Source organism: Fulvivirga sp. M361 (assembly GCF_007097395.1).
In the GTDB taxonomy this organism is placed as follows: Bacteria; Bacteroidota; Bacteroidia; order Cytophagales; family Cyclobacteriaceae; genus Fulvivirga.
Genome location: NZ_VKDC01000010.1, coordinates 1 through 57,671 on the forward strand (window position 1 = coordinate 1; position 57,671 = coordinate 57,671).

The window sequence follows — 57,671 nt, forward strand, 5'->3', positions numbered from 1 at the left end:
CTATCGCTGCCACATCTACTATTTCGGCACCAGACTCTTTCGAGGAGTTGGACTTCGGCATGATGTGCTGCCTCATCCGGCCTCATAGCCTCTGTATGTGGTTCCTGTTCGTCAGTACAGACACCGCAGTCTGGCTTACTTCAGTGCGTGGATCACTCCAAACCACCTTGTGCTTACGCTACAGCTTCAGCGACACGCGTGCCACTTGCTTCGCTTCTGGGCACGACCCCAGCGCGTACGGGACTTTCACCCTTTGGAACGCTCAACTTCATGAGCTATATTCACCATTCAAGGCACACACAAACGCTAAAAACCCATAGGCTAATGAGCTATTTGCAAAGGGCATTCAAATCCGATTCTTTTAAAGAAATAAACAAACGGTCAGCCTACGGATTTTAGCTGAACGTTGGCGGCAAGCAAAGCGAGGCGCAGTATAACGACTAAATAAGAATAAATTTGAAAAAATATTTTAGATTTTACCATATTGTATTTTTTTATACCTTAGCACCCACTAAAAACAATTGGATGTTTATGTTTAAATCGGATATTGTTCTGTAAGCAATCTGTACTTCTTTTACAGATTGTATCTTTATTTGTTCTCGATAATCCTTTTCGAGAGCAATTTTCTATTGAGTTAATTTAAGTTTTAATCTGCGTACAATGAATGATATAGGCATTGTAATGCTTTTCGTGTATGCAAAAAATTAAAGAAAATGAATAACGAAGAACAGACAATTCACGAATTTGACTTGAATATTATTTATGAATATTTTTCAAAAACAGAACGACAAGGGCCCGGAAGTCCCGAAGAAACGCTTAAAGCATTAGGTTTTATAGACGGTCTTACCGAAAAGTCCAAAATTGCCGATATTGGTTGTGGAACAGGTGGTCAAACAATGGTATTAGGAAAAAACATACCGTGTGAAATTATCGGTGTTGATGCCTGGCACGGTTTTATAAATCAATTTAACCAAAATGCCCAAATCAAAAATTTTCAAGATAGAGTGAAAGGCATTGTCGGTAATATGGAAAACCTTCCGTTTCAAGAGGAAGAATTTGACTTGATTTGGTCAGAAGGTGCGATTTATCACATTGGATTTGAGAGAGGATTAAACGAGTGGCGAAGATTTCTGAAACAGGGCGGATATATCGCAGTTACAGAAAACACTTGGTTTACAGAAGAGCGACCTGCTGAAATTCAAGAATTTTGGCAAAAAATTTATCCCGAAATAGATACAATCCCGAATAAAGTCGCTCAAATGCAAAACGCAGGTTATCTTCCGATTGCCTCTTATATATTGCCCGAAACCATTTGGACAGACTATTATGCCTGGCAAAAATTAAGACGAGAATCCTTTCTGAAAAAATACAAAGGCAACAAAATCGTAGAAGAATTTCTAGTTTCTCAACAATACGAAGCAGAGTTATATTACAAATACAAAGCATATTACGGCTATATGTTTTATATCGGGAAGAAGGTTTAAACGATGATGAACCTGATGTAAATTTGCAGTTGGATTAAAATGTGAAATTCCTTTCGTGTGTTAGCTTTTACGCACGAAAGGTTTTTTACTAATTTAGTGAAATGACAATTGGAAAAATGCCAGCCGATAATCGAGTAGACGGCCCCGACTAAATTAGTCGGGGTGCGCCTCTCACACCACCCAGCGTACGGTTCTCGTACTGGGCGGTTCGTTAAGTAATGGAGATACTTTCGAGTAGTGTTCACTTAGGGATTGGTATCCCCTTTTCCTTAGTCTTTCCAAGGTGATGGTAGTCCGCAGTATAGGACTTTGGCTACTGCCCAGCCTCCCATTCTTGTTCGGCTCCATGCATAGGCTTGATCATACGAAGTACCCAAACGAATCAAGTTCTTCTTTTTCCGTTCCAGTTTCTTCCAGTCAGTCCAAATACAATACCTGAGTCTGTTACGTAACCAACTGTAGATTTCCTTGAGCTTGACTTGAATACTTGCCATTCGGAAGTAATTCAACCAACCTCGCTGGACTTCTTTCAGCTTTTGGAAACGCTCTTGCATACTCATTGGCACTGTCTTCCTTGTAATGGATTTTAGGGTTTGTTTGAGCCTACGCCAGCCCTTTTCGCTTACTACCAATTGATAAACCCCTTTCTCACCTTTCCTGTAGGTAGGCACAAAGCCGAACCCCAGTACTTGGAATTGAACAGGCCTTCGTATACCGCTTTTTGCTCTGTTGATGGGAAGCTTCAACTTGTTCCTTAGGAACTCAAAGATGCTATTGCCTATCTTCCTAGCATCACTTTGGGGCTTGGTATAAATACTAAAATCATCAGCGTAGCGGACATAATTCAACCCCATCCTTTCCTGTTCCCTGTCCAGCTCATGCAGCATGATATTGGACAGCAATGGGCTGAGCGGGCTTCCCTGTGGTATGCCCTTTCTTCGTTTGATTAGTTTGCCACCGATCTGTATCGGGGCACGTAACCAAAGCCTGATCAGGCGCAATGTAATCGGGCACTTCACCTTACGGTAAATCAGTTGGAGTATGATATAATGCTCCACTTCATCAAAGAAATTCTTCAGGTCGATATCAACGATTTGTTGATACCCATCATTGATATACTTCTTTGATTGCAGCACCGCTTGGTGGGCATTCTTTTGAGGTCGAAAACCATAACTATGGGATTTGAACTCTAGCTCAAACTTCGGGGCTATCACTTGACTTGCCGCTTGCTGTAACATGCGGTCAATGACCGTTGGCACACCAAGCAAACGTGTTTTGCCCTCACCTTTGGGGATCATTACCCCTAGAATGGGTTGGGCAACGTACTTCTCATTAAGAATACTTGTCAGAAGTGTATCTCTGGTTTCTTCCAGATGTTCCTTTAGCTCACTGACCGACATGCGATCAACTCCAGAAGAACCTTTGTTCTTCTCTACTTGTCTTCGTGCCTTGAGTAGATTCTTCCTTCTTAGTATTGGCTCAATCACTCCCTTTTATTCTCTGTTCCGCTTATCGAATGGCTACTCCTGATTCCAATAGATATCAGAATCGGACGCTCCATCCGTCATTTGGAACTACTTAATGTTCGGTCCTTCAATGAGTTGTGAGGCCTCTGTAGTCCTTACAGCTCGTTACTCTCAGCTAATATGACCTCTGCTGACTTCTCCTTAATGTTCACGACATCAGGAGATCTCCCTTGGTAAGGTAAATTGCTTTCTGGCCATCACTACCTGATCTACATACTGTCCAAATTCATCGAGACTGGGCTTTACAAAGATGTGCTTGCTTACCCTGAACAATATGCCTCTTATCTGATTCCTGTTCGTTAGTTCAGCCTTTTGTAGTCCTGCTTACTTCAGATGTAACCTCAAGGTCACCACCCTTGCAGCTTACTAATACTTCCTCTCGACAGGCGCATAGGAGACTTTCACTCCATTAACTATATTTACCATTCAAGGCACACACAAAATGTATAGTGCATTGGCTGCAAAGTGGTACGGTGGATACGAACGTAAGCCACGAGTTTGTATCTTGCTAATCAAAAACAGTGCGATGCAGCGCCAACGACATCATACATCAGGAACGTTGTGATCAAAAAGAGTTCCGCAGAGCAATCAGGTAAGGCCGGGCCGATAACCTAATAATCTTTTCTGCGTTGACAAAAAAGTAATGATTTTATGTTCCTGGTATATTTTAGGATCTCTTTACTATGGAAATAATTCTTGAAGTATTCTTTGCTGCTTTTTTTACCAATCGGAAGAAAATGAAAAGAGTTTTTGTTAAGAAAAATGATCCGAAACTAGTTGCCAATAAAAAAACTAAACCGATCGGTGATCGAGCAGGGAATTCAACCGATCACAACAAGCCATAAAAATGAATGTATAAAACAGCTTTCTAGACGTATCTTCTTTCTCTTTTCATTATCAGTAAATTTAGCTCAAACGGGCGTAACTTAATGTCCGATCAAAGGTAGCAGGCCCAGTTCCCAATCAAGAGACGCTTTCACACATATACATGAAAGCCACTATCATCCATTTTTGTTGGATAAGTAGTCAAATCGGCTGTTCTCCCCTGGCACTCACGACCTGTTTTCACACTGAACCTATAAAAGTGAAGCGGACAAATAACCTCTCCGAGATAGTTGATCGTTCCTCCGCTTAAAGACTCCTTTTGGTGAGGGCAGGCATTATCGGTGACATAGTAACGGCCTTCAAAAAAGGTAAGGCAAAAGCTTTTTTCACCCAGTTGTAATCTAATGGGATTTCGCTTGTTGAGTGCCTGCTCAGCTTCAGCGGGTGAGTTGAATATTTTTATCCATTTCATTCACTTCTGAATAGTTTTTTCTTTTCTTCCAGCCTGCTGGGACGTATAAATGTCATTACATACGCCTCTTTGAGCGACTTTGACCTACGGATATCTTTTACGATATCGATCCACTCATGGAAACACAAATAGACCGGGTTGTAAGAATTCACCGGCCTGGTAATACCATAATCAGCCTGTTCTTCTTCCGGCTGGAAGGTTCCAAATATACGGTCCCAGATAATGAACGTCGAGCCGTAGTTTTTATCCAGGTATTTATCGTTTGTGGCATGGTGCACCCGATGATGAGAAGGTGTTGTGAAGAAATATTCAATAGGCCTGGGTAGCTTACGGATGTATTCCGTATGGATCCAAAACTGGTATAATACTTCTATCTGATGACAGATGAAAAATACCACCGGATGGAACCCTGCCAGGGCCACCGGGATAAAGAAAACGAGTTTAATATGCTGCGTCCATCCCAAACGGAAGGATACGGACCAATTGTACTTTTCAGAAGAATGGTGTGTAACATGGGTAGCCCACCAAAAGCGGTTCTCATGCGCCACGCGATGCGCCCAATAGCGCCAAAAATCAATCCAAACCAGGCACAGTATAAAAGACCACCAGGTGTATGGAATACTCCAGGACACCATATTATAGAAAAACAGAATGATACTGAATGTAATTAACTTGATGGCTGCGCTGATCGCGACATTCACCAAACCTATCACAGTGGCTGCGGCAGTATCTTTACCATCATAATAGTGTTTTTTCTCTCTCCAGCTGGCCACCCATTCCCATGCCACCAATAGGAACATCACCGGTGCTGCATATAGAATAATATTAGGTAAATCCATGGCCAATACCTGCTCGACACTAAGCTTCTCTTTCTCCATATTTTTGCAAAAGGTCGCAAATTAACTGATAATCACCGTTTTTAATAATTAAGACTGATAATGTTGTCCTAAAAATAAAATTGAAGGCGGAATATTCTTTGCCTCTTTAAATACACATAACATCCTATTAAAAAACTCATATTCATATCCGGGATGATCCAAAAATGACACCTTTCATTAACTTTTTGTTAAGCCTTTTTCAATGTTAAAATTTAACATTCCGCAAGACTACACCGGCAATAGCTTTGCATGATTTTAACCAAAAAAACATGTAAAATGATGCCAAATTCTACAGGGAAACTATTCAAGATGTCAATGTTATTGACACTGATCTGCCTGGCATTAAGCCACGATATATTCGGTCAGGCAACGAACGCTTCCATAAGCGGAATAGTAAAAGACGACAGCGGAGCTCCTCTGCCAGGGGCTACCGTAAGAGTGCAAAATACCTCTACCGGTTTTGAAACGGGTACCATCACCAACGTAAACGGCGAATTTATCCTCCGCCAATTGCCCTTGGGTGGCCCTTATAACATTAGCAGCTCCTTTATTGGCTTCCAGGAAAATCAGAAAAGCGGGATCATGCTCAACCAGGGCAAATCTGTTAAGATCGGGTTTGCCATGAGTAACTCCTCTACCGAATTGCAGGAAGTAATAGTAACAGGGGATGCGCTTAGCAGCCGTATCGATGAGTTAGGTGAAGTAACCTCCATAGGATTTCGCGAAATCAAGAACCTCCCTACCGAAGGGCGGAATTTTACCCGCCTCACAGCGCTCTCACCATTGCAGGGAGGTGGCTCATTAAACCTGGGCGGACAAAGACGTACTTCTACCGGTGTTACCATAGACGGTGTTAATGCACGTAATACCTTGACAGCCGGTGAAATTGGCCGAGGTCCATATACTATTTCCCAGGAAGCTGTCCGGGAGTTTCAGGTAAACACAAATGACTATGATGTAACCTCAGGGCGTTTTGCCGGCGGAGCCATTCAGGCTACTACCAAGTCAGGTACCAATACCCCTGAAGCCAGCGTATTCTTCTATAATCGAAGCGATGCCTTACAAAGTCAGTACGATATCCGTGCCAATGACAGGGCGGAAGATTTCAATACCAATCAATACGGTGTAAGTGTAGGAGGTCCGATTGTAAAAGACAAGGTCCATTTTTATGCTGTCTATGAGACACAACGCGAGGACCTGTCACAGAACATAGGTAACATACGTGACGGACAAGCCGGAGTAGACGATCAAAACAGGCTGCGGATAAGCCGCGATTCGTTGAATGAATTCATCAATATCGCTCGCCAGTCCTATGGGTTGTCGGACGCTCTGATGGTAGGGATCTTTGATAGAAAAACAGAGGCCAATACACTTTTTGCTCGCATAGACTGGCAGATCGATGATAAAAACAGGCTGACTCTGAGAAATAATTACAACAAATGGGAGTCCCCCTTAAGTGTATCAGATAATTCTAACCTGGAGCTCAGGGAATCATGGTCAGACTTTACTTCTCAGGAAAATAGCTTTTTGGTATCACTACGTTCAGCGTTTACCCCTAACCTGATGAACGAATTCAAGGTACAATACCAACGTGCAAAACGTGATTTTTTGCCCAGTGGAGGTTTTATCCCGGAGCAAAATATTCCCAGGGCTGTAGTAAATGTAACTTCCACTACACCTGACGGGCGTACCAGTACACGATCGGTCCAGATAGGAGGGCAACGCTTTACTCCTGAAACTAACCTCGAAAGACAGGTCCACTTCACCAACACCACTTATATCAACTCCGGTAAGTTTAATTTCACCTTCGGGACGGATAACCAGATCACTTACCTGGAGACTCTTCTGAGTAGTGAACAAAACGGTCGCTTCACCTTCCAGTCGCTGGATGATTTCCGGAACCTTGCCCCCAGCCGCTATTTAAGGGAAGCGCCGCTTCAGGGCAGGCCTATCGTAGAACAAACCGTGGTTGACCTTTCTTTATTTGCCCAGGTAGACTTCTTTCCGCATCCTGATATTAACCTGATTGCCGGGATACGCTGGGATGCTACGGCATTTTTAGAAGATGCTGAAAATAACCCATTAGTGGAGCAAGAATTGGGTTTCCGAACAGATGTCAAGCCCCAGGACTGGGATAACTTTCAGCCACGTATCCAGGCCACCTGGAACTATAAGGGAAGAAACTCAGATATTATCAAAGTAGGTGGTGGTGTTTTTAACGCTCAGCCTCATTATTATGCCCAGGTGAATAACATCCAAAATAGCGGCACTTTGATCCAGTCGGTAGACGTATCAGGTGACCTGGTGCCCACGCCCAACTTCCCTGCTTACCGGGAAGACCCATCTACCGTACCGGGAGCGGAGATCAATGCTGAAAATAACCTGACCACTTTTGCTACCATTAATGCCGTAGACCCTGATTTTGAAGTGCCTACCACATTTAAAGGTAACATTTCTTATACCCACTTTTTTGGTAATAGGTATAGCCTGGGCTTTAATTTCCTGGCCAGTAAAACCGTCAACAACTACGTCTACCAGGAAACTAACATCGTAGATGAACCTTTTTTTGTAACTCCTACAGAAGGAAGGGAAGTATTTGTACCCGCATCTACCATTAACGAGAGTAATGGCGCTACCGATTGGACCCAGGGGAGAAAATCCAACAGCGTTGGACGTACGCTGGTACTAACCCCTGACGGCGAATTGGAAACTTTTGCATTAGTGCTTCAAGGTAGTGCCAGGATAGGTAAAGACGGAGAAGTGAGCGCCAGTTATACCTTCAATCAGGCAAAAGACAATTCATCGTATAACTGCTGTGTGGCGAATACCTCAACGTTCTTACATGTGGATGGAGACCCACGGGACCTAAAATGGGGCTATTCTGACAATCACTTCAGTAATAAACTGGTGATCAATGGTACTTCGCCAAGCTGGAAGGGATTTAATCTGGGTGTTACCGTACTGGGGTATGGCGGTGAGGTATTTACCTTCCGAACAGAGACTAACACCAGCGCCAACGGTGATTTTAACCTGAGCAACGATGCTGCCTACATCTGGGACCCGAATAACCCGGAAACGCCTGCTGAAATTGTAGAGACTTACAATAGCATTCTGGCTGACCCTGAGGTTACAGACAATTTTAAAGATTACCTAAGAGACAATTTCGGTCAGTTTGCTGAACGCAACGGAGGGCGCGACGAATTTTATGCTACTGTGGACATGAGGATCACAAAAAAGTTCAACCTGCCAAATACAGGTCATGGACTGGAGCTGTCAGCGGACCTGTTTAACGTAGCCAATTTTTGGTCTGACGTGATCCGAAGAGGTGTATTCGGAAATGAAATGACTCAAAACGCTGTCTATGGAAAGCGAAACGATTACGGCAGGAACATAGACCTTATGCGCATCACTGGATTTGATAGAGACACCAACAGTTATCAATACCGGGTGCAGGACGGCGTTACCAATCCCGACCTTCGGGGTACACCCTGGAGACTGCAACTGGGCATACGATACACCTTTAATTAATTGATCTCTTCAGAAAGCCCGGTATATATGACCGGGCTTTATTAAACCATAAAAATGAAAAATACAGTTTTTACATTGCTAATAGTCTTATTGGCAAGCACATTTACACACTACGGTTACACGCAGAATCCGGACACAGCCCGATATGTCATTTTGGTTTCTATTGACGGTTTCCGACCTGACTTCTACCTGGAAGAAAAATGGCCGGCACCAAACCTGAAATATATGGCCGCGCATGGAGTAAAAGCATTGGGTGTTCGCGGAGTATTTCCGTCCGTGACCTACCCGTCTCATACCACGTTGATCACAGGGGCAATGCCGGCCAGGCATGGTATCTATTATAACTCTCCTTTCGAAGAAAAAGCGCCTACCCGAAAATGGTACTGGGAAACAGAATTGATCAAAACGGAAACCTTATGGCATGCCGTACGCAAATCCGGTAAAAAAAGTGCCAGTTTCATATGGCCGGTATCCGTTGGAGCACCCATTGACTATAATATCCCGGAAGTATGGTCTTTAAAAAAGGGCTACGGTAGAATCCAACCCATGCGTGATAATGATCAACCCGATGGATTATTGGAAGAAATGGAACGTGAAGTATTAGGGACAATGGGCGAACGTACGTTCAACGGCGATTACCTGAATCGTGAAGACAGAACCGGTGAAATGGCCGCGTATGTACTGGAAACCTACAAACCTGATTTTATGACGCTGCATCTGATAGCCACCGACCACTTTCAGCATGAAGAGGGTCGTGACGGGCATAAGGTATTTACAGCGCTGGCAGCAGCTGACAGGGCCATTGGTAAAATAAAAGAAGCTGCTGAAAGAGCAGGCATTCTGGATCAGACCACCTTCATTATTACCGGTGACCATGGATTTGTGGATATACATTCGGCATTAAAACCTAACGTTTGGTTAGTAGAAGAAGGAATACGGGAAAACAAACCTGACAGAGGTAAATGGAAAGCAACTTTTCACACTTCAGGCGCCTCTGCTTTCCTGATGCTGAAAGATAAAAACGATAGGGAAACACTGGCCCGGGTACAAAAGAAGCTCAAAGACTTACCGGAGCGTTACAAAAAGCTGTTTAGAATAATGGACAGGGCGGCACTTGACAAGATCGGCGCTGATCCTAATGCAGCATTAGCGCTGGCACCTGTACCGGGAGTAGCCATGTCAGCAGCTTCTGATGGCACAGTATTAGCACCGCGTAAGGGAGGAACCCATGGCTACTTTCCTGATTTTAAAGAAATAGAAACCGGTTTTGTAGCATATGGCGCAGGAGTTCAGTCAGAAAAAACGTTACATAAGATCAACCTGGAAGACATTGCTCCAGTTATTGCACAATTGCTCAACCTGAATTTTCAGGCAATAGATGGCGTTCTGTACCCTGGTATACTTAAGTGAGGCAACCGGCAGCTTCCGATTTTTTTAAGCCACTCGCTACAGTTTGTCGCGTAGTGCCTACTAAATCTCCGAGGTCTTTCTTGGTCAGCAGGTTGAATAAAACATAACTTTTATGATGAATGTCTTCAACTCGCTGGCCAAAATGCTGGCGCAAAAAATTAAGCTTTTCATGAATGCTCTTCGAGTTCATTTTCAAAAGCTTTTTCTCAGCGCTACACCATCTTTTGATAAGATAAAACGTGAACCACTCGGATACTTTCAAATCATTAATAATAATCGATTTAAAAAAAGACAGCTCATACAGCCTCACTTCCGTATCGACAAGTGTTTTTGAGAACTCAAAGAATTGACCGTTCAGGTATTTTAGATTACCAAAAAAATCACCCTTTTGTAAAACATCATAAGTCACCTCCTCACCTTCATCAGAGTAACTCCCTATTTTTATCGCGCCTTCCACCACTTCAAACATATATTTCATGTTTTCCGCAGGCTGGTAAATAAACGAACCTCTTTTAAAAGTCTTTGTGGTGACGTGGCGATCAAGGTCTGATGGAAAAGCTGCGAGATGATCATGAATTCGAAAATCATCGTACAGTTTATTCCCTGGCATTTTTAACGCTTCCATAAGCTAGATAGTTGAGGGAAAGCACTTTCTTACTAGTTACCTAAATTCGATATAAGATATCTCACCAAATTACCAAGTAAAGTTAGTCAAAGGCAGAGTGAGACTTTGAACGTAAAAGTTAACGCTACATTAAGGATTCTTGCACGTACCCGAAAGAAATTGGTAATTTCGACAATAACCAAAACCTAAACAATGAAGAGATCAGTACTACCCATGGTGCTTATTATGCTTACCATGAGCATGACCCAGGCACAAAAGCTGTCAGCAAAAACAGATGCGATGGCCATAGAAATAGAGCAAAAAGTCATCGAATGGAGAAGGCACTTCCATAAGAATCCGGAGCTATCCAACCGGGAGTTCAAAACCGCAGAGAAAATAGCAGAACACCTGACATCACTTGGCATAGAAGTAAAGACCGGCATTGCTAAAACGGGTGTAGTAGGTGTGCTAAAAGGAGGTAAACCAGGCCCGGTAGTAGGTTTACGAGCGGACATTGATGCGCTGCCTGTGACAGAACGTACTCCGGTGCCATTTGCTTCAAAAGTAGTTTCGGAATACAATGGCATAGAAACCGGGGTAATGCATGCGTGCGGTCATGACACCCATATCGCCATTTTAATGGGTGCCGCGGAAGTCCTGTCTAAGATGAAAAAGGACGTTAAAGGTACCGTAAAATTCATTTTTCAACCTGCCGAAGAGGGAGCACCTCCGGGAGAAGAAGGCGGCGCTAAGCTAATGGTAAAAGAAGGTGTCTTAAAAAATCCGGATGTAGACGTAATATTCGGTCTCCACATCGCGGCAGGTACACCGGCAGGCCATATCACCTACAAACCGGGTGGCACTATGGCCGCTTCAGATCGTTTTGTTATCAAAGTCAAAGGGAAGCAGGCCCACGGGTCAGCGCCGTGGACCAGCGTAGACCCCATAGTGACCGCAGCACAGATCATCAATGGACTTCAGACAGTAGTAAGTCGTCAGACAGAACTTACGAAAGAAGCTGCTGTGGTATCCGTGGGCATGATACGGGGTGGAGTGCGTAATAACATCATTCCTGAAGAAGTAGAAATGATAGGTACCATACGTACGCTGGACGAAGAGATGCAGAAAAAAGTACATGAAAACATACGGCGTACCGCCACTAAAATAGCCGAAAGTCAGGGAGCTAAGGCCGAGGTAGACATTCAGATAGGCTACCCGGTGACGTACAACGACCCGGAACTCACCGGGAAGATGCTACCTTCTTTGCAACGAGCTGCCGGAAAGGAAAACGTGAAACTGGTCAATGCCATAACAGGTGCAGAAGACTTTTCATTTTTTCAAAGGGAAGTACCAGGGTTTTATTTCTTTGTAGGCGGCCAGCCAGCGGACAAAAAAGGACCCGGTTCAAAACTGGGCGGACATCACACACCCGATTTTTACATCGATGAAAGTGGAATGATCGTTGGCCTGAAAGCCATGTTAAATGTAACACTGGACTATATGGCAACGGCAAAATAATAGCATGCTAAAGCTATACCAGGAGCCGTACATTCAGGAAGTTCACCATGAACGTTTGAAGAATGTACGGCTTTTTGTGAAACGGGAGGACCTCATACATCCATATGTATCCGGCAACAAGTGGCGTAAACTCAAATACAACCTGATAGAAGCGCGAAACCTTGGTCATGATACATTACTCACTTTTGGTGGCGCCTATTCCAATCATATCTATGCCACCGCTGCTGCTGCCAATGAAGCAGGTTTGAATTCCATAGGGATCATTCGTGGGGAAGAGTTGCAAAACAAGTCTCTCAACAAAACCCTCACCTTTGCCCGGAAGCAAGGTATGCAGTTGGAATTTATAGATCGGAAAACTTACCGGCTTAAATCAGAAGCCGCATTTCTGGATGCATTAAAAACCAGTTATGGCGATGTCTTCGTGGTGCCGGAAGGAGGAACGAACCGATTGGCATTAAAAGGCTGTGAAGAAATGGTGACACCGGAAGTCCGGAAATTTGACTATGTCTGTTGCAGCAGTGGGACCGGCGGAACGGTAAGTGGGACCATTGCCGGAATGCAAGGGAAAGGAAAAGTGATTGGTTTTTCAGCTTTAAAAGGGGATTTCCTGAAAAATGAAGTAAGGGACTTGATCACCGATTACGGCAGTCCGCACCTGTCCAATTGGGAAATAAACACGGACTATCATTTTGGAGGCTATGCGAAAAGAAACGAACTGCTGGACCGCTTCATAGAAGACTTTGAAGTGTCATGTGGTATTCCGTTAGATCAGGTCTATACCGGGAAGATGATGTATGGGGTTTTTGATTTGGTGGAAAAAGAATATTTCCCACGAGGGACCCATATTTTAGCTATTCATACCGGGGGATTGCAGGGAAAAAATTATTGACCCTAACCCTGGCTTTTATCTATAATCTCATCAAATGGTCTTTTGTTAAAAAAGTATGGCTTGAGTGGATTAAAGGTACGTCTGCCTGAAAACTTTATTTATCGTTGTACGCTCAGCTTTCTGATTTTTACACTTCCCGCCTTACGATAAAATTCTTTTCAGTAGCTTCTCTCTCTTGACGAATGAAAATCATCTTTATCCATTTTCGGAACTTTCCTTAGCCAAAGAAACATTCTCAAAAAAGAGAAGAAAGTGGCAACGGTTATGGCCCCAACGTTAAATGTCCGATCAGAACGGAAAGTATCATCAGAAATACAAGGGTCAACACCATGCCAAATAAAAATAATTTTTTCATTTGATTATAAGTTTTGGTAAGACCTAAATGTAGGATTACACTTAAACCTAAACGCAATAGCAGCTATGGACAATCGTATGGACAATACGCTAACTCATTTATACTTAACAGTAAAGTAAAAGCTTCATTTTGCTAAGATTTAAGAAAATTGCTTGTCCTGAAAAATCACTGACCTGCATTTTCTAATAAATTATCTGAATGTGCGCTGCAAGTTCAGTCCATTGTACATAAGCCTCTGCTAATGCCTCAAAACTCATTTCATTTGATAGCAACAGTAACTCTGTATGTTCCGGATCCGATTTTCCTATAATAAATCTTTTAGCTTTCAGCTTTGTCCTTTAAAGCTTTATTCATGGAGTTTAACATTGGTAAAGCGTACTCATTCAATTTCTTCCAAAATATCGACGCCATAAGCCCCGTATAGATCTCTCTCTGGGTAAAGAGAGTACCTTTCTGCGAATTTTCCAGTTCAATTATCCGCTCCACTGAAAAAATGAACTTAGCCATCATCGTTCCAATGAAAGTAAAACGTTTTTCTTCGTCCATCGCCGTGATAACAGATCTATAACTTTTTCCATCATTACCTTTAGCATCGCTCATCGTAATGGACAGTATTGCACCAACTTCGAGGTCACCTTCAATTTTATTGACAATGGGGTTCCAATTTGCCCAACCCGGTAAGTCCGTCAGAATTCCCCAAACCTTATCGGGATCGGATGAAATTTGTATTTCAGTTTTTATTTCTCGCATATTACCTGCCCTTTGAGGAGCTAACAAAAATTTCCAGCCTATCAAAAACAGAACCCCAACCATTCATAATGCCCATTTTTTCCTGTTGTCTGCAATACTCTTCCGTTGTATGAATAACATTAAAAGTAAAATTGGTCTTATCTCCATTTGCCTCAAATACTGCCTGTATTTCCACACTTTCTGTCATCGGTTTGAAATTTGCGGAGGAAAATATTTTTTCAAGCTCAACAATCTCGGAATATACACCCTCTGAAATAAATTCGTTTCTATCAGGCATTGACATGGTATATTTCCATTTCCCTCCAACACTAAAGTCATGTTCGATTACTTTGGTATCCATTCCTTTTGGTCCCCACCAATGAACAATGTGTTCCGGTTGGGTCCATGCCTCCCATACTAGTTTGATAGGCGCACTTAAGGTTCTTTTTAATGTTACCGTTCGCTTTTTTGCTTCGCTCATTTCACTCATAATTTTCTGTTTATCGTTTAATTAAAACTTTGATGCACTTTGAAATAAAAGGACGATCAGCTTCAAAATTTTTGGCTACGGGATTCAGCGCGAATACTTTATTGTACAAGGCTTTATCATTTACCTTATGGAACGCCACTAACGATTGTCCGAAAATCACCTTCCTTATCCGAAATTATGTAACTAATCGGTTACTAATATAAATGTAATCATTCGGTTACGCAAAATTTCTCAAAAAAATATCCCAGGATATTGGTCACAGATCATGGGTGAAACTCAATTATCAAGTGTCTTCGCGAAGTAACACGAGACGGTAGCAACTTCCTCCAGGATAGGAAAATGGGAAAGAAGCATGCTTTGACCAGAGGGGTTCGGAAGTTGCCCCTCTCCTCCATATACATACATTGCTTCCACCACCTTTGGCTACAGGCCGTGGAAGCAATGCAACATAGTGTTTACCTTTATCGCTTTAGTCCTGCCATTTCTTAAACAAAGCGATCGCATTATGTCCCCCAAAACCAAATGTATTGCTCATCGCATAGTTCATCTCTTTTTTTACTGCATTGTGCAGTGTCAGATCAATACCTTTTGGAAGCTCTTCATCGGGATTATTGGTATTAATAGTAGGGGGAACAATCCCTTCCTGCAGTGCTTTGGCTGTTGCTATGGATTCAATAGCACCCGCAGCACCTAACAAGTGACCGGTCATAGATTTAGAAGCGCTAACCTGCATTACTTTATCACTTTCTGCGCATAAATTCTTGACAGCATTTAATTCGGATAAATCACCCACCGGAGTACTCGTAGCATGCAGATTAATATAATCAATTTGCTCTGCGCTGATTTCCGCTTCTTCCAGGGCCATTTCGATGGCCAGCCGGGCACCTAGTCCGTCAGGGTGGGTAGCAGTACTATGATACGCATCATTTGACATACCACAGCCTACTATCTCTGCATAGATCCTGGCTCCCCGGGCCCTGGCGTGCTCCAGTTCTTCTAATACTAAAGTACCTGCACCTTCCCCCATCACAAAGCCATCACGGTCACGGTCAAAAGGCCGGGAGGCAGTTGCTGCATCATCGTTTCTCGTAGAGAGCGCTTTCATAGCGCCAAATCCGCCAATACCCGCCCGTGTTATAGGCGCTTCCGAGCCACCTGCCATAAAAATATTGGCCTTACCCCAGCGTATGTAGTTAAAGGCATCCATAATGGCCGATGTCGAAGAGGCACAAGCAGATACGGTGCAGTAATTAATACCTCGTAATCCGTATTCCAAAGCAATGGCTCCGGATGGGGTATCTACTAATATCTTAGGAATGAAAAAAGGGCTAAACCTAGGCCCCCGTTGTGATTCGGCATATCCCAGCATCTCTTCTTCAAAGGTAGTGATCCCTCCGTTTCCGCTTGCCCAGATCACACCGAACTTATCTACGTCTGTCTTTTCCAGATTCAGACCAGAATCCTGCATGGCTTCTCTACAGGCAATCAATGCATATAAGGTAAAAGGGTCGTTTTTTCTTATTGTTTTGCGATCGAAATGGTTTTCGAGATCAAAATCTTTTAGCTCGCAGGCAAATTTTGTTTTGAACTCTGTGGTGTCAAATTTGGTAATAGGAGCTGCACCACTTTTTCCCGAAATTAATGCAGACCAAAAGTCGTTTGCATTCTTGCCTATGGGTGTCAAGGCACCTATGCCGGTTACTACTACTCTTTTCACTTTATTATGTCGTTTAGAAGTTGAGATTTTATTTTATAGTATTCGTCATTATTTAAGATTCGTGCCATCTGCAAAGCTCCTGCCATACCGGAGCAAATTACTCCAGCTCTTTGGTCTGCCGTACCATCGAAATCAAACTCGCCTTGCTCTTTGCCTTGCAATAATACTTCAGCCAGCCATGATTTCATGGCAACTACCAAAACATTTAAGTGATGACCTAACCCCGCAGGCAAGGTATAAAGGTCAGTAGCCAACGCACCTATCAGGCATACGCGATTGTCCCTGGTCAGATTGTTGTCATAAATTTTCAAAAACCGCCTGACCTTTTCTAAATGAGTTTTATCAAGTGTCTCAGCTTCTCTGGCCAAAAGGTCAAATTGAACCCGGGCTTTTCGTAGTACTTCTTGGATAAGCTCCTCTTTTCTTGGGAAATGATAATGGACAGCTGCGTTCTTTACCCCTAATGAAGTTGAAATATCGTTGTAGCTGAAGCCGTTGTATCCATAATGTTGGATATAAAACTCAGCAAGATCCAGTATTTTTTCTTTGGTAGACAAGGTAGGTTAAATATACTTACTTATTAATAAGTAAGCTATAGATTATGTACAAATTCTACTGTTAGTCTGACCTATTGATACGTATGTCTTGTGCTATTTGCCCCTGGTACCTCAGTCTCAACGTACCTCCTGGTTTCAACGTTAAAACGGATCATATGGTACCTGCAAAAAAATCATTAGGATATTATATAGCCTTACTTCTAACCCTAGCAAGCCCTTGCGTTACGATACTTTCGGCCCAAAACATTTACCCCCCTGATACCTGGGAGAAAAGAGATACATGGCAAAATGTACCTGAAATAATGAAGTTCATGGGTATCAAAAAAGGAGATGTGATCGCAGACATCGGCAGCCATCAAGGTTACATGACATTAAAGTTTTCCAAGGAAACAGGACCTGCCGGTAAAGTTTACGCTGTAGACGTGAATCATTCGCACCTTAAAGTATTAGATAAGCTCCTTAGAGAAAGTGAAATCACTAATGTTGAAACTATTCGGGGTGAATATGATGATCCAAAATTACCTGAAAATTCATTGGACCATGCATTTATTATGGATACCTACCACGAAATGGATGACTATCTCAAAATCTTGAAGCATATAAAACAAGCGCTGAAGCCCGGAGGAAAACTAGTCATTATAGAACCCATTGGTGAAGAGAGAAGGACATGGAACAGGAAAAGCCAGGAAGGTAAGCATGAAATAGCCATACGATATGTACTGGACGATCTGGAGAAGGCCGGGTATCGGATTATACAACAACGAGATCCGTTTATAGAGCGTGGTCAACATAAAAAAGATGCACTGTGGGCGCTGGTCGCAATTCCCTATCCTCTCTCAACACAGTAATGCTTTTTATTCAGGCGGATCGGATATGACACATTGATGACTTTTTGAGGAATACAAATGCTTCAACAAAGTAATAAAGCCCTGACATGAATAATAATAACGTCAGGACTTTATGAGAAATGTTGTCTTTTATATCTGCAGGTTAGTTTTTGAAGCTAATTCTTCTTCTTTTTTCTGAACAGGTTTTTGATAGCATCTTTCGCCTCATCTTCCAGCTGTTTCTTCAAATCAACCTGTGTAGAATCTGCTTTTTGAGTGCTGGAGGAGTCTTTCTCATCTCCACCTAAAAGTCCGGAAACCAGATCTTTGGCTTTGTCGCTTTTCACATTGTCCAGCAGGTCACCTGCCAGATCCTTGGCTTCCTCTTTAGCCTTATCCTTTACCGCAGCTTTAGCTTGTTGCTTTTGGTCATCCATTAATAGCTGGGGTTTAGGGTTATCGTACGTACCGCCAATACCAATCTTAATTGGGATCATTGCGTCGTCTCCGCTCCCTCCTCCAAACGAGGATACCAGGCTGCCAAACTGGCTTCCCAAGTCGCTCGCCGGTATATCCATCTTTAAATTATAACTTATACCACCATCTAATGAAGTGGCCCCGGAAACCGTTGAATTGTAATCACCCAATTTAAAATCAAATGGGTCTACTTTTAACTTACCGTCCTCAATAGTCGCTGACATCAACACATCTTTTAATGTTACTTTACGCGCCTTTGCACTACTGCTATTACTACTTTTTAATTTAGTCAGCGCTGTCACGCTTTGAATAATTTTAGAATCACTTAACGATGCTTGGGCTATTTTTAATAAACCTCCACCCGTCACAGTACCAAGGTCAGGTAGCATTTCATCATTCAGCAGACCTGATACATTAAAATCCGTAGAGACGCTACCATTAACCAGCCTTGCAACGGGTGCATAGGTCTGCACCAGGCTAAAGGCACTAAATGACTTCTGAATAGAAAGGTCTTTAATATCGAGGTTAAAGTCATATTTAGGTTCGTCAAGATTCTGCGTATTGTAAGAACCATTCATGGCAAAAGCCCCTTCCAATAAGTTAAAGTTGACATTTTTAAAACTTGCTATACCATCTTCTACTACAATGTCACCCACTATATTAGTAAGGGTCATATCCATCACTTCTACTTTGGCGATGGTTGACTTCATGAGAAATTCAATGTTCTTCGGTACTTCAATCACGCCATAAACCTCCTCCTGTCCTTCTGCCGGTGTTGTTTCCATTGTTGGTCCTGACGCAGTTTCTTCTTCTTCCATGAATTCGTTCAGGTCCAGTAATTTGCCATCATAATTCATGGTACCGTTAAGGGTTTGATTCTCGCCAAACAGGTAAGCCATATAATTGGACACAGAACCGGTTATATTCATATCACTTTTCCCCACCGTACCCTTGTAGCTTTCAATGGTGATCTTCTGAGGGTCAAATGAAGCTGCTGCCGTTGAAATAGTAACATCATAGGGTAATTCGCTATCTACATACTTAAACCCGGTGATTGTCACCTTACCACTTGTGGGCAGTTGATCATACTTTTCAGCTTCTAAAGACGCCATATTGCCTTTAGTATCGAGATCTGCTTCAATCTTACCTGATAGCTCCATTCCTTCCAACGGAAATACTTTTGTGATCTTTTCCAGGTCGATACCTCCACTGGCCTTTAGGTCCCAGGTGTAATTGGCCAGGTCACTAAAGGTCAAATCGGCTTTAAAAGGTTCACCATCCATGGTCATGGCAAAATCCTTTACAACGGCGTGCAGATCGTCCATATTACCTGTCTCGTTTTTAACCACAGCGTCAAAATGTAAATCTTCCAGTGCATATGGAAATTCAGAACTTTTTACATATCCGTTGGTCAGACTCATGTTGGCTGCTATGGTAGGAATTGTATTTTTAATACTGTCATAGATGCCATTGGCGGTTAAGTCTATGACGTAATTTCCCTTCAGCATCGTCCCTTCCATTGGAAACATAGAGCTTAATTCTCCCAGGTTCAGCTTGCCTTGTACATTGGCTTTCATTTTGTAGTTCACCAGGTTTTCCACTCTTAATGATGCATCGATCGGGTTATTTCCAAAATCCATGTGGAAAGATTTCAGATCAACGATGGTATTATCAATATTGCCGTCTGCATTATCTACCAACAGATCCATTTTAATATTATCAATAGAGGTAGGCAAATCAGGGTATTTGAACATAGCTTCATCCACTTTAAGCGCTACATTAAATGCAGGCAGGTTCAAACTATCATACGTACCTGACACTTTCCCTTCAAAAGACAGGGTTCCCTCACTTTGAATGTCACTGAATTCCTGGGTATAGATACCCGGAACTAAAGAAAGTAAGCTTTTAAACGAACTTTCGGGAGCTGCATAATTGATATCCATGTCCATACTTCCATCTGCCAATAGGGCCAGGAATCCATCAAAACTCAGGGCGAAATCATTGACACTCACTCGATTTTCTTTAAAGGTATATCGCCCAAACTCATCACTGATATTGATGATCACATCAGCGGCAACGTTTTTGTCGGAAAGATATTCTACCCCATCAAAAATCACTGTTACGGAGTCCGCTTTGGTTTTTGTGTTAAGATCGAACTCATCTTGATTCAGGTCGCCGTTTCCACTATGTTGGAGCTCTTTGATCTCAAGTTTAAAGGGCAAGGTGGCATCGTCATAAACAATGTGACCATTCGTAATTTCCCAGTGGTCAATGCCAATGTTATAGGCTGTAGCTTCCTCTGATGCCGGAGCGGGAGTTGTCGGCATCTCTTCGGTAGCTATGGCAATGTCGTAGTTCGCAGAACCATCTTCTAACACGTGAATGAATATTTCAGGACTGTTCAGCCGAATGCCATTGATCTTGATCTGATCTCCCATGAGACTAAATAAATCCACTTCCACTTCCAACTCCTGAACTGCAAATAATATCTGACCTTCAAAAGGCGCTCTATTGATAACACCAAAGTTATTCATGCCGGCAGTAACGTTAGGGAAATTGCTCAAAAGTGACAGACTAAAATCGTCTGTGTCCCAAACAATATCAGCATTGACAGATTCTGCCAATACATCGTCTACCGCCGCTTTAATGTCATCTTTAAACAGTATCGGAACGGCTATGGCAACAACTATGAGTAGCAAAAAAATGCTAGCCAGAATGATCAGGACTTTTTTCATGGGTATTAAAATTTAACTTATGGCAAATTTAGCAAGAATAAATATCTTATAGGGGCGACACACTCACCTCTGGATACAACATTTTTCACATTTGTAAACAAGGCCGAAACAAATTTATTCCAAGCGGTGCATAAGGATCTGAATTTCATTGAAAAGCAATAGCGACATCGCGGTGTCTGACTGGAATAGGATGATATGGTCCAACTCAAATTCATTGTCTGTACGGGTGAGCTTCATACGGTTTTCCTCCCTCTCCCAGATGATGTCAATGTCATAGTCACCTTGCAAAACATAAGAAGGTTTTGCGTTATTCACCTTAATGTTACCTGTGTAGTCATCATTCAGATGAATAAGGCCCACAATACTCTCATTTTCTATGGTCCAGGTAATGGTCCAATCACCGGTAACCGCAGCCATATTATTCTCCACATCTTCTCCGGCACACCCCAGCAGTAACAGTAAAACACACAGTTGTTTCATACCCGGATTTAACGCTGACGTACAAAAAAGATTGCCAGTTAATGATCAAAAATATTTCTTAAGGAGCTTAAGAATAAGTCTGACACTCTTAGTATATGGTGGATAAATAAACCTGGATGAAGTAAATCCAATCCTTTGTTTTAAAACAGCCTTTTCATTGGAAAAAGCTAAAAAACCATACCGCCCGTGCGCTTTGCCCAGTCCACTATTATTTACACCGCCGAAAGGCAAGTGTGGATGGCTATATTGTATGACACAATCATTGATGCACACCGTACCTGATGAAGTGGAGGATACTAATTGCCGTCTTCTCTTTTTTGATTTACCAAAATAATAAAGGGCCAGGGGCTTGGGCTTTTTATTAATAATGGAAATGGCCTCGTGTAGGTCGTTGTAGGTGATGACAGGTAGAACAGGGCCAAATATTTCCTCTTCCATCACTTGCATATCTAATGACACATCGGTGAGTACGGTGGGTGATATAAAATGATCAGCTTCATCTTTATGATTACCAAAACGCACTTTAGCACCTTTTTGCAATGCTTCTTCCATCAAGCTACTTATCCGGGAAAAATGGCGCCTATTAACTAGCCGCGCATAATCCGGTGAGGCACCGATCAAACCTTCATTACCACCAAACAGGCTGGAGACCTGTACTGAGAGGGCATCAAGAAATTGATCTTTCACTTGAGTATGTACCAATACATAGTCCGGAGCCACACAAGTTTGCCCATTGTTAAGGAATTTGCCCCATGCAATTTTCCGGGCAGCGTCGCGGATATTCACGTTCTCGTCAATCACAGCGGGTGATTTGCCACCTAATTCCAGGGTAACAGAAGTAAGGTGCTCAGCGGCCGCCTTCATTATCAATTTACCTATAGCCGGACTACCGGTAAAAAAAATATGGTCAAACGGAAGTTCTAGTAATGTTTTGGCAACCTCAGCTTCACCATTAAATACCGCCACTTCCTCTTCTCTGAAAAGCTCACCGACCATATCATCTATAAGGGCAGAGGTATTTGGCGTCATTTCAGATGGTTTGATCATTACTGTGTTACCCGCTGCCAATGCAGAGACCAGCGGTCCAATCGTGAGGTTAAAAGGAAAATTCCAGGGAGCCATAATAAGACAGACTCCCTTAGGCTCATATTCCACTTGAGCCGAAGTGGTAAGATAGGCTACAGAACCATCTACGGGTGTAACAGATGACCATCGTTTTATATTCCTAATGGCGTCTTTCAGCTCTGTAAGCACCGGGTAAATATCCGACATATCCACTTCTGCTTCTGGCTTCCGAAAGTCATCATATATGGCCTTTTTGATCAGGAAATCATTCTTATCGATCCAGCTTTTAAGTTTTTTCAACTGTTTTATACGCTCTTGTATTCTTTCCGTCCTTAGCTGTATAGCATGCTTTTGCTGCATGTCAAAGATCCTTTGAATACGCTGTGCACTGGAGGCGGAGCCGGTCATGGTCTGGGTTTGGTTTGATAGTAAAGGAAAGTTAAGCCTTTCAATGTTAAGCCAATGTTACGTACTTTTGTTTTTGTGTTAATTTAATGTTAACTTAATGTTAATTTTTTAGAGTTAGACAGAGACGGGCATGGCAAATAAATTTTTTTTTAGTCTATTTTTTTCGCTTTCTATCGGATTAAACGCACAAAATCTACAGCGTTATACATTCCATTCTAATTTTGAATCTGAGTTTTTTTTAACTGAACATGACGGGTTAGCAAAACAATTAATGGCCGACCCTCAGGTAAACCGGGAAGAACACCTTTCTTTTGACGCGACAATAGGGGATTATATTTCTCAATTGAGCGCCAAACGTAGAAAATTCAGAACACAGAGGGATTTTGTTTCAGCCGTATTTTACAAAACACATCGCAAATTCTTAAAAAGGTACAGAGAATTAACCTCCTTTGCTGATATGTTGCGTACAGGCAATTATGATTGCCTTTCCGCCACTACATTATATTCACACCTCTTTCAGAAGTTGAGTATCCGTCATGAAATTGTTGAAACCAATTATCACATCTATATTAATGTGATGCTGGAAGAAGGTAACATACTTATAGAATCTACAGACCCACTCTATGGCTTCGTAAGTAATACAAAAGAGATTGAAGAACGGCTTCAAGGTTTTGAAGCGCGCAATAACTCAAATACGGGTAAACGTAGTTATACGTTTAAAGCAAAATTAAATGACCCGGTTACACGGGACGAGCTTGTTGGCCTTCAATACTACAACGCTTCCATAAAGGCATATAATGAACACGAGTTTGGAAAGTCGGCTCAATTGCTACAAAAAGCACTACTTTTTCGACATAATGCACGTACCTATGAATTTTGCTTACTGCTGGTCCAAACAATTATGAACGATACAGGGATGGATGATAACCTGAGGTCACGTTATGTGCATCAACTGAAGTCTTTGATGCTATCTGATAATACGTTGGCCAGCCGTTAGTTTGATAAAATTCTTACTTCCACTCGTCTGTTTTTACCGCGCGATTCTTCGTCACTTGCTCTTGACAACGGCTTAGTACCGCCAAAAGCCCTGGTTTTGATCCGCTTCTTGGAAACTCCTTTTTCAACCAGGTAGTTCTTTACAGCAAGAACGCGTTTTTCAGACAGCTTTAAGTTTTGTTTCGCGTTGCCCCTAAAGTCCGTGTGTCCTTCCAACTGTATGACCATTTCTTCACTATCATTAAGCATTAACACCAATTCATCCAGCCCGGAATAGGACGCCTGGGCAATCTCAGCTTTACCCAGTGCAAAAATAAGCTTATCCAATCTTATCAGTTGGTCTGCACCGCTTGGAGTAAGTTGTACAAGATGGTCTATCTTATTATCAACCGCGTCAGCGGCTTTTAATGTGGCAAAAAAAACGGCATACCCTTCTGCCTCAACTTTAATAGCATAGTCCTTGTCATTTCCCATGCTGAATTTGAAAGTTTCTCCTCTGAAAATACCTAGCTTACTTCCATAAGGAAGGCTCTCGTACTTGATACTGGCTGATACAGGCTCACCTGTAAATTTGTCTACAATTTTGCCTGTAACATCTACCGGAGATCCTTCTTCAGGTTGAGCAAAAATGGAAGGAGTGATAAAAAGGAGAACAAATAATACCATGCCTGCTTTCGAGTTCAAGTACTTCATATCATAGTGTTTTACTCACTAAGTATTTTGAATTCTACCCTTCTGTTTTTTCGTCTACCTTCACGTGATTCATTGTCCGCAGTGGGTTGAGCTTCTCCAAAATACTTGGTGTTTAGTCTCTTACCATCAATTCCCTTGCCAATTAAATAATCTACTACCGCTTTGGCTCTTCTTTGTGATAATCCCAGGTTATAAGGTTCGGGCCCTGTGTTATCCGTATGCCCGGCTATTTCAATGTTAAGTTCTTTTCTTTTCAGCATCAGATCAGCCACTCGATTTAATTCAGGGTAGGATTCTTTTTTCAATATACTTTTATCGAAATCAAAGAAAACATTGTTTAAAACTACAGTAGCTTCTTTCTCTATGGGCACCAGGTATAAGTCACGTTGCGAGATCTGTCTTTCACCACTTTCTGTAATTCCTGTAAGATCAATGTTTTCATTTTGCGCCATATACCCTTCAGATTCAGCTCTTATACCATACTTTTCACCTGCAGGTAGTAGCAGTTCATATTCGCCTGTTTGAGCGTTGGTTGAGGTAACACCAATTTCTTTTCCATCAGATAATCTTTCATAGATGATCTTAGCTTCAATGGGCTCTCCTGTTTTAGAATCCAACAGCTTGCCTTTGACCAGGATAACAGGATCGGGACGTTTAAATACTGGCATAGCCACGCGGAAAATGTCCATGTCATCGTCACTAACCCCTTGAGAGTAGTAGGCAAAATCACTGTTCCCGGGAATATTAAAGAACAGGTCTTCATATTGAGAATTGATGGTAGGCCCCAGGTTCTCAGGAGTCGACCAGTTCGTCCAGGTATCGTCAAGTCTTTTGGAAATGTATATATCACTACCGCCAAACCCACTGTAGCCATCGGAAGAAAAATATAATGTTTTATCATCCGCTGCCAGGAAAGGTGATGATTCTTCTCCGGCGGTATTTACTTTAGCTGATAAATTCAGTGGCTCCGTCCACGTGCTGTCATCTTCTACAAAGCTCACGTACAGGTCACGTCCTCCGTTGGAATCTTCCCGCATTACTGACATGATGAGTACTTTGCGGTTATTGGCTAAGAAAAAGTTGGCTTTTTCCGAATAGTTGTAATCATTTTCAATAATCAATGCCGATGGTTTAGACCAGCTTCCACTGGCGTTAGAGCTTATACTTATACCGGCGGCCATTTTACCATTTTCCAAATATTGATTCCCCAATACCATTAAAACGGCCTTGCCATCCGGGGTTACCGAACTTACGAAGTTAGGCCCGGCATTATTAAGCGTCTCACCAATGTTCTGAGCCAACTTCCACTCACCGTTTTCGTCCTTTTCAGAAAACCAGATATCTTCATTATCCTTAACACCGCCGACATTGCCCGGATGGTTTCGTCTCGAGAAATACAATGTCTTACCATCGGGAGATAAAAGCGGCTTCATTTCGCGATACTCGCTATTTACATTTTCACTTAGTCGTTCTTTCGAAAGTTCCGGGCTCAGGTATTCAGGTAAGTCGATCTGGGCGATGATAGGAATATCCGAGTCCGAGATGGCTATGGCATCCACACTATAATACTCCGGAACGGCAGCACCGTCAAATTCTATTTTAATGGCTGCTACTTTATAGGGTGTCTCTTCCATAAAGACATTTTGCATCCTCCCTTTCAAAGGGATTGTCCTCGGACTGAAAGTGTTGACCAGGTATTCTTTATCGGATTCATCATAGGCAAACACCTTAAAAATGGCGCTGGGATTATACGATTCAGCAATCGCTATTTGGCGTATTTGAATGGGATTATCAAAACCAACTTTAACAAATTCTTTTTTATTCGCACGTTCAGGCGTCCAGGCATTAGGGTTTTCTCCTCCAGCTGGCAGCACATTAGGCTTACCAAGAAGCTGCTTAGCAGAGTACTGAACTGGTGTAAGTTCAGACGAAAAATCTATCACTTTTGTAGCCCACTGAACAGTCTGTGCGTAGGCCGACAAGGTCATGATAATCAATGCCGAAAGGATTAAAATTTTCTTCATATAATTTAGTAATATAAATAGCTGAACTTAAAAGTAAACATAATCAAAAAAACATATTGATTCCAAGTTAGGGGCTTGAAATCCAGTAGTGTTGGCCAATTCAGATAGAATATGACCTGGAATCTATTTTTAGGATAAACAAAAACCCAATTTAGGCCTTGATTTTCAGGTGTTTGTAAAAAATTCAGTTGATGTATCAAGTAAGTCATCCGCTTTTATAAATCCAAAGCTTACCATAAACCTAGTAAATTCACAGTTCATCTCATGTACTTTTTTTAGCCCCTTTTAACATATTTTCATTTGGAATATACTTTAATAAAAATGAAGATAACTTTTCCTGTCTGAATTCATCCACGCCATTATTCTAAAGACCTTTTATTGAATAAAAGAAAACCAGCATGGATCAAGACGCCCAATTGTGTTTCATTGTCATCATAATAATTTATACTTAAGCTAACAGGCCCCGCAGGACTGCGAAATACCAATCCGGCCGTTCCGGATAGAAACACCTTATCAAAATCACCGAAAACCTCAAAGTTTTCAGGGTCTTCTAACGATTCGAAACCTTTAAAGGCATATACTTCAGCTCTAAAATCAAGTTTTGACCGTATGGAAAAAACATTTCTAATCCCCGCAGAAAGGAAGTTATGTCCACGGAAGTTCTGAAGAAATAAAGTTTGGCTATCCTGAAGCGGTTGAAGTGCAGATGCATTGGTTAAGGTGGCCATGCGGTTGCTAAAAAAAGGTTGGTTTGAAAATACACCTCCCAGATAATAACCTGTACTGTATTTCCCTTTTCTAATATATTGTTCCAGATCAGCCCGCAACCTGAACCACTGGTGGTCATTGGATTGTTCCGGGCTTTCAGAAGTAGAGCCAGGCCTGTACTCTTCGGAAATGTTAAAAAAGTCTATTGCCATTTTGAATGATTTTCCTTCATTCGGATACTGTTTATAGTTTAAATTGTTCCTATCCACAATCAATCCGAACCTAAGGCCATCCAGTTTCAATCGGTCTAATGTGTCCGTAGAAGTGAAATTATTGAAGTTGCTGAATTTATCCTGGTTGTTTATCCATGCTCCATTGAGTACTGCACGGAACTTAGCCCCTAGTGGGAAGCCAATATTCAACCCATATTTCCTGTCAATTCTATCTAAAACGGTAGGGGATTGGCTTGTGCTTAAAATATCATCGGCCGATAAAAAATCCCAACTGTTAAAAGTGAGTTCGGATTCTATAAAAAACTGACCCAGCGCAGGCAAACTCAGTCTTGTTCTTAACTGAATGGATTTGTAAAATCCGCCGGCTTGAAAATTCAGGCTATTCTTTAGCAAGTAATTATCAAAATGATAATGCTCCAGTCCTAAAAAAATCTGACTTATATTACGGGTAGCTATTGCCCCACCTATGCTTACATTAAAGTTATTTTCAGGTCTACCGTACAAATGTAACCCATAAGCGTTCTCTTCATGATTGAACAGCATTTCAGGATATATCGTACGAAAATAGTCCTCTGACATCAATTTAAAATATCCTTTTTTAATCTGCTCAAATGTCAGATGCTGGTCAGGTTTTTTTTTGAACAAGTGGCGTATATAACGCCGTTGCCTGGAATTAAAACCATGAAAGTCAATGGAAGAAAAGCTAAGCGGCTGTTGTCCATTCTTGAAATCCTGACGTCTTTTTTCAAGCTCAGGCAACGTTCTTCTGGAAGAGACTTTGGTAAAGATCTCCTTCATTTTGGCCATGGTAGCTGTATATCCGCTATCGATCAGTGATCGGGCTTTGTTAAAGTCAAACGTGGTATAGCCTGCCAGGTCCGGTTCCACATATATCCCGGATTCGGGTATCAGGTCCGGGTCAGATTTATCCAGGATCATAAACAATAGTGACTTATTGATAAGCTTATCATCACTCTCATAGGGATATTCATTGAAAATTTTAGAAGAGACATTCGAACCGATCACGACATCCGGGTTGAACTCTTTAAGGGCTATATCTACCGGAAAATTATTATAAATGCCTCCATCAAATAAATATTTTCCGTTAAACCGGATCGGCTTATAGAAAAAAGGCACTGAAAGCGTAGCGCGCAAAGCTCCTCCCAATGAGCCCTTTTTAATAATCTCTTCGTGCTGAGTAAAAATTTCCGAGGCAATAATTCTGACAGGAACCAAAAGGCTATCGAAATTGTAACCTGCCTTGGCTGACTGTATTGCAAATTTCTCGGCTAAAGCAAAATTTAACGCGAGATCCTCTGCTATGGTAGAAGTTACAGACGCATTAAAAGTAGAATCCAACGAAAGTTGCAGAGATAGAATTGCCGATGTGGGATCTTCTTTGCTATAATAGAAGTTAAACCCCTTTTCAAACTCACCATTAACCCACCGTTGAAAGTCAGCAGAAAGTATGATTTCTTCTATTTCAGCTGCCGAATAACCAGCGGCGTAGCATCCGGCAATAATTCCCCCCATTGAAGTACCTACCAGGTAATCTATAGGCACATCATTTTCTTCTAACGCTTTGATCACTCCTAAATGTGCCAAGCCTTTGGCACCACCTCCACTTAACACCAGTCCGACCTTTTGTGCCGTTACTTGCCATGACAGCAGGGTTGCTGAAAACAAGAAAAAAAGCTTTAACATTTACAAACGCTGTCGTTATCCATTAAAGCTAAACAAAAAAGGCAAGACAAATATTGCCCTGCCTCCCGGAATATGCTGAATTTCTTTTATTTAATACTCGCCAATATGGTCTCTTCCTCCTGAGGAAATGGAATAGCTTCCAATTGTGCCATCATGACATCACGTTTTACTTCGAATTCCTCACGGTTTTCATCCGTTATAGGCGCCGAGGGAGGTAACTCTACCCGCAAGGCATCAATTTGTACGCCATTTTTCCAGAAACGATAACAGAGATGGTTGCCTTTGGCGAGACCTGTGCTTCCTACATAGCCGATCACATCTTCCTGTTTGACCTTCATGCCGGGACGAATACCGGATTTGATCTTGGACATATGCAAATATTGTGTGGTATAGGTACTGTTATGCTTGATCTTAACAAAATTACCGTTGTATTTATGATAACGGGCTGCTATCACTATACCATCCCCCACTGAACGAATGGGTGTGCCTTTAGGGGCGGCAAAATCTGTACCACGATGTGCTTTCCAACGTTTCTGCACAGGGTGAAATCTATTCCCCGAGTAACGAGAACTAATTCTTGTAAAATCCAGCGGGTACTTTAACAACGCTTTTCTAAGGCTTTTTCCGTCCTCGTCAAAATAGTCAATACCATCGCCCTGATCATAATGGAACCCATAAAAAGCATTGCCGAAATGTTCGAAATAAATAGATTTTATTTTACCTGAACCTATGGATTGTCCTTCTACCAAATGGTCCTCATAGATCAGCTTAAATCTATCTCCTTTTTGCAAACGAAAAAAATCAACCTGCCAGGCAAAAACGTCCACAAAATCATTCGTAAGCTGATGAGACAATCCTAACGCCTCCATTGTATTGGAAAGATTGGATTCTATTACTCCGGAGACACCCTTTTCTATTATCGTTATTTCTTTTTGCTTCTTCTCTACACTGATCGTATCCTGTAAGTTAAAAACAACATATTCGGTAGGGTTATGTTCATAAACAAATGCTTTGACCGTTTTAAACGAATCAGGATCACAGATCAAAATGTATTTTTTATTGGCTACCATCTTACGAACATCGAAAACGTCCTTGGATACATTTGCTAACTCAAAGATTGCCTGATGCGATACATTATGCGCCGTAAGGATCTCCGAAATATTTTGGTTTCTTTTGATTTTATCTTCAATCACTACCATAGAGTCTACTACTAGTCCGTAAAGCCGCTTGGGTTCTGGCTTAATTACAACTGTAGTATCTTGCTCTACAACAACCACTTCCATAATGGGTGCGGGTTCGTGGTCGAATAAAGGAAGCATGAAATAAAAACCCACTGAAAAAATAGCCGCGATGACGAGGCCCAGATGTTTTTTAGACATGGTTGGTTTTAAATAATTAAGTTGGTTAAAGTCGAAACAGGCAAAAAATGCCTAAAACGTATGTAATTATACACTTTACCGTAGAAAAATGCTAAAATTGATGATCAATTTCACACTTAACTTTCACTGAAAGCATTTAAATAATTGATAATGAGTGAGTTAAATAAAAAAAATATTAGTGTATTAGGATGCGGATGGCTAGGTATGCCGCTGGCAAAGCAATTAATTAAAACAGGAGCCTATACTATTAGTGGCTCCACAACCACTTCTGAGAAATTAAAAAAAATTAAAGATGCTGGAATTCAGCCCTTTATAATAGATCTCAAAAAAAATATACCCCCAGGTTTTTTAACCTGTGATATATTGGTCATCACCGTACCTCCTTCATCAGGTAATTATGAAAATCGAATTAAAAGGCTTATCGGTCAAATTAAAACTTCCAATGTCCGTAAAGTAGTTTTCATAAGTACTACGTCCGTTTATCCTAATTCGGGTAAAATAGCCGTTGAAAGTGATGCGGCCTACATCACCTCTTCACACAGTGGGGTCACTATGCTGGCTATTGAAGATATGTTCAGACATGAGGGCAGTTTTGGAACGACAATTTTACGTTTTGCAGGTCTTTACGGCCCAGAGCGTCACCCGGGTAGGTTCCTCGCTGCAAAACGTGAACTCAGTGGAGCCGAAAACCCTGTGAATCTAATACATCAGGAAGATTGTGTTAATATCATTCTCCGGATCATTGAAGATGAATGCTGGGGAGAAACGTTCAATGCCTGTGCCGATGAACACCCCATAAGGAAAGTGTTTTATACGAAAGCCGCTCATCACCTGGGAGTAGGGGCACCTACTTTTACAGATAAGGCTTCAGGATATAAAGTAATTAGTTCCGAAAAATTAAAACGAGCTTTGGGCTATACCTTTTTGCACGCGGACCCCATGGAGGACCTGCAACGTTAATACACTATAAATTCGTCAAATCAACCCCTTCCAGTAGTGGTCAATACCGGTTTTTGGTATTACCTCACTTATACAACTCTCGATATTTATCTAACCCTTTATCCAAAAATCGGATAAAATTATCCACCTCCTTATCATAAGCCACAGGACTTACCAGCACTTTTTCATCTGCCCCTAACAAAATGTAAAAAGGTTGTGCATTATTATTAAGACGACGGATTTGAAGGTCTGCATTTTGTTTGCCAATGGTCTTTTTTACCTTGCTATCATAGCTTGAGGTATACCAGTCTGACTCTGGAAGATCTGTTTTATCATCTACATATAGTGCTACTATCACATAGTCTTCCTTCAACCTTCTAAGCACATCCGGATGAGACCATACCACGGCCTCCATCTCACGACAATTGGTACATCCGTGGCCCGTAAAATCTATAAAAAGTGGCTTCCCCTGAGCTCGTGCGCATGCCAGCGCCTGATCATAATCAAAATACCCCTTCAGCCCGTGTGGCAAGTGCAGAAAGTCAGCATACTTAGGGGTGTCACATATATCATATCCTTTATCTTCCTGACGGTTAGTAGAGATCAAGTCAAAGTCGTGTGTGTACATTGGAGGCAAATACCCTGCTAATGCTTTTAGAGGCGCGCCCCAGAGGCCTGGAATAAGGTAAATCACAAAGGTAAAAGTGGCTATGGCAAACATCAGCCTTAATACACTTACAGACTGAAGTGGGCTATCATGTGGCAATTTGATTTTGCCTAATAGATAGAAACCCATTAATGTAAAGATCACGATCCAGATAGCTATATTCAGATCACGATCCAAAATGCCCCAGTGAAAAGCCTGGTCTGCAATGCTGAGAAACTTAAATGCCAGCGCCAATTCGATAAATCCCAACACTACTTTCACTGAATTTAACCACCCTCCCGACTTTGGCAATGAGCTTAACCAGCCAGGAAATATGGCGATTAGTGTGAAAGGAACAGCAAATGCCAGTGAAAAGGAGAACATACCCAGAATGGGTTTCAGTACTTCTCCTCCGGCAGAAGCCACCAGAATACTCCCTACAATAGGCCCTGTACATGAAAATGAGACCAATACAAGTGTAAATGCCATAAAAAACACGCCTATCAGGCCACCACGATCTGCTTTTTGATCCATTTGGTTAACAAACCCACTAGGCAGTGTGATCTCAAACAATCCAAAGAAGGATAAAGCAAATACTATAAAAACCGTAAAAAAGATCAGGTTAGGTACCCATTCCGTAGACAAGTGGTTAGCGGTTTCCGGCCCCATGAGCGGTGCAAGAGCTGAGCCTATAACAGTATAAATGAGAATAATGGACAATCCATAAATGATGGCCTGGCTTTTACCTTTCACCTTGCCGGTAAAATAAGTTACCGTCATGGGGATCATTGGAAAAACGCAAGGAGTCAGTAGAGCGGCAAGTCCTCCTACAAAGGCAAAGATCATAAACAGGATAATGGACTTGTCTTTGGGGTCTTCAATAATAAGATCCGGGTCCAGAATAGGCCCCTCATTTACTACATTACTGTAATCTGTCCTTTCGGCACTTTCTTTAATGTCAGCTTGTCCATTGTCAGCGCTGTTTTGTGTATCATAGGCGTTATTCTGCAGAGATGTATCCTTTTCTTCAGCAACAACCTCGGCTTTTTCCGATTTTTTTTTTACGGTAGGCGTAGGTTCTTCTGCTTTTTTGGGTGCCGGCTTTGGTTCATCTTTTTTTTTTTCTGATCCGATATTCACTTTAAAAGAGGAGAACTCGAAGTCATAATCAAACGGAATGCACTTACCATCAATATCAGAACATACCTGGAACTCATAGTTCCCCACTATGACAGGGTTAGCTTTAAGTATTTTAATGGTCTGCTTGAACTGACCGGTCTTTTTGAATGTACGGACGTTACACTCAAATACATCATCGTATTTTTCAACAGGATTAATAGCACGCAGTTCACCTACGAGTTCGTAGGTATCATTACTTTCAAATGTAAAAGTAGTTACCATAGGCCCGCAGTCGGGGTCAAAATCCGAAGAATAGAGGTACCAGTTTTTGTCTATGGTAGCTGTGAAGATCAGTTCCACCTCTTCACCGATCTTTACATCCGTCTTGCTGACTTCATGCGTCCATTTGGAAGGCTCAAGGATCTGAGAAAATGACGAAGTAATACAAATCAGTAAAGTAATACTTAAAACCAGGTATCTTGCTGTTCTAAACATGATCTAACTTAAAATATAAAAGTGGCGTCAAAGCTAATGGAAATGGCATCAAGATCGCCACCTCCGCCCGGGTTATTTCCTATCCTTGTATAATCTGCGACATAGATATTAAAACTCCCTGGCTTTATGGTCATTATGACAAAACTTCTAATTCCATTCATTAAACGAATATTAAGGTATTTACAGTTACATTAAGCCAATCTTATAAAATCATTTGTGCTACACTCAATATAAGCCGGCTTTAAGCCTCTTAATCCGTCGATACGATGCATCTATACGTCCGGTAGAAAGTTCTCCAGACTCAACCAGCTGCCTCACAATACGGTGCACGGCATCTACTGTCCGTTCATCGCTGTTTGGTATGTTATTAGAAAATATCAAGACATCCACACCAGCCTGGATCGAAAGCTTGATCGCTTTTTCCAGGCCATAGTATTTGGTAATGGCATGCATTTGCATATCGTCAGAAAATACAACTCCGTTAAAGTTCAAGCTGTCACGCAATAAACCAGTCACAATAGGCTTTGACAATGTCCCGGGAAGTCCTCGCTTATCGAGTCGCTTATTTACGATGTGCGCTGTCATCACTGCCTGCACTTGTTTTTTATCAATGAGAATACGGTAAGGCATGATTTCCTTAGACTGCCAATAGGGTGTTACGTCGGCAATGCCCAGATGAGTGTCAGCATGCGAACTACCGTGACCAGGAAAATGCTTCAAAACTGAAACTACCCCGTAGCGATCATGCGACTCAATCATTTGTTCAGCAAACAAAACCATTTTATCCGGGTCATCACTGTAAGATCGTTCTATCTTATGAATAACAGGATTATCTTTATTAATGGCCAAATCTACTACCGGTGCAAAGTTTACATTGAAACCCAATCCGGCCAGTGTTGAAGCGTATATTTCTCCATAAAACCGAATAGAATCCATATTGCCCAACTCTCCGAGGTATTTGGCAGATACCGTTTTAGGAAATTTGTATTTCTCCTTAAGACGGTTCACCTTGCCTCCTTCATGGTCAAGAGCCACAAATAGTGGCTCTGGCGAAGCAGATTGCAACGCCCATGTAAGTTGTTTAAGACCAATATAGGAATTACGGTTTTGGATGTTCTTTTCAAAAAGGACCACACCACCCACTTTGCCTTCTCTGATCTCCTTAAGGGTAGGGTCATTTGATGTGATCGTCTGGCTGGAAAAACCCACCATGATCATTTGGCCAATTTTAATGTCAAGACTATCGGTGTTTTGGGCACTGGCCAGACCAGGCAGGATCAGTAAGATAATATAAAGGATGTTTTTCATAGGGTTACATTACAGCATAAAGCTCATAAGATTCTGTGTATTCAATAACTATGCCTGGTGATCAATATTTTTCCCGTACTTCCCACAAGATCTTTTCCATCCGCTTTTTCAACGGGTATGATTCAGTAGTATAATTACTATTCATAAAACTAAAAACCAGCAACCTGCCACTCTTTGCTACCAGGTATCCGCTCAGTGCATGATTATTACTTAATGTCCCTGTTTTTCCAAAAATATAAGGTGGGTCAGCTTTATAATAATTTTTAATGGTGCCTGCTTTACCCCCTGTGGCCAATAAAGGGAATAATCGCTCTTTGCTGTGACGCACAAGCATTTGCTGCCACAACCATACAATTGACCGGGGCGTAAACAGGTTATAACGTGACAAGCCAGAGCCATCCCGCCATATTGGTGTATCAGGCATATCTTTCATGAACGTAGCTTTGGCATGATCTATCGTAGAACCGGTTTGCAAAGAATCGTTTAATACACCGCTGCACACCAGCAAAAGCTGTTCTGCTATAAAATTATCACTTTCCTGCATCATCACTTTGAGCGCACTGTCAGTAGGAATACTCAAAATTGCAGAATGATCTTCAGGGATCGGGCGAAAAACCAGTCCAACTTCTTTTTTGAGTGTATCAGACAGCATAGCTGTGATCATGTGATCATCATATCTGAATGGGATCTCATGCTCAAAGGCCTTCATGTTACCAGACGGAAAGTACGTTGTTTTATTCGTACCAATATCACGTACAATAACGGTCTCTTCTTGTGTAGAATCGCCCAACCACACATGACGTTTGAAATAGGGTTGATTTGTATCCAGGTAGGCTTCCTGAGCTTTCTTTTTCAATACAAATGCGTTGCCATACATCGGAAAAGGGGTACGTTCTACTGAATAGGTGTAATTATAGTCGTCCCACGCCCAGCCAGGTCCAAAGGCGTCTTCGTAAAAATTTGAAGGTGAATAGTATAGCTTTTTGGAAGAATTTGACAGCCATTGAAAAACACCGCCTTGAGGTAAAAGAGGATATAAAAAGGCAGGATCCCCGGAACCCCAAAAAATTAAACTGTCCCCGGTTTGCTTATAGTAAAGCCCCGGAAGGGATTCTCCCAATAGTTCCAAAGCCGCATACATCGTAAATATTTTTGTATTGGAGGCTGGAGTAAAATACCTGGCCCCGTTAAAATCCACTAATATTTCATTTGTGGAAGGGTCCATCAGGTAAAACCCTGTATGTTCCTGAAAATCCTCCCCTAATTGATCCAACTGCCGTACTATATTCCTGTTTTTAACAGATACACAGCCTGCTAGCGTAATGATCAATAAGAGCTCGGTTATCCTCATCCGAGGAAAATTACGAAACTGACCTCACTTAGAAAAATACCGCTCTTCCAGTATTCTTCTATGATGGGTCTCGTGGCCTACAATCAGAAAGCCCAGGGTTACCACATCCAGTTTAACACCACTGGCGGTACCGCTCATTTTAAGCATAGTTTCAGTAAGACTGCCAAAGAGGTCAACGGTGGAGGCTCTGAGGTTAGCATATTCCGCACTGAGTTTATACAAATGCCGGCTGCCGGCATTTGCAGCAGGAGTCCATGCGTTTTCATCGAAACCTGGCAGTTCAGTTCGGTCTCCTCTTGAAAAAGTCAATGCACGGTAAGAGAATACACGCTCAGCATCCATCATATGGTTTATAACTTCCTTAACAGACCACTTATTTTCGGCATAGCGATAGTCACCGGAGGTCTCCGGAATGGTTTTGAAAAGGTCAATGGTTTCATTACCACTCTGGATCAGCGCTGGAATGAGGTCATCATACGCTATACCAGCAATGTATTTTTTAAAGAATTCCGGCAGATGGTCAACGGTAGGCTTTAGCATAGTGCACATGAACTAAAAAACCCGTCCGACTTAGCGTATCGGACGGGTTGATCCTGATTTTATTAAATAGTTGTTAAGAAGCTTTCCATTTTATTGTGCAACCAATCGCTTTTGTTTTAGTAACAGGTGGTTTTTCTCCTTTGAGCAAAGCCTCTACGGCATCTTCTACATATTTTTTATCAGCGGCGGCGGCATCACTGGTATTATTGTCAATAGCACCAATGTAATTTACCACATACTTCCCTGAATTTTTGGACAGTAGAAAAACCTGGGGAGTATTAGTCGCTCCAAAACGTTTAGCTACCGTCTGGTCGGCATCGTACAAATATGCATGGGCGTACTTATTTTTCTTCGCATACTTCATCATCTCGTCATAAGTATCTCCCGGTGACTTTTTAGGATCATTGGAATTGATGGCTAAGACGGGATACCCGTCATCCGCATACTTTTTATTAAGCGCCTTGATCCTGGTCAGATACTTTTTGGAATAGGGGCATGTGTTACAATCAAATATCACAATAAACCCTTTTGCTTCCTCAAAATCAGCCATCGAGACCATAGCGCCGCTGGTAGATTTAAGTTTAAAATCCTTTACAGTATCTCCCACTTCATAACCTTCTGTTACAGGTTTGCCGGCAAAGGTAAAAATGAACGCAAATGCGGTTAAGATGAGACTAAGCTTTTTCATATATCTGGATAATTTGGTTTTTAAAAATCAATTCAAGTAATATCAAATAGAACTTTCACATGTAAATCATAAAAGAAAACTAAACTCATGACTTAGACAGAAAATCCTGGATCAAGCTATAAAGTTCCTTTTCTTCCAACTCACTTTCAACGAATTTTCTTTCACCGGTTTTTTCATTGATGATAAGTGTAGCAGGTATTGCTCCCGTCCAGCTTTTATCTACTTTGTCTATCCAGGAGTTATAGTCTATTTCATCCAGTAGGTAAATGTCTGATTTTAACGCCTTTTTTTGTACAAAACGATTGACCTTACTCAGTTGATCGGCAAAGTCCAGACTTATCAGGTTGACCGAGACCTTGCCTGAAAACTCCTCACGGGCAGCTTCAAAGTGTGGTAGCTCTTTCACGCATGGCCCGCACCAGGTAGCCCAGAAGTTAATGATCTTTACTTTTCCTTCCTTATCGTTGATAAGCGATTCCAGTCTGTCAAACTTTATGATCTCTACGGATTCCTGGGCGTTTACATCGAAAAACATTGCAAAGAATATCCCTGCAATAAATGTGATTTTTTTTATCATATGAACAATACGTTTAGACCCAGCATTTGGTTTACTCTGAGCGAAAATTTTTAAAGGCGGCTGATTTTCTAACGGATGAAGTCTTTAAATTGTAAGGAGGAACAAGTGCGAGAAAAGTGATGATATAAGGCTGAATTAAAATTGTACTATTCTTATATTGCTGAAATTCAATTGATACATGTGCCAATGAAGTGTATATCACGGCTTAATATTAAGTTCAAATTGAGGTAAAACTTAAGTAAAGTAGAGATAACGCCCATTACAGATGTAGCTCGTTAACTCAAGTTAATTTTTCCTCAAAAACCTATACTAAAAACATATCTAAATTCGTGTAAGATTTGCGTTCCAAACGAGCTTATCTGATTCTGAGAAAAGGAGTCAATTAGACAAAATAAAGATTTGAAAATGTCAATGAAAAGTTTTCCACAATTTGACAAAGTTTTCCACAGACCGAAATCATTGATACATAAATCGTTGATTATCAGTATTTTAAATGACAAAAATTCAATGTACACTTTGTGGACAACTCCCTAATGCTCAAAAAACTAGCCTACTTTTCGGACATTTCCAATGATTTTACAAAACTGTTTATATTCTTTTTAAGAAAAACTAAAAATGACCTGTGAAGTAAGGTGATTACTCCTGTTGATAGCTGATAAGTTTATTTCTATACGTATTAAAAATTCTGGATTTAGATAAAAACCCTTTGTATTTACCATCTTCAATTACCGGTAAATTCCACGCTCCACTGGTTTGGAACTTGCTCATCACTGATTGCATATTTTCATGAGGCTGCACGCTGGCCGGTGGAGCGCTCATCAACGTTTTCACACGTGTGTTCGCCTGTGCCTCAGCATCAAACATTATATCTCTTATATCATCTAATGTCACTACTCCGAGCAGCTCCTCTTTATCATTCACAACAGGAAAAATATTACGCTTTGACTTCTTGACTAATCCTACCAACTCTCCCAAAGTAGCTTCAGGTTGAACAATAAGTAAGTCGTTTTCAATTATTTTGTAGAGATTGATCTGGCTTAACACTTGTCGGTCTTTATCATATTTGATCAGGTCCCCACGTTCGACAAGATGTTTCGTATACAGAGAGTGTTTTTCAAAAAATGAACTGGTGCTATAGGATATGGCCGATACTAGCATCAATGGAACGAACAATTCATAGCCACTGGTAATTTCGGCAATAAGGAATATGGCCGTCAGAGGGGCTGATAACACGCCGCTCATTACTCCACACATACCTACCAACGTAAAATTGCTGGTACTCAGTTTTCCTAAGGAAGCAACGTTAGCAGAAGCAGCAAACAAAAAGCCGGTCACACCTCCCAGGAATAATGAAGGAGCAAATATTCCACCACTGCCTCCGGCTCCAATAGTAAGGGCAGATGCTACTGGTTTAATAAGTAACACGCCAAAAATGAAGATGAGCAGGAGAAATACATTATCTATCTCACCAAAGAAAAGAGTGGTGTTGAATATCTCTTCTTCACGTCCTGCCAGCAATAGTTTTATAGTGCTATACCCCTCCCCATATATGGGTGGAAACACAAAAATAATGATCCCTAACAAAATACCTCCCACCAGCGCTCGTCCTATGGCATTTTTAACTTTCGAGATCATGGATTCTATTTTGTAAGTAGCTCGTGTAAAGTATACGGATACCAGTCCACAGATAATTCCCAGTAAAATATAATAGGGTGTTTCCGAGGCCTTGAAGCTGTCTACCAGGCGGAATGAAAACAGGACGTCATCACCTAATAACGTCAGTGAGATAAGTGCGCCTGTGACAGTAGAAATCAAAAGCGGAATGAACATAGATATAGTTACATCCGCTAAGATGACTTCCATGCTAAAGATAACTCCTGCCACGGGTGAATTGAATATGGCTGAAATCGCTCCGGCTGCACCACAACCTATAAGTAGCGTCCGTTTCTTATAGTTCATATGCATCAGCCGTCCCACGTTGGAGCCAATAGCCGATCCGGTGACAACAATAGGAGCCTCCAAACCCACTGAGCCTCCAAAGCCTACGGTAATGGCACTGGTCAGCATTCGCGAGTACATCCTGGATTTTCTAATCACCCCTGACCTTTTGGAGATGTCATAAAGTATTTGTGTAATACCGTGCCCTAGCCTTTCCTTAAAGATAAATTCCGAAATGAGTACAGTAATGAGTATTCCTATCAAGGGAAACCCTATATAGAAATAGTTCTCATATTTGACATCAAAATCACTGGTGAGTGTCTTCTCCAGGAAATGAACAGCTTCTTTTAATATAACAGCTGCAAGTCCTGAGATAGCCCCTATAAGTCCTGAAAGTACAAGCACAAAGGTTTTGTTACTAACATGCTTGATTCTCCAGATAAGGAACTTAATGAGTAGCTCTTCTATTTTCACACCTTGGACTGACCTAAAGGAGACAAATTTAGTCTATTAGTGAATAAACTTTATTTTATATATCTATTATTTAATGCCGTAAAGAGTTTGATTTTAAAAGTCGCGCATAAGTTTTGCAAAAACGGTCTAGGTTTTCCTGAGCATATACATTAATCTTAATGACAAATTCTCAAACGATCTCACATTAATTTAGCTGGAATTCATGAAAGAAGTAATCAAGATCAAAGAAACCTGCCTTTATATTCATGACCTGGAGGGCGCCAGAATATTCTATCACGAAAAACTTGGGTTTGAGGTGATCAGTTACATAGCTGAACGACATATTTTTTTCAGAGTAGGTGCATCCGTATTGCTTTGCTTTAACCCAAAAGACAGTAAGAATAAGGTCTCTCCTCCTCCACATTACGCGGAAGGAAATCAGCATTATGCCTTTGAAGTGACTCAGCTGGACTACGAAAGTTGCAAAGAACAGATCAAAGAAAAAGGAATTGAAATAATAGATAGCTTGATTTGGAAATCAGGACAAGAGTCTTTCTACTTCAAAGACCATGAAAATAACATCCTCGAAATAGTACCGCTAGGTGTTTGGGAGTAGCCGGTGGATCAACCGCGCTAATAACCCTATCTTACGTGGCTTTTTTGAACTAGGCTCTTCTTCCGCCGGCGACATCCTGGTATAGATACTTTCAAACCAGTGTTTATAATCCTTATACAGGAGGCAATCCGAAAATAGCTCTGTGTCTGTTTTGATTTTGATCACAAGATCAGCGGAAACAATATTTCTGATTTGAGTTTGCTGGTCCTCAGGAAGGTCACTTATTCTCACAAACTCTATTCCTTTATATATAAGCGATTTATTCACACTAAGGGCCCTTTCAAAATAAATAGGTAAAAAATGACAGTAGTAACCTGAAAACCAAAAACATATCCTAGAGCGACTAATATATCATACGCCGCCCATCTTTCCAATTAAATTAGACTTTTAGCGAGTTACAAATCGATAAAGCGTAATTCAACCTAATGAAATATGGAAACAAAGGTTTATAGATCCATCAGGTTTTCAAAACAGCAACAAATTGCCATTTCGGTTTTGCAATCCATTTTACAAAGGGAAGATGCGAATACAGATTTATACCGATCTTCATTTTTGCAATTTTCAGGTCGTGACGGTGGCACAGGTCTTTAAAATAGTATTCACTGAAATATCTTTTTGGAATATTAACTCCATATCCCCAGTTACCAATAAAATCCATTACCCTTAACCACTGGCGTGAAAAAAAACCATACTCAAAATGGTCTTTTATGATAACGTAATCAGCAACGCGAGATGCCTCATTTAACAAACTATCAATGGTATGATCTGCATGATGCAGAACATCACAGAAAAGGGCAGCCTTGAATTGTTTATCCGGGAATGGGATATTTTGGCCGTCGAATGTGCTGTACTTTTTCCAACGCTCCTTCTTCTTAAGCTCATCAGAAAGTTCAAAGACATCGATGCATTGCCAGTCGCTGCTGGGAAGTTGCGCATAAACAAGTTCTGCAAGGGCCATGTCTCCACACCCCACATCCAGGCAGTTCGTTTTTTCGTCAATATCTGAAATCTCTTTTACTTCCTGGGCTATAAGGCGTGAAAGGATAGATATACGATTAGAATGAGATGCCTTTTGATGAAAGTTGACCAGCTTTCTCGCAAAAGCGTTGTCTTTCTTTGCTGTGGCAGATTGCACTTTAGTCAACTTTTTTCAATCTAAGTATACTTATGAAGAAGCTATTCAGTAGGATCTGACTACCAAAAAGCAGCAGGCTTACCGAGGGTATAGCTACTCGCATAGTTTTACTCACATTCAGGTCGCCCAGGCCCACTTCTCCCCAGGAATATAATGCAACACCCCATAAAACAAGGCCGAGTATCTTGAACAGTAAACCTAAAACAATACCGGCTTCAAGAGAAAAAACTTTTAACAGCTTTAATACACTACCCTTTATTGGAAATAGATCATGTGTATAAACATAGATCTTCGTCAGTACATAAAACAGAACTCCTTGAAATCCAAAGATTATCATAGCCGAGCAATAAAGTAGCGTATGCACGGAAAGTGTGACATGCCCTATTTGCAGATGACCATTGAAAAGAATAGCACCGGATATAAAACTCCCGAACAACATGAGCAGAACTCCCGGATACAAAAAAAGCCATGCCGGACTGTACATAAGAAAGAACCGTAAATTTCTCCAGCCATCCCTCCATGTTCTTAAGTGAGGCGGACGACTCCTGCCATCAGGATGTAACATAGTAGGAACCTCTGTAATAGTCACACCCATGAGCGCTGATTTCACCACTACTTCAGAGGCGAATTCCATGCCTGTGGTTTGCGTTTCCATCTGATCGAATGCTTCCCTGGAAAAGCCTCGAAGACCACAATTAAAATCTCCAATGTCTATCTTAAAAAACATCCGGCCCACCAATGACTGTGCCGGATTACCAAAATAACGATGTACCGGAGGCATGGCTCCATCCATGATCCCCCCCTCAAAACGATTCCCCATCACCAACCCGTAACCTTCCCTTAACTTTTCAATGAATAGTGTCAGCGATGAGAAGTCATAACTGTCATCTGCATCTCCCATGATGATATATTTTCCTTTTGACGCAGTAATCCCCCCTCTCAATGCATTTCCATATCCCTTAGCTTTTACATGTATTACTCTGGCATTTTTCGATTCAGCTATTTCAACAGACCGGTCAGTGCTACCATTGTCGGCAATGATCACTTCGCCATCAATATTGTTTTGGCTCATAAACCCCTTAGCCTTATCTATACAGATGCCCAACGTTTCTTCTTCGTTAAGGCAAGGCATTACTACTGATAATTCTAAAGTACTCATATATTTTATTTCAGGAAGCTAACTTAAAAAGTTCAATGCTACTTGAAAAACATAATCCAGTTATATTTAAATTGCCAAGAAATAATTCATTAAAGCTGTGATTCTGAAAACAAGAGAATGGATATACCTTACATTGATATGTGTAGTATTCACCGTTGTTTACTATAACACGTACGATGAGAAAATAGCCATATTAGGAGATAATGCTACGTACTACATCTTAGGCAAAGGTCTTTCCGAATTCAAAGGATTTGTTAATTACGCTTCACCTACTCAAACACCTCACAATCACTTTCCTCCCGGGTACCCCTTTTTATTATCCATTGTTATGCTGATTGTCTCTGATGACATGCAGGTAATGAAAATCCTCAACGGATTATTAACGCTTGGAATAGGGCTTCTTTCTTATTTCATGATAAAAAGACTTACGGGAAAAGATATTCTTGCCGCATTTATAGCAGTAGCTATAGTGATGAATGCGAATTTACTTTACTATTCCAGTGTAATGATGAGTGAAGTGCCGTTTGCTTTCTTTACGCTGCTTGCCTTATCCATCTTAACGAGAATGTCACTGGAGAAACCTTTTTTCAGGGACCCATACTTTTTCATCGTTGTAGGGCTGATCGTTTTCAGCTTTTATATGCGTGCTTTTGGTGTCGCGTTGTTAGGTGGTGTGGTAGTATACTTTCTTACCAGGAAAAAATGGTGGCATTCGATTGCCGCCGTTGGCGGGTTTATTTTAGGAGTTATTCCATGGCAGATCAGAAGCTATCAAATGGGAGGCAGTAATCAGCTTAATGTGATGTTTCGCAAAAACTATTACCGCCCTGAGTCAGGTAACATAGACGCGGTAGATCTATGGGAAAGGATCATCATCAATTTCCAGCGGATCTTTTCTATAGAATTGCCTGAAGCAATTATGCCCATAATAAACCTGTCAGATGAAACTACCAACACCGTTACCAAGTGGTTGATTGGGTTGATCTTTTTGGCCATAGTCATTTATGGCATTAAAAAAATGTCTTCTACCGGTATATTGGTAGGAGGCTACCTGGGTTTTACCATACTCATTTTATTCATTTGGCCTGATTATTTTTCTTCATCGAGATATCTGGTACCTGTGATCCCGATTTTGCTTATCTCATTCTATGCAGGACTTTATCAATTACTCAATCAGCTTACTAAGTCCTACACAAAGCGTGTGCAATTCAACCCACTATTTTTGCTGGTGTTCATATTTTTCTTTATCTCTCCTCTTAAGGAATTAAGTAAGGCCTCCAGGCAAAATTATTCTCCACAATGGGCAGAATTTTTTGCGCTGGCTGAATGGAGTAAAACGAACATTGCCGAAGGAGCAGTGGTGTGTAGTAGAAAGCCTAACCTTTTTTACCTCTTTTCAAAACACCCGTCGTGCAACTATCGCTATACTGAGGACCCCGACGACCTGCTTGACGGACTTAACCGGCACAAGGTAGATTATGTGGTCTTTGATCAGCTGGGTTTCAGTACTACACCACGTTGTCTGGGGAAAGCCATTAACACCTATCAAGACCGTTTCAAGGTGATCCAGTATATAGGCCCTGAAAAAAGAAGAACTTACTTTTTCGACTATAACCGATAACTTGAAATTGTGTTTCAGCTTATTGTAAGCCTGACGACAGTGATTTCAAGAATGTTTTGTCAAGATGGCTTGTTACAAGTAAACTAGAAACACATTTATTAAATGATTATGGATAAAAATATACGTTACATATTCACAATCGGCAGCATAATAATAGGTTCTTCCCTAACCTTTTATGGCTGTCAAAAATCTGCCAATAGCACTTCTTTACCACCATCGGTGTCTACTGTGGCAGATGAGGAATTTGGCCAGTATTGGTATACCGGGAAAGCGGAAGTCAGCTCTTACAAGCTAAAGCAATCGCGTTATGGTGAAATTCATGAAGGAGATGCAGTACTCATCTTTGTTACAGAGCCTTTTTCGAACTCCAAACAGGTAAAGCTGGATTATCCGGACAAGGCGGGTAGCGACAATGTATCCGTTATGAAACTTAATTATACGAAGAAGTTCAACACAGGTATCTATCCTTATTCAATGATGCTGTCATCATTCACGCCTATAGATACATATCATCATACGAAAACATTAAAAGTTACCACATCCGTACAGGAATGGTGCGGACATGTTTTCACGCAAATGAATTTGAACAAAGACGAGTATAAAGTAAACGCCTATTCCTATTTCGAACAGGAAGGGGATAATACCTTCACTATGAAACATGCCTTTATGGAAGATGAGATCTTCAACCGGATACGAATTGACTATAAAACTTTACCGACAGGCGAATTTCAAATGATACCGGGCCTTTTTTATACACGCCTGACACATAAAGAACTGGAAGTACAAAACGTGTCTGCCGAACTTTCGGAAAACGATGATACGTTCCGGTATCTGGTGAAGTTCAAGGAAAGTAAACGTACATTGAACATTACATTTCAGAAGGCTTTTCCTTATCAAATACTACGCTGGGAAGATACATACAACGGAGCAGGAGGAAAAACACTCACCACTTCTGCGGAATTGAATAAAAGTCTTTACACCCCTTATTGGGCTAAGAATAGTAAAGTTGATATCCATTTAAGGGATTCATTAGATCTGCGATTTTGAATAGCAATTCAGATTCTTTAATATTTATACCTGACATTACCGGTTTTACACGTTTCGTGAATGAAACGGAGATCAAGCATAGCCAGCATATCATTTCTGAGCTGTTAGAAATATTGGTGAAATCCAATAAGCTGGAAATGAAAGTCTCGGAAATAGAGGGTGATGCTATTCTATTTTATCGGGAAAACCATATACCCGATGAAGCAGCCATTTTTGAGCAGGCCAAACAAATGTTTATCGCCTTTCATTCCCATTTAAAAGAGTATGAAGCCAGGCGAATTTGTCGATGCGGGGCCTGCACCACAGTGAATGACCTATCCTTGAAATTTATTGTGCACCAGGGAGAAATAGGTTTTACAACTGTATTAAACCGCTCCAAACCTTTTGGCGCAGAGGTGGTACTCAGTCATAGACTACTTAAAAATCAGGTAGAAGCACGTGAGTATATCCTTTTTAGTGAAAAATATGCTTCAAGATTCATTTCAGAGCACCGGGAAACATGGCCAATTACTCAAGGAAATTGCGAATACCCTCAAATAGGCAAGGTGAACTACTATTACACCATAATCACAGATTTGAAGCAAGAAATTCCAGCGCCGCAAAAGCCGGTTTTACCACCCAAAGTGAACCGTCCCCTCACAAGAAAGATAACCATTAACCGTCCTGTTGATGAAGTGTATCAGCTCATCATGAATCTGGATGTACGGTTACTCTGGAATAAAGGTGTGGAAAAGCTTGAATATGATGAAAACCGTGTAAACAGGGTAGGAACACGTCATACTTGCCTGTTCCCGGTAGGACAGGCCGAATTTCAGACGGTAACCAATATGTTTGAAGAAGGTACATTGGTATATGGGGAAGAAGTGATGGGTACGCCATTTATACGTCAGTTATTTGTATATTATATTCTGAAGCCCGTACATGATAAGACGGACCTCAGGGTAGAGTTACATCTGTTCCCAAAACTATTCATAGGTTGGATCTTTGGCGCTATGGTCAAATTTAAATTTGGCAAGCAACTGGGCATCGTATTACATCAATTAAAAAAAATAAGTGAATCCAAGTAAATGCTAACTTCTCAAAAACCCGAATTCCAACTTCCGGACGACATTACCTATCTCAACTGTGCCTATATGTCTCCTCAAATGAAGTGCGTGGAAGAAGCAGGAATACTCAATTTAAAGAGGAAGGCCGACCCAACTTCGATATATCCCGACGATTTCTTTAACCATACGGAAAGGGTAAGGAAAGAATTTGGCCAACTTATTAACACATCAGAGGTTTCAAGAATTGCAATTATTCCATCGGTTTCTTATGGCATTGCCAACGTGGTAAGAAACATTAAACTGGAGAATGGCGATAATATAGTGGTAACTGGCGAACAATTTCCCAGTAACTATTATTCCTGGCAAAAGCTATGTCATCAACACAAGGCTGAATTAAGAGTAGTACAAGCTCCTGAAGAGGTGAACGGAAGGGGCAAGATATGGAATGAACGTATACAGGAAAGTATTGACACCCGAACCAAAGCAGTAGCGCTGGGACATGTTCACTGGGCAGACGGCACATTGTTCAATTTGAAAGATATAAGAAGACGTTCAAGTGATGTTGAAGCGCTCCTGATCATAGATGGTACCCAATCCGTGGGTGCTTTACCTTTTGACATACAGGAATTACAACCCGACGCACTCATCTGTGCAGGATATAAATGGCTACTAGGCCCGTACAGTATTGGTTTGGCCTATTACGGACCTTATTTTGACAGTGGTGTACCCATAGAAGAAAACTGGATCAACCGGTTAGGAAGTGAGGATTTTGCAGGTTTGGTAAACTACCAGGAAACCTATCGGACAGATGCCCTTCGCTATGGTGTAGGAGAGCAAAGCAATTTCATATTAGTGCCTATGCTTCTTAAAGCGCTTGAAAAGCTTAACGAATGGAAACCGGAAAATATACAGACCTATTGTAAGAACATCACTACCTCCGTGCTATCAGATATAAAAGCAGCTGGGTTTTGGGTAGAAGACCTTAATTACAGAAGCAATCATTTATTTGGTATACGTCCTTTAATCCCGGTAGATGAAAGAGCATTGAAAGAAGCCTTATCCAAGGCCGGTGTCTACGTTTCAGTACGTGGCGATGCCATCAGAGTCGGGCCACACCTTTATAATACGGAAGAAGATCTGTTTAAATTAGCCCATGTACTCAAAAGCTTTAACAGGTGAAAATTACGATGGCTATAATGCTGTCCATAGTAGTGCAGGTTAGCCTGATGGCCCAGGATAAATCTATTTTCGCCATGTTCTCTCCCGATACGGCGTCGTTCAACCGGGCTACTATGTCTTTTGACAGTGTCCAAAAAGTACATGAAGCCTATCAGGCCGAATTGAGCCGGAATGGACAGTTATTGCTTTCAGGCTACCTGAAAGACCAAAGGCAGTTATACTTGTTAAACACACATTCTGTTGCACAGGCTGAAACATGGTTATCCACTAACCCGGTACTCAAAACCAGATTGTATCATGTTGAACTGCTTCCTTTGACACAACGCACTGGCCATTTATGTCCTCCAAATGATACCTCTTCACCAGCTGAGGAGTTGACGATTATCCATTATACAACACATATTGCTAAATTTAACATACAGGATGCTCCTGAATTATTCCGCAAACATGATGACCACCTTGACCAAATTATAAAAACCGGCAATGTGCTCTGGGAAGGGTTATTTGACAATGATGACGGGGGTATTATGATAATGAAAGGCAAGCTTTTAAACAACGTAATTCTCTCGGATCCGGCCGTGGTCAATGGGATCATTGAACCTGAGATCATTACATTACAAATAACAAGAGGCGCTTTCTGTACTTCTCAAAATTGAGTATGGACGGTATTTGTATGAATACAAAATGGTTCCGTTGAAAAGCAAAAACTCATTATCTTTAACTTACACAGATCAGAAGTTTACAATAAACAAGCGTTGGATCAGTTAATTATTGGCAATTAAAATTTATAGTATGAAGGTATTAAAATGGTTGGCGGCAGTGATAATTGTTCTGGCATTGGTCTACTTCCTTGGGCCCAAAGGTGAAAACCCGGTATTAACTACAGCTCCCGCCATGGTTTCCTCTGACCTGAAATACCTCGAAGATAGCATTAACCAGGCAGAAAGTGCATTAACCAGTATTAAGCAAGGAAATCATGCCAGGATCATTTGGGCAGACTCTTCTGAATACAAAAAGACACCCTACTCCATTGTGTATCTTCATGGCTTTTCAGCAAGCCACGAAGAGGGTTCACCACTTCATACTGAGATAGCCCGGCGTTATGGCTGTAACCTTTTCCTCACGCGCCTTGAAGGACATGGAATAACGGAAGAAGAACCTATGCTTCATCTCACGGTAGACGGACTCGTAAATTCTGCGAAACAATCCCTGGCCATAGCCAAACAATTGGGCAAAAAAGTGATCTTGCTTACCACCTCTACTGGTGGTACGTTAGGTCTATACCTGGCCCAAAATGACCCTGATATCGCCGCTATCATACTGTACTCTCCCAACATTGATATTTTTGATCCCGCAGCCAAGCTACTGTCTAAACCGTGGGGATTGCAAATAGCACGTATGGTAGTAGGTGGCGACTATAACCAATGGGAACTGGATAGTGGCAGAGCAAATTTCTGGACTAATAAATACAGGCTGGAAGCCGCTGTGCAACTTCGTATACTACTGGATGCCACCATGACCAAAGAAACGTTTGAACACATTAACCAACCAACCTTTTTAGGATATTATTATAAAAGTGATGCTGCCATGGACAGCACTGTCTCGGTGGTAGCTATGAAAGAGATGTTCCATCAATTAGGCACTCCGGATGACAAAAAAAGAGAAGTGGCCTTTCCTAATGTCGGACACCATGTGATAGCTTCTCACTTTACCTCAAAGGACTTATCTTCTGTCAGATCAGAAACTTTTGCTTTTCTGGAAGAAATCGTAGGACTTCTTCCTGTACATCAAAATTAAAAACAGCTTTTGTAAGATATATAGCTGAAGAGGCCATTCTTGAAGCCAAGAAACCAGCTCTTAATGACAATCCATATTTTCATACCCTGTCTGAAGCGTTTTATTCCGGCAAAGGTTCAGGGTAATGCATCAATCTTTTTAAAAAGCACTTAAGCCAGCAAGACCGGAGAATGACACAACAGAAGTTGCATCAGGTCAAAAATACCTTCAGGAAGGCCTAATCCAGGTCCAGCACCACCTGCTTTCTCAATATATCCTCCATATTTTCACGTTCTCTAATTAAATGAGCTTCTCCATTATACACCAGCACCTCGGCAGGCCGATACCTGGAATTGTAATTGGACGCCATAGAAAAGCCATAAGCACCGGCATTTTTAATTGCCAGAAGATCTCCTTCGCGCACTTCGTGGATCTTTCTGTCCCAGCCAAATGTATCCGTTTCGCAGATATATCCTACTACCGTGTACACACGCTGTATGCTGTTCGGGTTGGAAATGTTAACGATCTCGTGATAGGCATCATACATCATTGGCCTCATCAGGTGGTTCATACCCGAGTCCACACCTACGAAGGCCGTAGCCGGAGTAGTTTTGATCACATTGACTTTTACCAATAACACCCCCGCTTCACTCACGAGGTATTTACCCGGCTCAAACCACATTTCCAATTTACGGCCATATGCATTACAAAAATTATCAAAGGCCTTTCCGAGTTTCATGCCCAGGTCATAAACATTCGTAGTAATGTCCCCCTCTTTATAGCCTACTTTGAAACCACTCCCAAAGTCAATAAACTGCAAATTTGGAAAATCCTGTGCAAGCCCAAAGAGTATCTCAGCCATTTTAAGAAATACCTCAGCATCAAGTATATCGGAGCCGGTATGCATGTGTAATCCGGTAACATTGATATTATTTGATTTGATGACGCGTAACAAATGAGGTAGCTGATAGATGGATATTCCAAATTTCGAATCCACATGCCCCGTAGATATCTTGGTATTTCCACCTGCCATGATATGAGGGTTCAACCGCACACAACAAGGGACCTTATCATGATACTTATGACCGAACTGCTCGAGTATGGAAATGTTATCTATATTAATCATTAGCCCCTTATCCACTGCCTCCTGGATCTCTTCAAAAGACACGCAATTTGGTGTAAACAGGATATGCTGTGGCTCAAAGCCGGCTGCAAGAGCAATATCTGCTTCCTGGGCAGACACTACATCTACTCCAGCCCCATGCTTTTTCATTAATTTCAGAATAGAAATATTGGTAAGCGCCTTTGCAGCATACTTAATACGGATGTTTTGCTCAGAGAAAGCGTTCTTCAAAGATTGAAGCTGACTAACGATTTTATCTGCATCATATACATATAAAGGAGTACCAAACTTGCGCGCAATATCCTTGACATTAAGGCCTTGTATTTTGTAAACGTTGTTCTTTAATTCCATTCTGAAAAGCAATAAAAAAGCAAAATAACAAAACTAATCTCTTATTGTATGAAGAACGGGTGAATAAAAAGAGCGATACGTTCACCATATCGCTCTTGGATGTTGTTATTTCCTGATCGTGTTATTTTGAGCTGTAGTATTTTATTTCAATATGCCTCTCGGTAAGATGTTATTTGTGTTTGTTTAATATTAAAAACGATAAACAAATGCGATAAAATATAAAAAAAGGGTAAGCGGTGTTAAAGCATGTTAAACCGTTATAAACCCGGGCCTTTGAGTCGCTTCTTTCCGGATGTGATTTTTACACGCATTTATTAAAAAAACAAATACGCTACTCAATGAAAATGTACAGGGCTTTATTAGCCCAAAGTATCTGAAAGTCAAATTCTTATAGAGAATTGGAACGATGAGGCCAAACTTGAACAGCGTAAAATACAATTTTTACAATGTATAATTTTGGTCATTAAATAACCAAAACAGGCTCCTATTTACTTAAAAAGTACTTTATTTGAGGTTAAAGTAGTTGGTTTCCATGAAGTCCTTTTATCGTTTAGGTGGCTTTGCTTTCTTTTTGTTCACCCTCAATATAAGCAGCTTGTATGCCACGCACATTATAGGGGGCGAATTGACATATAACTGTCTCGGAGGAAACAACTACAAATTTAGTTTAACTGTCTATTCAGAATGTGGTTCTGAAGCAGTGCTGGAATCATTTTATCCTATTCGGTACTATGCCACAGAGTTAAATATAGTTCCTGAATCTCCCCTTTCATTCAATGTATTCAAAATTTCTCAACAGGAGGTACCCCTGTTTTGTGATGCGTTACTTACAGATTGTTCCGGAGGAGGTGCCCGTGGCGTAGAAAAGGTGCTTTATGAGGGGACCGTTAATCTCAGCGGTCAACCGAGGGCCGGGGATTGGCGCTTTTTCTGGAAACGCTCCGCCAGAAGTGAGCAGATCACTACATTATTGCTACCGGAGGAAGAAGACTTTTTTCTGGATGCTTCACTGAACAACCTGGATGTATCCTGTAATAATTCACCCTCTTTTAGCAATTCAGCGGTAATTACTGCATGTATCAATTCACCACAAACGTTAAATAATGCGACAGAGGAGAGGGATGGAGATGTGTTAAGATATTCGCTGGTAACTCCTAAAAGTGATTATAATATGGATGTCGTTTTTAAGACGGGCTATAATGAACAAAATTTTCTGACATTTCCATCTACCCCTGACTTGTCCGCAAACACCGGTGACTTAATGTTTGAGGCCAATATGTTAGAAATAGGTATTACGGATTTTAAAGTAGAGGAATACAGAAACGGAAAGCTGATAGGATGGGTAAAAAGGGCCATACAAATGACTACCATAGATTGTAGTAACAACCTGCCGGTTTTATCTGACTTTACCAGCATAAATACTGACTCCATCAGTGTTTGTGCAGGAGACTCCATTAGTCTTGAAATATTCGCTCAGGATGATGATGTAGTACCTCTTAAAATGGAGCTGTTGAGTGGAGATCCCGGAGTTTTTCAAGTGGCCAATAATAACAGTACAGTACCCCTGGGACGATTCAGATGGAGGACTACAACAAGTGACGTAGGCATTTACTCCTTCGTTGTTAGCGTGTCAGATGACAAGTGCCCGGAACCCGGTATTACTACTAAAACCTATCAAATATATGTTAACCTACCACTATTTGACCTTGGCGCCGACCTTCCTTTGAATTGCAATGCCCGGGTTTTACTTGCCCCAACCGTTTCCGGAGGAAGTGGTGATTATACCTATGCCTGGGATGACGGTTCATTCGGAACCTCTCTCAACGCAGGGATTGGCCAGTATTTTCTCACCATTAACGACAACATAACAGGATGTGTCGCAAAAGATAGCATTACTCTATTTCCCGAATTTTTACCAGGGTTCAAAGCGGATTCTTTATGTTTCGGGCTAACCACTGCCTTTACCGATACTACCATTAATAATTCCTCCACCAAAAACATCGCCTCCTGGCTTTGGGATTTTGGAGATGGGACAACATCTACCAGCAAAGACCCCAGGCATACATATACGGCTTCCGGCAGATATTCCGTAAAGCTTACGGTGAAAGACGATGCCCCGGCACCTTGTACATATACCATTTCAAAGGACATTAAAATATGTGAACCTCCTGCTGTCAATGTTTCAATTGTCGGCCGATGTTCATCACCTTCTTCTGTTACCGTTTTGGTATTTCCAAAAAATACCGATCCATGTAATTCATTTTCTGAAGTGATCGTTGACTTTGGTGACGGTGCTATTGATACCTGTATAGTCCGCCCTGAAGTAATCTGTGACGGTACTGTCGACGACTGTGTGCCTCTTCCGGCAATAACGTGCAATGCCATACCTCATGCTTATACAACCGGCGGCACCTATACTGCAGAGGTAAAGGTGAAAAATGAATTTAGTTGCTTTTCGTCTACAACAGAAAGCACGAAAGTCTTACAAAGCCCGAATCTCAATATTATTCCCAATGACTTCTACCTGGTGTGCAGTTCTCCCGACAGTCTGATTAAAACAGAACTTCTCCATCCAGGGAACGGTAAGTTGCGATATCAGTGGTTTACAGACAATCAGCCTACGTCCATCACTTCGGAGGACATCATGATAAATGTCCCAGGAACTTACAGGGTCCTTGTAACCGATGACAGTGCCTGTTATGACACAAGGCAGCTGACCGTCACCTATCCACTGGAAACACTTTTCAACTACGAACCTTACTGTCAAAAAGGCGATACGGTAGCATTCCTGGATCGATCCATTTCCGCTACCAATACACTTACACAATGGCAATGGGATTTTGGTGACCCTGCTTCGGGTAGCCGGAATACATCCAACTTAACTAACCCAACCCACAGGTTTAGTTCAGAAGGAAATTATATAGTTACCCTCACTGTAAATGACTCAGACGGTTGCTCCACAACACTTAAATGGCCCGTTTACAATACCGGTATAGATAATGCCTTTTCTGTAAGTCCGGCATCAGGGGAGATCTGCCTTAATGAGACCATTACCGGGACAGGAGTATCTGGCACTCATATTAACAGTGAAAGCTGGGACCTGGATAACGGGCTTATTTTATCTTCCAAAAACATCAGCTATACCTATCCGGCCAGTGGGTCATATGACGTTTCATATAATGTGCAATACAACTTTAATCCATTCGCCACTGATACCTGCTTCGCTGATTTTCAACAAAGAGTTGAGGTGAACCCTTTACCTGACGTGACTATAACAACAGACCTTAACAGGTATTGCAGAGATGAGGAAGTGCAGTTTGCCTTTGAAACGGACGATAACATCGTTTCAGCCAAATGGGAGTTTATAAATGTTAAAAAAGGAACGAGTCAGACCGTTGAAGCTTTTACAAGCAGCTATACTTTTACCGAGCGCAGTAATTACCGGATTGAACTTTCCGTTACCGACGACCAGGGCTGCGAAACAAGAAGAGTCATAAATCAATTTATCGATCGGCTGGTGGTGCCGGATTTTGAGGGAGAAACAGGGATATGCCCTCACGCTCCCCTGATCATTACCGAGGTTTTTCGGGATACCCTGGAGAACATAACAGACTACCGGTGGGATTTTGGTGATGGAAGTTTTATCGAAGGTCAGGTTCCGATTCCGCTAACCGAGCATATCTATGATAAAGGTGGCAATTACGATGTAACATTAACTGTTTTCAACAGCTTTTCAGGGTGTGAAAACTCGATCAGCAAAACAGTGAATGTTCTGATGCCGCCGCAAACGGCATTTACCTACGACACGATATGCGCGCGAAATTCGGCCACTTTTGTAAATACTTCTTTACCCGGAGATGGAGATATACAGGCATATCAATGGTTATTTCCGGACGGTTCAACTTCAGATTCGGAAAATGCTTCTTTCTTTTTTCCAGACCCGGGATTACACCCTGTAAGCCTTGTGGCAACTTCTTCACTCGGTTGCAAAGATACTGTGACGAATGAAGTCTTCGTCAAAGAAGCGCCCATTGCAAGAATAGACATCATGACCACTTTTGTTGAAGCATTCAAGCCAACAACATTTTTTGACGATTCCGAGGGAACGATAACAGATTACTACTGGGATTTTGGAGACGGCACTATTTCCTATGAAAAAGACCCGATACATACCTATACGGCCATAGACCGTTATCCGTTAGTTCATGCCGTAGTTAACTCAGTAGGCTGCACGGATACGCTGGAAATTTTACTTGACCTGAATGTTTACCTGGAACTCCCAACAGCTTTCAGCCCGAACGGTGATGATCTGAATGATGTGCTCAGACTTATTCATCAAGGTATTGATAATCTGATAGACTTCAAACTTTATGACAGAAACGGACTAATTGTGTTCAACGGCAGCGGTAATCTGGATGCCGCATGGGACGGCACATATCACGGTCAACTTCAACCTTCGGGTGTTTACCTCGCGCAGGTCAAAGCCACCGGCGCATACGGTAAACAGTTCAACTACAAGAAGAACATAACTTTGATAAGATGAAGATAAAATGTATTCTTCTGTTATTTATCCAGATGGCATTTGCATACGCTACAAAAAGTCAGAATATCAATTTCACGCAATATTTCAATTTTCCACTGTATTCAGATCCGTCTCAAACCGGCAATGGCAACTATGACTATCGCCTGAATGCACTGTATCGTCAACAATGGAAAAGCATAGATGCAGAGTTTAGCACGTTTGCCATAAGCGGTGATGTCCGCATGGGGAATGTTTTTTCCACACAGGACTCATGGGGTTTTGGCATATATCTTTTAGATGATCATTTAGGCAGTGATCTTATGCAAAATCAGCAAGTCGGTATCGCCCTGGCCTATCACATCAATCCTGACTTTCAGGAAAGACACAAAATATCCTTCGGGATCAATATCGATTATAAGTTCTCTTCCGTAGACTATAGTTCCCTGATTTTTGAAAGTCAATACCAAGGCTTTTTACTTCATCCTGATATGTCCAGTGGAGAATCTTTTCTGAACGACCGCATTAAAAACCTGGATTTAGGTAGTAGTATCTCCTATAGTTTTCTGCTTAATCCTAAAACAGAATTGGGTGCTTCCCTGGCTTCATTTGGCTTTATTCCGGAACAGGAAAACTTTATCAGCGAAAGTGATTCCAGCGACTATAAGCATTCGGAGTGGCTCGCCAGGGGGTTTTACAATTACCGTGTTTCTTCCAGGGTCAGATTAGAATCTCATGTGCAAGTCATATCACAGTCTAATGCGTCTGAACTAATGTTGGGGGTTATTGGTCATTATACGCCGTTTCATTTAAAAGGAGTTATGTTATCTCTGGGTTTATTTCGCCAGATGGATGTGGCCTACGTGGCTTACGCTGGATTGTCTTATAAAAACTATGATATCAACGTAAGCTATGACTTTGTGTCCCAACCTTTAAACACCCTAAGGGAAATTAATGGGCTGAGTCGTCCGGGGGGTATTGAGGTTACTCTGAGTTTTAGGGGTTTCAAAGTAGCAGGATCAGGTACCCGAACAGTTCCATGCAGGTTTTTTTGAGAAAAGTATGAGGTGTATAATATTAAGTATTAGCCTTTTTTTATTCATCACCAGTGGTGTTAACCATCCCCTGAATGCCCAGGGCATCCATGATCGCACTGTAAAGCAGTTTTTTACTCAAAATGACTACTACAGCGCCGCTGCACTTCTGGAATCAAAAGCAGCAAGTCACCCAACAGATCCTCAGGTCTGGTATAACCTGGGAAATGCACATCATCATTCACGTAATCATACGGCAGCGTTATCAGCCTACAAACGATTGATGAAGCTGATAGAACA

General features: G+C 41.5%; 45 protein-coding genes (1 of these 45 running past the window's edge). 18 read left to right on the forward strand and 27 right to left on the reverse strand.

Annotated elements, in window-relative coordinates; genetic code table 11:
• The first annotated feature begins 713 nt into the window (after positions 1 to 713).
• Positions 714 to 1,484 carry a class I SAM-dependent methyltransferase gene (locus FNH22_RS13425; protein ID WP_143398915.1) on the forward strand — a complete coding sequence of 257 codons (771 nt, stop codon included), beginning with the start codon at positions 714 to 716 and terminating at the stop codon, positions 1,482 to 1,484.
• A gap of 269 nt (positions 1,485 to 1,753) precedes the next feature.
• Here FNH22_RS13425 and ltrA read toward each other — a convergent pair whose 3' ends face one another.
• The 3 genes from ltrA to FNH22_RS13440 form a co-directional block, all read right to left on the reverse strand.
• A complete protein-coding gene (gene ltrA, locus FNH22_RS13430) occupies positions 1,754 to 2,971 on the reverse strand; it encodes a group II intron reverse transcriptase/maturase (RefSeq protein WP_255518052.1) in 1,218 nt (405 codons plus the stop codon).
• Positions 2,972 to 3,986: 1,015 nt separating this feature from the next.
• Positions 3,987 to 4,307 (reverse strand): Rieske 2Fe-2S domain-containing protein, encoded by a 321-nt coding sequence (locus FNH22_RS13435; RefSeq protein ID WP_143398916.1) that lies wholly within the window; start codon positions 4,305 to 4,307, stop codon positions 3,987 to 3,989.
• Positions 4,304 to 5,185, reverse strand: coding sequence for a sterol desaturase family protein (locus FNH22_RS13440; protein ID WP_143398917.1), 882 nt, complete (start codon positions 5,183 to 5,185; stop codon positions 4,304 to 4,306). The genes FNH22_RS13435 and FNH22_RS13440 overlap by 4 nt, the downstream gene beginning before the upstream one ends.
• Positions 5,186 to 5,461: 276 nt before the next feature.
• On the opposite strand from FNH22_RS13440, the gene FNH22_RS13445 reads away from it, so the two are divergent.
• Together FNH22_RS13445 and FNH22_RS13450 are read left to right on the forward strand one after the other, a co-directional pair.
• The gene (locus FNH22_RS13445; protein ID WP_143398918.1) at positions 5,462 to 8,713 is read left to right on the forward strand and encodes a carboxypeptidase-like regulatory domain-containing protein; all 3,252 of its coding nucleotides are present in this window, start codon (positions 5,462 to 5,464) and stop codon (positions 8,711 to 8,713) included.
• A gap of 153 nt (positions 8,714 to 8,866) precedes the next feature.
• The gene (locus FNH22_RS13450; protein ID WP_370513183.1) at positions 8,867 to 10,123 is read left to right on the forward strand and encodes an alkaline phosphatase family protein; all 1,257 of its coding nucleotides are present in this window, start codon (positions 8,867 to 8,869) and stop codon (positions 10,121 to 10,123) included.
• On the opposite strand, the gene FNH22_RS13455 is transcribed toward FNH22_RS13450, so the two are convergent.
• Positions 10,116 to 10,748: a Crp/Fnr family transcriptional regulator gene (locus FNH22_RS13455; RefSeq protein WP_143398920.1), complete on the reverse strand. Its 633-nt coding sequence runs from the start codon at positions 10,746 to 10,748 to the stop codon at positions 10,116 to 10,118. The genes FNH22_RS13450 and FNH22_RS13455 overlap by 8 nt on opposite strands.
• Before the next feature lie 192 nt (positions 10,749 to 10,940).
• Between FNH22_RS13455 and FNH22_RS13460 the strand changes: the two genes are divergently transcribed.
• Both FNH22_RS13460 and FNH22_RS13465 read left to right on the forward strand, forming a co-directional pair.
• Positions 10,941 to 12,245, forward strand: a complete 1,305-nt coding sequence (locus FNH22_RS13460; protein WP_143398921.1) for an amidohydrolase — start codon at positions 10,941 to 10,943, stop codon at positions 12,243 to 12,245.
• 4 nt (positions 12,246 to 12,249) lie between these two features.
• Positions 12,250 to 13,134, forward strand: a complete 885-nt coding sequence (locus FNH22_RS13465; protein WP_143398922.1) for a 1-aminocyclopropane-1-carboxylate deaminase/D-cysteine desulfhydrase — start codon at positions 12,250 to 12,252, stop codon at positions 13,132 to 13,134.
• Positions 13,135 to 13,807: 673 nt separating this feature from the next.
• On the opposite strand, the gene FNH22_RS13470 is transcribed toward FNH22_RS13465, so the two are convergent.
• From FNH22_RS13470 to FNH22_RS13485, 4 genes are all read right to left on the reverse strand, one after another.
• Entirely contained in the window at positions 13,808 to 14,239 is a 432-nt protein-coding gene (locus FNH22_RS13470; RefSeq protein WP_185154218.1) for an SRPBCC domain-containing protein, read from the reverse strand.
• A gap of 1 nt (position 14,240) precedes the next feature.
• On the reverse strand, positions 14,241 to 14,699 hold the full coding sequence (locus tag FNH22_RS13475) for an SRPBCC domain-containing protein (RefSeq protein ID WP_221420270.1): 459 nt from the start codon (positions 14,697 to 14,699) through the stop codon (positions 14,241 to 14,243).
• A 478-nt stretch (positions 14,700 to 15,177) separates the two neighbouring features.
• Complete coding sequence (gene fabF, locus FNH22_RS13480) at positions 15,178 to 16,425, reverse strand: beta-ketoacyl-ACP synthase II (RefSeq protein WP_143398925.1); 1,248 nt, start codon at positions 16,423 to 16,425, stop codon at positions 15,178 to 15,180.
• The gene (locus tag FNH22_RS13485; protein WP_143398926.1) at positions 16,422 to 16,982 is read right to left on the reverse strand and encodes a TetR/AcrR family transcriptional regulator; all 561 of its coding nucleotides are present in this window, start codon (positions 16,980 to 16,982) and stop codon (positions 16,422 to 16,424) included. Before FNH22_RS13485 ends, fabF begins: the two co-directional genes overlap by 4 nt.
• A 155-nt stretch (positions 16,983 to 17,137) precedes the next feature.
• Between FNH22_RS13485 and FNH22_RS13490 the strand changes: the two genes are divergently transcribed.
• Positions 17,138 to 17,830, forward strand: a complete 693-nt coding sequence (locus FNH22_RS13490) for a class I SAM-dependent methyltransferase (protein WP_185154219.1) — start codon at positions 17,138 to 17,140, stop codon at positions 17,828 to 17,830.
• 155 nt (positions 17,831 to 17,985) lie between these two features.
• On the opposite strand, the gene FNH22_RS13495 is transcribed toward FNH22_RS13490, so the two are convergent.
• The 3 genes from FNH22_RS13495 to FNH22_RS13505 all read right to left on the reverse strand — a co-directional run bounded on the left by FNH22_RS13495 (position 17,986) and on the right by FNH22_RS13505 (position 23,019).
• Positions 17,986 to 21,021: an AsmA family protein gene (locus FNH22_RS13495; protein ID WP_143398928.1), complete on the reverse strand. Its 3,036-nt coding sequence runs from the start codon at positions 21,019 to 21,021 to the stop codon at positions 17,986 to 17,988.
• A 114-nt stretch (positions 21,022 to 21,135) separates the two neighbouring features.
• The gene (locus FNH22_RS13500; protein ID WP_143398929.1) at positions 21,136 to 21,501 is read right to left on the reverse strand and encodes a hypothetical protein; all 366 of its coding nucleotides are present in this window, start codon (positions 21,499 to 21,501) and stop codon (positions 21,136 to 21,138) included.
• A gap of 45 nt (positions 21,502 to 21,546) precedes the next feature.
• Complete coding sequence (locus FNH22_RS13505) at positions 21,547 to 23,019, reverse strand: aldehyde dehydrogenase family protein (protein WP_255518058.1); 1,473 nt, start codon at positions 23,017 to 23,019, stop codon at positions 21,547 to 21,549.
• 85 nt (positions 23,020 to 23,104) lie between these two features.
• Between FNH22_RS13505 and FNH22_RS13510 the strand changes: the two genes are divergently transcribed.
• Positions 23,105 to 23,971 (forward strand): hypothetical protein, encoded by an 867-nt coding sequence (locus tag FNH22_RS13510; RefSeq protein WP_143398931.1) that lies wholly within the window; start codon positions 23,105 to 23,107, stop codon positions 23,969 to 23,971.
• Here the strand turns inward: FNH22_RS13510 and FNH22_RS13515 are convergent.
• From FNH22_RS13515 to FNH22_RS13530, 4 genes are all read right to left on the reverse strand, one after another.
• On the reverse strand, positions 23,968 to 24,663 hold the full coding sequence (locus tag FNH22_RS13515) for an OmpA family protein (RefSeq protein WP_143398932.1): 696 nt from the start codon (positions 24,661 to 24,663) through the stop codon (positions 23,968 to 23,970). The two genes, FNH22_RS13510 and FNH22_RS13515, sit on opposite strands and share 4 nt — an antisense overlap.
• 11 nt (positions 24,664 to 24,674) lie before the next feature.
• Positions 24,675 to 26,687 carry an OmpA family protein gene (locus FNH22_RS13520; RefSeq protein WP_143398933.1) on the reverse strand — a complete coding sequence of 671 codons (2,013 nt, stop codon included), beginning with the start codon at positions 26,685 to 26,687 and terminating at the stop codon, positions 24,675 to 24,677.
• 359 nt (positions 26,688 to 27,046) lie between these two features.
• Positions 27,047 to 29,314 carry a patatin-like phospholipase family protein gene (locus tag FNH22_RS13525; RefSeq protein ID WP_185154220.1) on the reverse strand — a complete coding sequence of 756 codons (2,268 nt, stop codon included), beginning with the start codon at positions 29,312 to 29,314 and terminating at the stop codon, positions 27,047 to 27,049.
• Positions 29,315 to 29,418: 104 nt separating this feature from the next.
• Positions 29,419 to 30,711, reverse strand: coding sequence for a peptidoglycan DD-metalloendopeptidase family protein (locus FNH22_RS13530; protein WP_143398935.1), 1,293 nt, complete (start codon positions 30,709 to 30,711; stop codon positions 29,419 to 29,421).
• A 150-nt stretch (positions 30,712 to 30,861) separates the two neighbouring features.
• Between FNH22_RS13530 and FNH22_RS13535 the strand changes: the two genes are divergently transcribed.
• Positions 30,862 to 31,671 (forward strand): SDR family oxidoreductase, encoded by an 810-nt coding sequence (locus FNH22_RS13535; RefSeq protein ID WP_143398936.1) that lies wholly within the window; start codon positions 30,862 to 30,864, stop codon positions 31,669 to 31,671.
• Between the two features lie 64 nt (positions 31,672 to 31,735).
• Here FNH22_RS13535 and FNH22_RS13540 read toward each other — a convergent pair whose 3' ends face one another.
• The 8 genes from FNH22_RS13540 to FNH22_RS13570 all read right to left on the reverse strand — a co-directional run bounded on the left by FNH22_RS13540 (position 31,736) and on the right by FNH22_RS13570 (position 40,786).
• Positions 31,736 to 33,910: a cytochrome c biogenesis protein CcdA gene (locus FNH22_RS13540; protein ID WP_143398937.1), complete on the reverse strand. Its 2,175-nt coding sequence runs from the start codon at positions 33,908 to 33,910 to the stop codon at positions 31,736 to 31,738.
• A gap of 8 nt (positions 33,911 to 33,918) precedes the next feature.
• Complete coding sequence (locus FNH22_RS32030; RefSeq protein WP_185154221.1) at positions 33,919 to 34,071, reverse strand: hypothetical protein; 153 nt, start codon at positions 34,069 to 34,071, stop codon at positions 33,919 to 33,921.
• A gap of 64 nt (positions 34,072 to 34,135) precedes the next feature.
• Complete coding sequence (locus tag FNH22_RS13545) at positions 34,136 to 35,218, reverse strand: glycoside hydrolase family 3 protein (protein WP_143398938.1); 1,083 nt, start codon at positions 35,216 to 35,218, stop codon at positions 34,136 to 34,138.
• Positions 35,219 to 35,279: 61 nt separating this feature from the next.
• Entirely contained in the window at positions 35,280 to 36,548 is a 1,269-nt protein-coding gene (locus FNH22_RS13550; protein WP_185154222.1) for a D-alanyl-D-alanine carboxypeptidase/D-alanyl-D-alanine-endopeptidase, read from the reverse strand.
• Between the two features lie 45 nt (positions 36,549 to 36,593).
• Positions 36,594 to 37,109, reverse strand: a complete 516-nt coding sequence (locus tag FNH22_RS13555; RefSeq protein ID WP_143398940.1) for a DinB family protein — start codon at positions 37,107 to 37,109, stop codon at positions 36,594 to 36,596.
• 73 nt (positions 37,110 to 37,182) lie between these two features.
• Complete coding sequence (locus FNH22_RS13560; RefSeq protein ID WP_143398941.1) at positions 37,183 to 37,797, reverse strand: thioredoxin family protein; 615 nt, start codon at positions 37,795 to 37,797, stop codon at positions 37,183 to 37,185.
• A gap of 85 nt (positions 37,798 to 37,882) precedes the next feature.
• Positions 37,883 to 38,374 (reverse strand): TlpA disulfide reductase family protein, encoded by a 492-nt coding sequence (locus FNH22_RS13565; RefSeq protein ID WP_143398942.1) that lies wholly within the window; start codon positions 38,372 to 38,374, stop codon positions 37,883 to 37,885.
• A gap of 636 nt (positions 38,375 to 39,010) precedes the next feature.
• Positions 39,011 to 40,786: a chloride channel protein gene (locus FNH22_RS13570; RefSeq protein ID WP_143398943.1), complete on the reverse strand. Its 1,776-nt coding sequence runs from the start codon at positions 40,784 to 40,786 to the stop codon at positions 39,011 to 39,013.
• A gap of 202 nt (positions 40,787 to 40,988) precedes the next feature.
• Between FNH22_RS13570 and FNH22_RS13575 the strand changes: the two genes are divergently transcribed.
• Positions 40,989 to 41,381, forward strand: coding sequence for a VOC family protein (locus FNH22_RS13575; protein ID WP_143398944.1), 393 nt, complete (start codon positions 40,989 to 40,991; stop codon positions 41,379 to 41,381).
• Here the strand turns inward: FNH22_RS13575 and FNH22_RS13580 are convergent.
• The 3 genes from FNH22_RS13580 to FNH22_RS13590 all read right to left on the reverse strand — a co-directional run bounded on the left by FNH22_RS13580 (position 41,364) and on the right by FNH22_RS13590 (position 43,675).
• Positions 41,364 to 41,648 (reverse strand): hypothetical protein, encoded by a 285-nt coding sequence (locus FNH22_RS13580; protein ID WP_143398945.1) that lies wholly within the window; start codon positions 41,646 to 41,648, stop codon positions 41,364 to 41,366. The genes FNH22_RS13575 and FNH22_RS13580 overlap by 18 nt on opposite strands.
• Positions 41,649 to 41,838: 190 nt before the next feature.
• Positions 41,839 to 42,516 (reverse strand): class I SAM-dependent methyltransferase, encoded by a 678-nt coding sequence (locus FNH22_RS13585; protein WP_255518059.1) that lies wholly within the window; start codon positions 42,514 to 42,516, stop codon positions 41,839 to 41,841.
• 1 nt (position 42,517) lies between these two features.
• Positions 42,518 to 43,675 (reverse strand): glycosyltransferase family 2 protein, encoded by a 1,158-nt coding sequence (locus FNH22_RS13590; RefSeq protein WP_143398947.1) that lies wholly within the window; start codon positions 43,673 to 43,675, stop codon positions 42,518 to 42,520.
• Between the two features lie 97 nt (positions 43,676 to 43,772).
• Here FNH22_RS13590 and FNH22_RS13595 point away from each other — a divergent pair, with 97 nt between their 5' ends.
• The 6 genes from FNH22_RS13595 (at position 43,773) to FNH22_RS13620 (ending at position 50,365) form a co-directional block, all read left to right on the forward strand.
• The gene (locus FNH22_RS13595; RefSeq protein ID WP_143398948.1) at positions 43,773 to 45,296 is read left to right on the forward strand and encodes a glycosyltransferase family 39 protein; all 1,524 of its coding nucleotides are present in this window, start codon (positions 43,773 to 43,775) and stop codon (positions 45,294 to 45,296) included.
• A gap of 108 nt (positions 45,297 to 45,404) precedes the next feature.
• A complete protein-coding gene (locus FNH22_RS13600) occupies positions 45,405 to 46,343 on the forward strand; it encodes a hypothetical protein (protein ID WP_143398949.1) in 939 nt (312 codons plus the stop codon).
• Entirely contained in the window at positions 46,340 to 47,410 is a 1,071-nt protein-coding gene (locus tag FNH22_RS13605; RefSeq protein WP_143398950.1) for a DUF2652 domain-containing protein, read from the forward strand. Before FNH22_RS13600 ends, FNH22_RS13605 begins: the two co-directional genes overlap by 4 nt.
• Positions 47,411 to 48,568 (forward strand): aminotransferase class V-fold PLP-dependent enzyme, encoded by a 1,158-nt coding sequence (locus FNH22_RS13610; protein WP_143398951.1) that lies wholly within the window; start codon positions 47,411 to 47,413, stop codon positions 48,566 to 48,568.
• Positions 48,565 to 49,224 carry a hypothetical protein gene (locus FNH22_RS13615; protein ID WP_143398952.1) on the forward strand — a complete coding sequence of 220 codons (660 nt, stop codon included), beginning with the start codon at positions 48,565 to 48,567 and terminating at the stop codon, positions 49,222 to 49,224. Before FNH22_RS13610 ends, FNH22_RS13615 begins: the two co-directional genes overlap by 4 nt.
• A 136-nt stretch (positions 49,225 to 49,360) precedes the next feature.
• Entirely contained in the window at positions 49,361 to 50,365 is a 1,005-nt protein-coding gene (locus FNH22_RS13620; protein ID WP_143398953.1) for a carboxylesterase, read from the forward strand.
• Positions 50,366 to 50,582: 217 nt separating this feature from the next.
• Here the strand turns inward: FNH22_RS13620 and lysA are convergent, their stop codons facing one another.
• A complete protein-coding gene (gene lysA / locus FNH22_RS13625) occupies positions 50,583 to 51,818 on the reverse strand; it encodes a diaminopimelate decarboxylase (protein WP_143398954.1) in 1,236 nt (411 codons plus the stop codon).
• Between the two features lie 532 nt (positions 51,819 to 52,350).
• On the opposite strand from lysA, the gene FNH22_RS13630 reads away from it, so the two are divergent.
• The 3 genes in view from FNH22_RS13630 to FNH22_RS13640 are tightly spaced (at most 7 nt apart) and all read left to right on the forward strand, a layout consistent with a single transcriptional unit that may run on beyond the window.
• A complete protein-coding gene (locus tag FNH22_RS13630; protein ID WP_143398955.1) occupies positions 52,351 to 56,361 on the forward strand; it encodes a PKD domain-containing protein in 4,011 nt (1,336 codons plus the stop codon).
• Complete coding sequence (locus FNH22_RS13635; protein ID WP_143398956.1) at positions 56,358 to 57,392, forward strand: PorP/SprF family type IX secretion system membrane protein; 1,035 nt, start codon at positions 56,358 to 56,360, stop codon at positions 57,390 to 57,392. The genes FNH22_RS13630 and FNH22_RS13635 overlap by 4 nt, the downstream gene beginning before the upstream one ends.
• Positions 57,393 to 57,399: 7 nt before the next feature.
• Positions 57,400 to 57,671, forward strand: the start of a protein-coding gene (locus FNH22_RS13640; RefSeq protein WP_143398957.1) for an OmpA family protein. It continues 1,786 nt past the right edge of the window; the window shows 272 of its 2,058 coding nt (coding positions 1-272); it begins with the start codon at positions 57,400 to 57,402; its stop codon lies off the right edge, out of view.

Coding starts and splice junctions, on each gene's coding strand:
- FNH22_RS13425 (WP_143398915.1), top strand. CDS start 714: ATGAATAACGAAGAACAGACAATTCACGAATTTGACTTGAATATTATT.
- FNH22_RS13435 (WP_143398916.1), bottom strand. CDS start 4,307: ATGAAATGGATAAAAATATTCAACTCACCCGCTGAAGCTGAGCAGGCA.
- FNH22_RS13440 (WP_143398917.1), bottom strand. CDS start 5,185: ATGGAGAAAGAGAAGCTTAGTGTCGAGCAGGTATTGGCCATGGATTTA.
- FNH22_RS13445 (WP_143398918.1), top strand. CDS start 5,462: ATGATGCCAAATTCTACAGGGAAACTATTCAAGATGTCAATGTTATTG.
- FNH22_RS13455 (WP_143398920.1), bottom strand. CDS start 10,748: ATGGAAGCGTTAAAAATGCCAGGGAATAAACTGTACGATGATTTTCGA.
- FNH22_RS13460 (WP_143398921.1), top strand. CDS start 10,941: ATGAAGAGATCAGTACTACCCATGGTGCTTATTATGCTTACCATGAGC.
- FNH22_RS13465 (WP_143398922.1), top strand. CDS start 12,250: ATGCTAAAGCTATACCAGGAGCCGTACATTCAGGAAGTTCACCATGAA.
- FNH22_RS13470 (WP_185154218.1), bottom strand. CDS start 14,239: ATGCGAGAAATAAAAACTGAAATACAAATTTCATCCGATCCCGATAAG.
- FNH22_RS13475 (WP_221420270.1), bottom strand. CDS start 14,699: ATGAGCGAAGCAAAAAAGCGAACGGTAACATTAAAAAGAACCTTAAGT.
- FNH22_RS13490 (WP_185154219.1), top strand. CDS start 17,138: ATGGTACCTGCAAAAAAATCATTAGGATATTATATAGCCTTACTTCTA.
- FNH22_RS13495 (WP_143398928.1), bottom strand. CDS start 21,021: ATGAAAAAAGTCCTGATCATTCTGGCTAGCATTTTTTTGCTACTCATA.
- FNH22_RS13500 (WP_143398929.1), bottom strand. CDS start 21,501: ATGAAACAACTGTGTGTTTTACTGTTACTGCTGGGGTGTGCCGGAGAA.
- FNH22_RS13510 (WP_143398931.1), top strand. CDS start 23,105: ATGGCAAATAAATTTTTTTTTAGTCTATTTTTTTCGCTTTCTATCGGA.
- FNH22_RS13515 (WP_143398932.1), bottom strand. CDS start 24,663: ATGAAGTACTTGAACTCGAAAGCAGGCATGGTATTATTTGTTCTCCTT.
- FNH22_RS13520 (WP_143398933.1), bottom strand. CDS start 26,687: ATGAAGAAAATTTTAATCCTTTCGGCATTGATTATCATGACCTTGTCG.
- FNH22_RS13530 (WP_143398935.1), bottom strand. CDS start 30,711: ATGTCTAAAAAACATCTGGGCCTCGTCATCGCGGCTATTTTTTCAGTG.
- FNH22_RS13535 (WP_143398936.1), top strand. CDS start 30,862: ATGAGTGAGTTAAATAAAAAAAATATTAGTGTATTAGGATGCGGATGG.
- FNH22_RS13540 (WP_143398937.1), bottom strand. CDS start 33,910: ATGTTTAGAACAGCAAGATACCTGGTTTTAAGTATTACTTTACTGATT.
- FNH22_RS32030 (WP_185154221.1), bottom strand. CDS start 34,071: ATGAATGGAATTAGAAGTTTTGTCATAATGACCATAAAGCCAGGGAGT.
- FNH22_RS13545 (WP_143398938.1), bottom strand. CDS start 35,218: ATGAAAAACATCCTTTATATTATCTTACTGATCCTGCCTGGTCTGGCC.
- FNH22_RS13555 (WP_143398940.1), bottom strand. CDS start 37,109: ATGCTAAAGCCTACCGTTGACCATCTGCCGGAATTCTTTAAAAAATAC.
- FNH22_RS13560 (WP_143398941.1), bottom strand. CDS start 37,797: ATGAAAAAGCTTAGTCTCATCTTAACCGCATTTGCGTTCATTTTTACC.
- FNH22_RS13565 (WP_143398942.1), bottom strand. CDS start 38,374: ATGATAAAAAAAATCACATTTATTGCAGGGATATTCTTTGCAATGTTT.
- FNH22_RS13575 (WP_143398944.1), top strand. CDS start 40,989: ATGAAAGAAGTAATCAAGATCAAAGAAACCTGCCTTTATATTCATGAC.
- FNH22_RS13590 (WP_143398947.1), bottom strand. CDS start 43,675: ATGAGTACTTTAGAATTATCAGTAGTAATGCCTTGCCTTAACGAAGAA.
- FNH22_RS13600 (WP_143398949.1), top strand. CDS start 45,405: ATGGATAAAAATATACGTTACATATTCACAATCGGCAGCATAATAATA.
- FNH22_RS13610 (WP_143398951.1), top strand. CDS start 47,411: ATGCTAACTTCTCAAAAACCCGAATTCCAACTTCCGGACGACATTACC.
- FNH22_RS13620 (WP_143398953.1), top strand. CDS start 49,361: ATGAAGGTATTAAAATGGTTGGCGGCAGTGATAATTGTTCTGGCATTG.
- lysA (WP_143398954.1), bottom strand. CDS start 51,818: ATGGAATTAAAGAACAACGTTTACAAAATACAAGGCCTTAATGTCAAG.
- FNH22_RS13630 (WP_143398955.1), top strand. CDS start 52,351: ATGAAGTCCTTTTATCGTTTAGGTGGCTTTGCTTTCTTTTTGTTCACC.
- FNH22_RS13635 (WP_143398956.1), top strand. CDS start 56,358: ATGAAGATAAAATGTATTCTTCTGTTATTTATCCAGATGGCATTTGCA.